The sequence below is a fragment of the Aeromonas sp. R7-5 genome, from assembly GCF_040908015.1.
Classification (GTDB): Bacteria; Pseudomonadota; Gammaproteobacteria; order Enterobacterales; family Aeromonadaceae; genus Aeromonas; species Aeromonas caviae.
In genome coordinates, this window is record NZ_JBFOCZ010000013.1 from 67,066 (window position 1) to 114,820 (window position 47,755).

At 62.4% G+C, this 47,755-nt stretch carries 40 protein-coding genes and 3 tRNA genes; 17 read left to right on the forward strand and 26 right to left on the reverse strand.

The features are described from left to right. Positions 1–511 precede the first annotated feature (511 nt). On the forward strand, positions 512–1,801 hold the full coding sequence (locus AB5Y53_RS05045; RefSeq protein WP_048207956.1) for a methyl-accepting chemotaxis protein: 1,290 nt from the start codon (positions 512–514) through the stop codon (positions 1,799–1,801). A 190-nt stretch (positions 1,802–1,991) separates the two neighbouring features. Here the strand turns inward: AB5Y53_RS05045 and AB5Y53_RS05050 are convergent. The 11 genes from AB5Y53_RS05050 to AB5Y53_RS05100 all read right to left on the reverse strand — a co-directional run bounded on the left by AB5Y53_RS05050 (position 1,992) and on the right by AB5Y53_RS05100 (position 12,175). Then, positions 1,992–2,078 (reverse strand) — tRNA-Leu (locus AB5Y53_RS05050). Positions 2,079–2,119: 41 nt separating this feature from the next. Then, positions 2,120–2,193: transfer RNA gene (locus tag AB5Y53_RS05055), tRNA-Cys, on the reverse strand. A 34-nt stretch (positions 2,194–2,227) separates the two neighbouring features. Beyond that, positions 2,228–2,303: transfer RNA gene (locus tag AB5Y53_RS05060), tRNA-Gly, on the reverse strand. Between the two features lie 179 nt (positions 2,304–2,482). Continuing rightward, complete coding sequence (gene pgsA, locus AB5Y53_RS05065; RefSeq protein WP_010675229.1) at positions 2,483–3,037, reverse strand: CDP-diacylglycerol--glycerol-3-phosphate 3-phosphatidyltransferase; 555 nt, start codon at positions 3,035–3,037, stop codon at positions 2,483–2,485. Between the two features lie 213 nt (positions 3,038–3,250). Next, on the reverse strand, positions 3,251–5,104 hold the full coding sequence (uvrC, locus tag AB5Y53_RS05070) for an excinuclease ABC subunit UvrC (RefSeq protein ID WP_219603774.1): 1,854 nt from the start codon (positions 5,102–5,104) through the stop codon (positions 3,251–3,253). 110 nt (positions 5,105–5,214) lie between these two features. Next, on the reverse strand, positions 5,215–5,859 hold the full coding sequence (gene uvrY / locus AB5Y53_RS05075; protein ID WP_010675231.1) for a UvrY/SirA/GacA family response regulator transcription factor: 645 nt from the start codon (positions 5,857–5,859) through the stop codon (positions 5,215–5,217). A 210-nt stretch (positions 5,860–6,069) separates the two neighbouring features. Continuing rightward, positions 6,070–6,831, reverse strand: a complete 762-nt coding sequence (gene kdsB, locus AB5Y53_RS05080; RefSeq protein ID WP_368181268.1) for a 3-deoxy-manno-octulosonate cytidylyltransferase — start codon at positions 6,829–6,831, stop codon at positions 6,070–6,072. Next, on the reverse strand, positions 6,828–7,025 hold the full coding sequence (locus AB5Y53_RS05085; protein WP_010675233.1) for a Trm112 family protein: 198 nt from the start codon (positions 7,023–7,025) through the stop codon (positions 6,828–6,830). Before AB5Y53_RS05085 ends, kdsB begins: the two co-directional genes overlap by 4 nt. Positions 7,026–7,137: 112 nt before the next feature. Further along, positions 7,138–8,136 (reverse strand): tetraacyldisaccharide 4'-kinase, encoded by a 999-nt coding sequence (gene lpxK / locus AB5Y53_RS05090; RefSeq protein ID WP_368181270.1) that lies wholly within the window; start codon positions 8,134–8,136, stop codon positions 7,138–7,140. Next, the gene (gene msbA, locus AB5Y53_RS05095; protein WP_368181271.1) at positions 8,136–9,905 is read right to left on the reverse strand and encodes a lipid A ABC transporter ATP-binding protein/permease MsbA; all 1,770 of its coding nucleotides are present in this window, start codon (positions 9,903–9,905) and stop codon (positions 8,136–8,138) included. Before msbA ends, lpxK begins: the two co-directional genes overlap by 1 nt. Before the next feature lie 134 nt (positions 9,906–10,039). Next, positions 10,040–12,175, reverse strand: a complete 2,136-nt coding sequence (locus AB5Y53_RS05100) for a DNA internalization-related competence protein ComEC/Rec2 (RefSeq protein WP_368181272.1) — start codon at positions 12,173–12,175, stop codon at positions 10,040–10,042. 115 nt (positions 12,176–12,290) lie between these two features. On the opposite strand from AB5Y53_RS05100, the gene AB5Y53_RS05105 reads away from it, so the two are divergent. The 3 genes from AB5Y53_RS05105 to AB5Y53_RS05115 all read left to right on the forward strand — a co-directional run bounded on the left by AB5Y53_RS05105 (position 12,291) and on the right by AB5Y53_RS05115 (position 14,918). Next, entirely contained in the window at positions 12,291–12,809 is a 519-nt protein-coding gene (locus AB5Y53_RS05105; protein WP_010675237.1) for a DUF2062 domain-containing protein, read from the forward strand. After that, complete coding sequence (locus AB5Y53_RS05110) at positions 12,803–13,297, forward strand: DUF2062 domain-containing protein (protein ID WP_039040273.1); 495 nt, start codon at positions 12,803–12,805, stop codon at positions 13,295–13,297. The genes AB5Y53_RS05105 and AB5Y53_RS05110 overlap by 7 nt, the downstream gene beginning before the upstream one ends. A gap of 115 nt (positions 13,298–13,412) precedes the next feature. Further along, the gene (locus tag AB5Y53_RS05115; protein WP_368181273.1) at positions 13,413–14,918 is read left to right on the forward strand and encodes a helicase HerA-like domain-containing protein; all 1,506 of its coding nucleotides are present in this window, start codon (positions 13,413–13,415) and stop codon (positions 14,916–14,918) included. A gap of 79 nt (positions 14,919–14,997) precedes the next feature. On the opposite strand, the gene AB5Y53_RS05120 is transcribed toward AB5Y53_RS05115, so the two are convergent. The 3 genes from AB5Y53_RS05120 to AB5Y53_RS05130 form a co-directional block, all read right to left on the reverse strand. Next, positions 14,998–16,188 carry an amino acid aminotransferase gene (locus tag AB5Y53_RS05120; protein WP_010675240.1) on the reverse strand — a complete coding sequence of 397 codons (1,191 nt, stop codon included), beginning with the start codon at positions 16,186–16,188 and terminating at the stop codon, positions 14,998–15,000. 135 nt (positions 16,189–16,323) lie between these two features. After that, positions 16,324–17,265: a hypothetical protein gene (locus AB5Y53_RS05125; protein WP_368181274.1), complete on the reverse strand. Its 942-nt coding sequence runs from the start codon at positions 17,263–17,265 to the stop codon at positions 16,324–16,326. 195 nt (positions 17,266–17,460) lie between these two features. Further along, on the reverse strand, positions 17,461–18,498 hold the full coding sequence (locus AB5Y53_RS05130) for a porin (protein WP_301482011.1): 1,038 nt from the start codon (positions 18,496–18,498) through the stop codon (positions 17,461–17,463). A 382-nt stretch (positions 18,499–18,880) separates the two neighbouring features. Between AB5Y53_RS05130 and dinG the strand changes: the two genes are divergently transcribed. The 3 genes from dinG to AB5Y53_RS05145 all read left to right on the forward strand — a co-directional run bounded on the left by dinG (position 18,881) and on the right by AB5Y53_RS05145 (position 22,793). After that, the gene (dinG, locus tag AB5Y53_RS05135) at positions 18,881–20,953 is read left to right on the forward strand and encodes an ATP-dependent DNA helicase DinG (RefSeq protein ID WP_368181275.1); all 2,073 of its coding nucleotides are present in this window, start codon (positions 18,881–18,883) and stop codon (positions 20,951–20,953) included. Between the two features lie 213 nt (positions 20,954–21,166). Continuing rightward, on the forward strand, positions 21,167–21,826 hold the full coding sequence (locus AB5Y53_RS05140; protein WP_039040268.1) for a DUF2057 domain-containing protein: 660 nt from the start codon (positions 21,167–21,169) through the stop codon (positions 21,824–21,826). Positions 21,827–21,896: 70 nt separating this feature from the next. Continuing rightward, a complete protein-coding gene (locus AB5Y53_RS05145; protein ID WP_043153861.1) occupies positions 21,897–22,793 on the forward strand; it encodes a histone deacetylase in 897 nt (298 codons plus the stop codon). An 89-nt stretch (positions 22,794–22,882) separates the two neighbouring features. Here the strand turns inward: AB5Y53_RS05145 and AB5Y53_RS05150 are convergent, their stop codons facing one another. After that, complete coding sequence (locus tag AB5Y53_RS05150; RefSeq protein ID WP_048207961.1) at positions 22,883–24,031, reverse strand: MFS transporter; 1,149 nt, start codon at positions 24,029–24,031, stop codon at positions 22,883–22,885. A gap of 301 nt (positions 24,032–24,332) precedes the next feature. Beyond that, on the reverse strand, positions 24,333–25,283 hold the full coding sequence (gene ylqF, locus AB5Y53_RS05155) for a ribosome biogenesis GTPase YlqF (RefSeq protein WP_041214888.1): 951 nt from the start codon (positions 25,281–25,283) through the stop codon (positions 24,333–24,335). Between the two features lie 341 nt (positions 25,284–25,624). Here ylqF and AB5Y53_RS05160 point away from each other — a divergent pair, with 341 nt between their 5' ends. From AB5Y53_RS05160 to rnk, 5 genes are all read left to right on the forward strand, one after another. Next, the gene (locus tag AB5Y53_RS05160) at positions 25,625–27,016 is read left to right on the forward strand and encodes an alkaline phosphatase (RefSeq protein WP_368181276.1); all 1,392 of its coding nucleotides are present in this window, start codon (positions 25,625–25,627) and stop codon (positions 27,014–27,016) included. 24 nt (positions 27,017–27,040) lie between these two features. Continuing rightward, entirely contained in the window at positions 27,041–28,408 is a 1,368-nt protein-coding gene (locus AB5Y53_RS05165; RefSeq protein ID WP_368181278.1) for an alkaline phosphatase, read from the forward strand. A gap of 50 nt (positions 28,409–28,458) precedes the next feature. After that, a complete protein-coding gene (locus tag AB5Y53_RS05170) occupies positions 28,459–29,142 on the forward strand; it encodes a hypothetical protein (RefSeq protein ID WP_368181279.1) in 684 nt (227 codons plus the stop codon). Positions 29,143–29,222: 80 nt separating this feature from the next. Then, positions 29,223–29,957, forward strand: a complete 735-nt coding sequence (locus tag AB5Y53_RS05175; RefSeq protein WP_010675251.1) for an ABC transporter substrate-binding protein — start codon at positions 29,223–29,225, stop codon at positions 29,955–29,957. A gap of 233 nt (positions 29,958–30,190) precedes the next feature. Next, on the forward strand, positions 30,191–30,586 hold the full coding sequence (rnk, locus tag AB5Y53_RS05180) for a nucleoside diphosphate kinase regulator (protein ID WP_010675253.1): 396 nt from the start codon (positions 30,191–30,193) through the stop codon (positions 30,584–30,586). A gap of 108 nt (positions 30,587–30,694) precedes the next feature. On the opposite strand, the gene AB5Y53_RS05185 is transcribed toward rnk, so the two are convergent. Then, entirely contained in the window at positions 30,695–31,822 is a 1,128-nt protein-coding gene (locus AB5Y53_RS05185; RefSeq protein ID WP_368181280.1) for a GGDEF domain-containing protein, read from the reverse strand. A 461-nt stretch (positions 31,823–32,283) separates the two neighbouring features. On the opposite strand from AB5Y53_RS05185, the gene AB5Y53_RS05190 reads away from it, so the two are divergent. From AB5Y53_RS05190 to AB5Y53_RS05210, 5 genes are all read left to right on the forward strand, one after another. Beyond that, entirely contained in the window at positions 32,284–33,072 is a 789-nt protein-coding gene (locus AB5Y53_RS05190) for a transporter substrate-binding domain-containing protein (RefSeq protein WP_010675255.1), read from the forward strand. 99 nt (positions 33,073–33,171) lie between these two features. Then, positions 33,172–34,116 carry an amino acid ABC transporter permease gene (locus AB5Y53_RS05195; protein ID WP_041201654.1) on the forward strand — a complete coding sequence of 315 codons (945 nt, stop codon included), beginning with the start codon at positions 33,172–33,174 and terminating at the stop codon, positions 34,114–34,116. Further along, on the forward strand, positions 34,100–34,222 hold the full coding sequence (locus AB5Y53_RS05200; RefSeq protein ID WP_257707084.1) for a hypothetical protein: 123 nt from the start codon (positions 34,100–34,102) through the stop codon (positions 34,220–34,222). Before AB5Y53_RS05195 ends, AB5Y53_RS05200 begins: the two co-directional genes overlap by 17 nt. Next, positions 34,206–34,949, forward strand: a complete 744-nt coding sequence (locus tag AB5Y53_RS05205; RefSeq protein WP_010675257.1) for an amino acid ABC transporter ATP-binding protein — start codon at positions 34,206–34,208, stop codon at positions 34,947–34,949. The genes AB5Y53_RS05200 and AB5Y53_RS05205 overlap by 17 nt, the downstream gene beginning before the upstream one ends. A 199-nt stretch (positions 34,950–35,148) precedes the next feature. Further along, positions 35,149–35,988, forward strand: coding sequence for a sterol desaturase family protein (locus tag AB5Y53_RS05210; RefSeq protein WP_039040283.1), 840 nt, complete (start codon positions 35,149–35,151; stop codon positions 35,986–35,988). A 67-nt stretch (positions 35,989–36,055) separates the two neighbouring features. On the opposite strand, the gene AB5Y53_RS05215 is transcribed toward AB5Y53_RS05210, so the two are convergent. From AB5Y53_RS05215 to tadA, 9 genes are all read right to left on the reverse strand, one after another. Next, the gene (locus AB5Y53_RS05215; RefSeq protein ID WP_368181282.1) at positions 36,056–37,465 is read right to left on the reverse strand and encodes a basic amino acid/polyamine antiporter; all 1,410 of its coding nucleotides are present in this window, start codon (positions 37,463–37,465) and stop codon (positions 36,056–36,058) included. Positions 37,466–37,474: 9 nt separating this feature from the next. Further along, positions 37,475–38,377: a homocysteine S-methyltransferase family protein gene (locus AB5Y53_RS05220; protein ID WP_368181284.1), complete on the reverse strand. Its 903-nt coding sequence runs from the start codon at positions 38,375–38,377 to the stop codon at positions 37,475–37,477. A gap of 295 nt (positions 38,378–38,672) precedes the next feature. Beyond that, complete coding sequence (locus AB5Y53_RS05225) at positions 38,673–39,215, reverse strand: hypothetical protein (protein WP_042017561.1); 543 nt, start codon at positions 39,213–39,215, stop codon at positions 38,673–38,675. A gap of 18 nt (positions 39,216–39,233) precedes the next feature. Then, complete coding sequence (locus AB5Y53_RS05230) at positions 39,234–40,553, reverse strand: hemolysin family protein (RefSeq protein WP_368181285.1); 1,320 nt, start codon at positions 40,551–40,553, stop codon at positions 39,234–39,236. 241 nt (positions 40,554–40,794) lie between these two features. After that, a complete protein-coding gene (gene phoU / locus AB5Y53_RS05235) occupies positions 40,795–41,505 on the reverse strand; it encodes a phosphate signaling complex protein PhoU (protein ID WP_029314752.1) in 711 nt (236 codons plus the stop codon). Between the two features lie 259 nt (positions 41,506–41,764). Then, positions 41,765–42,583: a phosphate ABC transporter ATP-binding protein PstB gene (pstB, locus tag AB5Y53_RS05240; protein ID WP_010675264.1), complete on the reverse strand. Its 819-nt coding sequence runs from the start codon at positions 42,581–42,583 to the stop codon at positions 41,765–41,767. Between the two features lie 104 nt (positions 42,584–42,687). Continuing rightward, entirely contained in the window at positions 42,688–44,337 is a 1,650-nt protein-coding gene (pstA, locus tag AB5Y53_RS05245; RefSeq protein WP_368181287.1) for a phosphate ABC transporter permease PstA, read from the reverse strand. 17 nt (positions 44,338–44,354) lie between these two features. After that, on the reverse strand, positions 44,355–46,592 hold the full coding sequence (locus AB5Y53_RS05250; RefSeq protein WP_045524162.1) for an ABC transporter permease subunit: 2,238 nt from the start codon (positions 46,590–46,592) through the stop codon (positions 44,355–44,357). A gap of 168 nt (positions 46,593–46,760) precedes the next feature. Beyond that, entirely contained in the window at positions 46,761–47,309 is a 549-nt protein-coding gene (tadA, locus tag AB5Y53_RS05255) for a tRNA adenosine(34) deaminase TadA (RefSeq protein WP_080768115.1), read from the reverse strand. Positions 47,310–47,755: the final 446 nt, after the last annotated feature.

Consider the following 47,755-nt stretch of genomic DNA (forward strand, 5'->3'; position numbering starts at 1 on the left):
GAGCCTCTCCAGGGCATTTCGCAGCCATACGGAGCGTTCCCCTTCCCATCGTCCATGACAATGGACAACAGATGCGTTCAAACACTCAAGTGCAGGTTTCCCGGACAGAGGGACCGAAACACCTCTATATGCCGCACCTTCCCGCTGCGCGCCCTCCCCCATCGATGCAGACAACCGTCACGCCTCACCGACAAGCGCCCTGGATACCCGTATTCGCCGAAATGAGGCCCTGTTCGCCCACGACTGCGAACCATTGTCTTGCCCACTGACAGACACCCGTTAAACAATCGATGCATCGAACAAATAATTCAGAATAGGAATACGTTTTATTTATCACCGCATATAAAAAGGGCGCATCATCTTGTATTAAACCTGTTTTTTGTATGGAAAAGCCCGAATCAAATGACAGGGGTGCATTACACTCAAAACGACGCTTCATACCCAGAAAGTGTGAAGGGTTCGTCAACGAAGAGATGTCGGATGATTCTATTTTCTTGGCTGGGGTGTACTTATGTTCGACTCGAAACTTAAAAAAGAGCTGGCAGCAGAACGAGAGAGGGCCTTGAAAAGCGAGGCACTGGATCATGCCATGCACGATCATCTTCCCATGATTGAATTCACTACCGATGGTTATATTCTCGATGCCAGCCCGCTTTTTCTTCATTCCGTCGGCTACTCCCTCAATGAGATCGTGCAGCAGCATCACGCCATGTTCTGCATGAAAGAAGATACCGACTCTCCCTCCTATCGGGAATTCTGGCGAGATCTGGCAAATGGGCACAGCCAGCATGGCACCTTCCACCGGGTTGGCAAACAAGGCAAGGAAATATGGCTGGAAGCCACCTATTTCCCCGTCAGCCAGGGCGGAAAAATAATCAAGATCATCAAAATAGCGTCAGATGTGACGGTGCAACATGATCTGCTCATGACTCAAAAAGCAATATTTGAGGCGCTGGATCGCTCCCTTGCCGTCATCGAGTTTGAACCGACTGGTGTTGTTATTTCCGCCAACCGTAATTTCCTGGATACCATGGGCTATCGACTCGATGAAATTAAAGGCCATCAACATCGCATGTTTTGTGATGAGCTGTTTTATCGGGAACATCCCGATTTCTGGCAGGAGCTGGCTCAGGGGACGTTCAAATCGGGGCGCTTTCAGCGATTTGATAAAAAAGGCCATGAAGTCTGGCTGGAGGCAACCTACAACGCTGTGCGGGGCAGCCATGGCAAGGTGATCAAGGTCATCAAGTTTGCCTCCAATATCACCCCGCAGATCAGCAAAGATCAGGCCGTACAACATGTGGCCAAGGTGGCAAATGAAACATCTGTCACAACCAAATCCTCCGCCATCAAAGGAGAGGAGATGTTGACCACCGTCGTCTCCACTTCGGACAATATTGTCAGGCAGATGGAACATGCCAGCACCTTGATGAGCAAGCTTCACGCTCAATCCCAGAATATCACCGCCATCGTATCCACCATCAGCAGCATTGCAGACCAGACCAACCTGCTCGCGCTCAATGCCGCCATCGAAGCGGCGAGAGCCGGCGAACAAGGCAGAGGCTTTGCCGTCGTGGCCGATGAAGTTCGTCAACTGGCGGCAAGAACCTCCCTATCGACCAACGAAATAGCCAATGTCGTCAGCCAGAATCAGCAGCTCACCAGGCAGGTCAGCGAGCAGATCCAGTCCGCGGCAGACGGCGCCATCCACGGGCAAAAGCAGATCGATGACGTTGCAAAAGTGATGGAGGAGATAAGACACGGAGCAGAAGAGGTATCGACCATCATCTCGGAACTCTAGATAAATCTGGGAAGCACTCCGGAGCCTGCCATCGAGCAGGCTCTTTGATGTTCACACCAGGGGTCGTAGCTTGGCACGTGCAGATTCAAGAGATGAACCGGCTCTTCAGGTCGCAGCCATTCTGGCAGTCAATTGACTAGAAACAAAAAGGCCACTATTGCTAGTGGCCTTAGTAAGTCTTTGATTTTAATGGTGCCCGAGGCCGGAATCGAACCGGCACGCCGCGAACGGCGAGGGATTTTAAATCCCTTGTGTCTACCGATTTCACCACTCGGGCACCGCAATCGGTATCAAGCTCGCGTGGCGGGCTTGTCAATATGGAGGCACGTTCCGGAGTCGAACCGGACTAAACGGATTTGCAATCCGCTGCATAACCGCTTTGCTAACGCGCCATGCAAAAGAGAGGAACTCTCTATTGTCTGAATTTGGAGCGGGAAACGAGACTCGAACTCGCGACCCCGACCTTGGCAAGGTCGTGCTCTACCAACTGAGCTATTCCCGCATCGGTCTGGCTGACTGCCTGACTGTGAGAACGCATTCTAGCGATGTTCCCCGCCCAGTCAACCAAAAACATTTAATACGCTGATCGTTCGGGTGTTTTTTACCCTTTTCCCACACTTTTGCAGCTCATGGCCGTTTCTCGGCGCCAGTGGCAGAGAAACGGCCATCTTCCCGTCGGGACTAGAACCGGGAGTGGTAGCTCAGATCGCCCCAGGCAGCCTTCATGTACTGGAACATGGACCAGAAGGTGAGCACGGTGGCCACGTAGAGCAGCACATAGGCGAGCCACACCATCCAGATGTCGTATTGCCAGATGAGGCCGGTGAGCGACACCATCTGGATCATGGTCTTCCATTTGCCAATCCAGCTGACCGCCACCGAGGAGCGCTTGCCAAGCTCGGCCATCCATTCACGCAGGGCGGAGATGATGATCTCCCGGCCAATCATGGTCATGGCGGGGATGGTGACCCAGACGGTGTTGTAGTGCTCGACGATGACCACCAGGGCCGCCGCCACCATGATTTTGTCGGCCACCGGATCGAGGAAGGCGCCAAAGGCGGTGGACTGGTTCAGCTTGCGGGCAAGATAGCCGTCAAACCAGTCGGTTGCGGCCGCCAGGATGAAGACGATGGCCGCCGCCATGTAGGACCACTGATAGGGAAGGTAGAACAGGATGACGAAGACGGGGATGAGCAAAATCCGAAAGAACGTCAGCAGGTTAGGAATATTTGTCATTATTTTCAGCCACTTCTTGTATGCCGCTACATGGTAGCCCCAAGCCGATCGCGGATGCAACCGAACTGGCGCCCGCCTTGGTCCATTAATCCATCAATAACCTCAGGATGCCGGTCATTATGGCATTTGGGAGCCCCCTGCGTCACGGCTCTTGTGCGCAGGCGGCACGCCCTGATGCCCCCTGGCGTGACCTCCTTCACACCAAAGGCAGCGCTAGAGCGAGTGCAATGCGTCGTGAATGGACTGGGCCAGCTCCTGGCTGATGCCGGGCACCTTGGCGAGCTCGTCCACCCCGGCTTTTTTCACCTCCTGCAAGCCACCCAGGTATTTGAGCAGCGCCTGCCGCCGTTTCGGCCCCACCCCGGGAATCTCTTCCAGGGTACTGGTGGTGCGGGCTTTCGCCCGTCTGGCGCGGTGGCCCGTGATGGCAAAACGGTGGGATTCGTCGCGAATGTGCTGGATGAGGTGCAAGGCGGGCATGTCCGTCGGCAAATGCAGCTCTTCGTGGCTGTCCCCCAGGATCAGGGTCTCCAACCCCGCCTTGCGGGTCACCCCCTTGGCGATGCCCACCAGCAGCGGGTATTTGCCGCCGAGAAACTCCAGCTGGCGCGCCAGGATCTCCTCCGCGCGGCGCAACTGGCCGAGACCGCCGTCGATAAACAGCACATCCGGCACCTTGTCCGGCTCCTGCTGCTTGCCAAAGCGACGCTCCAGCGCCTGCTCCATGGCGGCGTAGTCATCCCCGCCGGTGATACCGTCGATGTTGAAGCGGCGGTATTCCGAGGAGAGCGGCCCCTCCCGGTTGAACACCACGCAGGAGGCCACGGTGCGCTCCCCCATGGTGTGGGAGATATCGAAACATTCCATGCGGGCGATGGGGGTCTCGAGCTCCAGTAGCTCCTCCAGCTGATCGTAACGGGCGGTGATGGTGCTCTTGTGGGCGAGGCGCGAGCGCAGCGCGGTCTGGGCGTTGATGGAGGCAAGCTTGATGAAGCGGGCCCGTTCGCTGCGCGTCCGGCTCACCACCCGCACCTTGTAGCCGGCGGTCTGGCTCAGGGTGTCGGCGATGACGCTCTCATCCTCCAGCGCCACGTCCAGCAGCACCTCGCTCGGGATCTGCCGTCCCCCCTGCCCCGACAGATAGAACTGCAGCAGGAAGGATTGCACCACCTCGTCAAGCGGGGTATCGGCCGGCACTTTCGGGAAGTAGCTGCGCGATCCCAGCACCTTGCCCTGGCGGATGAAGAGCACGTGGATGCAGGCGGTCCCCTGCTCGAAGGCCACCCCCACCACGTCGAGCTCGTCCAGCACGTTGCCGCTCACAGACTGCTGTTCGGTGACCCGGCGCAGGGCCTGGATCTGATCCCGGTAGCGGGCCGCCTCCTCGAAGCGCAGATCGCCGCTGGCGGACTCCATCTTGCCCACCAGTTCGCCGATCACCTGCTGGTTCTTGCCCGCGAGGAACAGCTTGGCCAGCGCCACCTGCTGGGCATACTCGGCCTCGCTCACCAGCCCCGCCACGCAGGGGCCGGCGCAGCGCTTGAGCTGGTAGAGCAGGCAGGGGCGGGTACGGTTGGCATAGACGGCATCCTCGCACTGGCGCACCGGGAAGATCTTCTGCATCAGGTGCAGGCTCTCGCGTACCGCGCCGCCGGAGGGGTAAGGGCCGAAATACTCCCCCTTCACCTTGCGGGCGCCGCGATGGACTCCGATGCGCGGGTGCCGATGGTCGGTGATGATGATCCAGGGGTAGGACTTGTCATCCCGCAGCAGCACGTTGTAGCGGGGCTGGTACTGCTTGATGAGGTTGTGCTCGAGGATCAGCGCCTCGGTCTCGGTGTGGGTGACCGTTACCTGCACATCGGCAATCTGGCGCACCAGGGTGCGGGTCTTGATGCTGTCGACGTTGGCCCGAAAGTAGGAGGCGAGCCGTTTCTTGAGATCCTTGGCCTTGCCCACGTAGATGACGGTGCCGCCGCTGTCGTACATGCGGTAGACACCGCTCTGGTGGGTGACGGCGCTCAGAAACGCCTTGCTGTCAAAATGGGGCTCGGGAGAGAGGGTCATCGGCAACTCGACTCAACGGATGAATGCAAAAAGACGGGGAGAGCATACTGCCCACAGCCTGCAAAAAGCAAAAGGCGGCCGGTGCCGCCTTTGGTGTCCACACGCCCCCGTTACAGGGTATCGGCATCCAGCATGCCATAACGAATGGCCAGATGGGTCAGCTCCACGTCGCCGTTGATCCCCAGCTTGCTGAACAGGCGGTAGCGGTAGCTGTTGACCGTCTTCGGGCTCAGGTTGAGCTGCTCGGAGATGTCGGTCACCTTCTGCCCCTTGGTGATCATCATCATGATCTGCAGCTCCCGCTCGGAGAGGGACTTGAAGGGGTTCTCGTCGGCGGAGGCGAACTGGCTCAGGGCCATCTGCTGGGCGATCTCCGGGGAGATGTAGCGCTGACCGGAGTGAACCAGGCGAATGGCGTGGATCATCTCGTCCGGCGCGGCCCCCTTGGTGAGGTACCCGGCGGCGCCCGCCTGCATCACCTTGGTGGGGAACGGATTTTCTGAATGAATGGTCAGCACTATGATGCGTACATCGGGGCGGATCCGCAGGATCTTGCGGGTCGCTTCCAGACCGCCGATGCCCGGCATGTTCATGTCCATCAGGATCACATCGGGGTGATGTTGCCGACAGAAGGCCACCGCGGTTTCCCCGCTCTGCGCCTCGCCCACCACCTTGATCCCGCGGACGTCTTCCAAAATGCGTCTTATCCCTGTACGCACCAACTCATGATCATCGACCAGGAATACATTAATCACCCAAACACCCCGTTTTTTATCTCGTTATATGCCAGTTAGGGTTAACACGGCGTCTTGCATCATAACCAAACTCGATGATTTGGCAAACCATGGGCGGGAAAAGTTTGAAATTGCTCGTAAAATCCGTTTTAAATCAAATTATTATACAAATAATCAATTAAAAAACGGCGCCCTGGGGCGCCGTATTGCATCAAAGCCGTTCCGCCAGCCTCAACCGGCCAGCAGCGCACGTACCTTGTCGAGATCGGCCTGGGTGTCCACCCCCACCGGCGGGGCTTGCAGCGCCTGGGCCACGTGGATCTTCTCCCCGTACCAGAGCACCCGCAGCTGCTCCAGGGCTTCGACCTGCTCGAGCACGCTCGGTGCCCAGTCCACGTAACGCTGGATGAAGCCGGCGCGATAGGCGTAGATGCCGATGTGGCGCTGGTAGTGATCGCCAATCTGCTCGCGGTTCTGGGCAAAGCGGTCCCGATCCCAGGGGATGCTGGCGCGACTGAAATAGAGGGCATACCCCTCCCGATCGGTCACCACCTTGACGGCATTGGGATTGAACGCCTCTTCGGCATCCCTGATCGGCACCGACAGCGTCGCCATGGGCGCGCTGGCCGCGGCCAGGTTGTCCGCCACCTGGCGGATGATGACGGGGGGAATGAGGGGCTCGTCCCCCTGCACGTTGACGATGATGGTGTCGGCGGCAAAGCCGTAGTGACGGCACACCTCGGCCAGACGCTCGGTGCCGGACTGGTGATCCGGTGAGGTCATGCACACCTCGAACCCGGCAGCGGCGGCAAAGGGAGCCAGGGCCTGCTGCACCCGCTCGTCATCGGTGGCGACGATCACCTGATCGGCGCCCGATTGCAGGGCCTTCTCCACCACGTGCTGCACCATGGGCTTGCCGTGAATGTCGGCCAGCGGCTTGCCCGGCAGCCGGGTGGAGGCGTAACGGGCAGGAATGACGACGACGAAACTCATGGCTTCAGCTCTTCCAGCGCCAGGTGACGGGCCCGGTTCTCCAGCAGCACCGGGATCCCCTCCTCCAGGGGATAGGCCAGTCTGTCGAAGCGGCAGATGAGCTCCTGAGGGCCCTCGGCGTGCGCTTGATAGTGCAGTTTCCCCTTGCAGACCGGGCAGGCGATGATGTCGAGCAGTTTAATATCCAGTGCCACAACGAAACTCCTTTAACAATTTCCCACAGGCGATCTTGCCTGGCATGTCAATGTGCAGGGCCAGCCCCCGAGTCCGGGCGCTGGCCATCTGTTCCAATCCGGTGGCACCCCGTCAGGGCGCCTGGTGCCCGTTCCCTCTTCCGGGCTGCGGGCCCAGGGTGCGCAGCAGCGCCTCCCCCAGGGCATCGGGCAGCTCGGCGCTGACCGGCAGATACCACCAGTTGTCCGGGGCGAAGGGGCGGCACTTGACCGCATCCTTCTCGGTCATCAGCAAGGGGCGCTGGCCGAAGCGGGCCAGCAGCTCGGCGGCGTCGAACGCCTGGTGATCCCCGTAGCCGACGCTCTGCACCAGCTCGTAACCCAGGGCGGTCAGGGTGGCGAAGAAACGGGGGGGATGGCCGATGCCTGCCAGGGCATCCACCGGCCCCGAGAGGGGGGCCGTGAGAGGCGCATCGTCGCACACCCGGCGCAGGATATCCGGCACCAGGCGCATGGCGTACTCGCCACGGGCGGGTTCACCGCCGTTGCAGATGATGGCGTCCACCCGCTTGAGGCGGGTCGTGGGCTCGCGCAGCGGCCCCATGGGCAGCAGACAGCCATTGCCAAAGCGGCGCGCCCCGTCCACCACCACCAGTTCGATGTCACGGGCCAGGGCATAGTGCTGCAGGCCGTCGTCGGTCACGATGATGTCCACCTCACCGCTTTGCTCCAGCAACCGCACCGCATCGGCCCGTCTGGGGGCCACCGCCACGGGGCAGCCGCAGCGCCTTGCGATGAGCACGGGCTCATCCCCGGCCTCGGCCGGGGTGCTGCTCTCATCCAGTCGATAGGGGTAATGGGGCGCCTTGCCGCCATAGCCGCGGCTGACCACGCCTGGGCGCCAGCCCCGGGCCTGGAGTTGTTCCACCAGCCAGACCACCACCGGGGTCTTGCCGTTGCCCCCCACCGAGAGATTGCCCACCACCACCACCGGCAGGGTGGCCCGATAGGCGCTGAACCAGCCCCGGCGATACCCCAGACGGCGGACGCCGCTGATCAGGGCAAACAGCAGGGCGAAGGGGGCCAGCCCCCAGCGCCAGAGGCTGTTCCCGTACCAGAGTCTGGCCAGCATCAGCCCTTGCTACCCGTGGCTGTATTACCAAACTGAATGGCCCGCAGCTGGGCATAAGTACCATGCATGTCCATCAGGGTTTGGTGGTTGCCGCGCTCGACGATGTGTCCCTCGTCGATCACCAGGATCTCGTCCGCCTTCTCGATGGTGGAGAGGCGGTGGGCGATCACGAGGGAAGTGCGTGCCTTGCACAGCTCGTCGATGGCCGCCTGGATGTGGCGCTCGGACTCGGTGTCCAGGGCCGAGGTGGCCTCGTCCAGCAGCAGCACCGGGGAGTCCCGCAACAGGGCGCGGGCGATGGCGATGCGCTGGCGCTGGCCGCCGGAGAGGGAGGCGCCGTTCTCGCCGATGACGGTGTCATAGCCTTCCGGCATCTTGCTGACGAAGTCGTCCGCATGGGCGATGCGGGCCGCCTGCTTGATCTCGTCGCGGCTGTACTTCTCTTCCGCCGCGTAGGCGATATTGTTGGCCACCGAGTCGTTGAAGAGGTGCACGTGCTGGGAGACCAGGGCGTACTGCTTGCGCAGCTCGCTCAGGCGGTATTCGCGGATGTTGACGCCATCCAGCAGAATTTCCCCCTCTTCGATGTCATAGAAGCGGGTCAGGAGGCTCGCGATGGTGCTCTTGCCGGAGCCGGAACGACCCACCAGGGCCACCGATTTGCCCGCCTCCACCTTGAAGCTGATGTTGCGCAGCGCCGGTGTTTCCTTGGTCGGGTAGGTGAAGGTGACGTTGCGAAACTCGATTTCACCTCGGGCACGTTCCAGGGTGCGGGTACCGGTGTCCTGCTCCGGGGTGGAGTCCAGCAGACCGAACAGGCTCTGGCAGGCGGTGATGCCGCGCTGGAACTGGTTGTTCACGTCGGTCAGGCTTTTCAGCGGCTTGAGCAGCATCATCATGGAGGTGACCATGACGGTGAAGGTGCCCGCAGTCAGGGTCGCCTTGACGCTGTCGATGGTGGCGACATAGAGGAAGACCGCAAGGGCCACGGAGGCCACCATCTGGACGATGGGGCTGCCGATGGCGTCGGCGGCGACCATCTTCATGGTCTGCTGGCGCATCCGGTTGCTCACCTGGTAGAAGCGCTTGTCCTCCACCTCCTGGCCCCCGAACATCAGCACCTCTTTGTGCCCCTTGAGCATCTGCTCGGTGGAGGTGGTGATGTCACCCACCGCCTGCTGGATGTGGCGGCTTATCTTGCGAAAACGTCGGCTGATGATGCTGATGAGGATCCCGACCAGGGGCCCCACCACCAGGAAGATCACCGACAACTGCCAGGAGTGCCAGAACATCAGGCCCAGCAGGCCGATGACGGTGGCCCCTTCCCGCACCAGAGAGACCAGGGTCGAGCTCGCGGCGGACGACACCTGACCGGCGTCATAGGTCACCTTGGAGAGCAGGTTGCCGGTGTTCTGGCGGTCGAAGAAGCTCATGGGCATGGCCATCAGGTGGCTGAACACCTGCTGCTGCAGGCGCATCACCACGTGGTTGCCGACCCAGGCCATGCAGTAGTTGGAGAGGAAGGCGGCGCAGCCGCGCAGAGCCACGATGCCGAGGACGAAGAAGGGCATCCACTTGAGCACGCTGCTGTCGTTGCCGTTGAGCCCCTGGTCGATGAGCGGTTTGATGGAGTAGACGAAGGTGGTATCCACGGCCGCGTAACCCAGCATGCCAATGATGCCGCCCACCAGACCCAGCTTGCGATCCCGGACATAACCGAGCAGGCGCTTGAAGACGGTCCAGCTCTCTTGTGAGGTTTCTTGTTGCATGAATAGCCGTTAATAAGGGAAATGACGGGCTATTCTAGCCAAACCTTGGAGCTACACCAAGCGCCGCTGGCGCGATGGCTACAACCCGGGTCACAAATGAAGGCCGCCCCTTGCCGGGCAGGCTCACCGGATCCTCACTCCCTTCCCCATACCTGCGGCTGCCACCAGGGGCCGCCACGCCTGTACCAGGGCCCCTGCTCCCGCTCGGCCCGGATCCTGAGCCCCGCGTCCCCCGGCTCGATCAGGATGGCGCCCGCCTCCCCCGTGACCCACTGCCGCGCCCCCTGGTATCGCGCCACCACCTCGGGGCGGGGAAAGCCCCACTGGTTCATGAAGCCTGCGCTGTGCACCACGAAGGCAGGTTTCACCGCCGCCACGAAGGGGGCCGTGGAGGAGGTGCGACTGCCATGATGCGGGCTCACCAGCAGGGTGCTGGCCAGCCCCGCGCCCTCCTCCAGCGCCAGTGCCAGCAGGCGGCGCTCCGCCTGCTGCTCGATGTCGCCGCTCAGCAGCAGCCGATGACGCCCATCGTCCAGCTGCACCACGCAACTGTCGTTGTTGCGCCCCGCCCCGGCTGCCAGGGGCCAGAGCACCCGCACATCCAGCCCCTGCCAGTGCCACTGCTGACCTCGGCGGCAGGCCTGGGTAGCCGGTGCAAAGGGGAAGGAGGAGAGCTCCCGGCGCACCGCCATGCTCTGCATCAGAGCCTGCCGGTTGCCCGCGTGATCCCTGTCTCTGTGGCTGATGATCAGGGTGTCGATCACCCGGATGCCGAGCCGGTTGAGCAGGGGCAGGATGGCCGCATCCGCCATGTTGTAGCCCCCGGGGTAGCGATCCCCGGTATCAAACAGGATGGCCCGATCCCCCCGGGTGACGAGCACCGATAGCCCCTGCCCCACGTCCAGCACCCGCACCTGCCAGGAAGCGGGAGCAGGCCAGAGGGCGAGCAGCAGGGCCGCCGCCACCGGCCCCCCCAGGGCGCGCCCTCCCGGCAGGTGCCATCCCGTCCACAGCAGGATCAGCAGGGCGCTGGCGGGCATCAGCCAGCCGGGCACCGGCCACCAGAGCTGCAGGCGATCCCCCAGCTGCGTGAGCCCCCACAGCACCCACTCCAGGCCGAAGGCGGAGACCCAGAGCAGGCCGTGGGCCAGCAACGTGGAGAGGGGCGCCACCAGCACGCCGATGAGCGCCAGGGGAATGATGACAAGGCAGAACAGCGGCAGTGCCAGCAGATTGAGCAGAAACGCCAGGGGCGCCATCCCCTCGAACAGCAGCAGTTGCAGGGGCAGCAATCCGAGCAGCAGCAGAAGTTGCAGCCGCACCAGGCCGGGGCGATCGTGCAACAGGCTCGCCAGCAACAGCAGGGCCACCGCCAGGAAGGAGAGCCAGAACCCCGCCGAATAGAGGGCGAAAGGGTCCCACAATGTCAGCACCACAAAGGCCCACAGCCAGATCCGGTGGCTCGGCCAGTCCCGCTTTAGCCAGCGCAGCAGGCTCCACACCAGCACCATGATGAGGGCACGCTCGGTGGCCACCGCAAACCCCGCCAGCCAGCTGTAGGTGGCCGCGAACAGGAGTGACACGCAGATAGCCCCCCGCAGCCCGAACAGCCGCCCGAGCCACCAGCCGAGCACCGCCACCAGAGCGATATGCTGGCCCGAGATGGCGATGATGTGGGTCAGGCCGCTGCCGCGAAAGAGTTCCCACTGGGTATCCGTGATCCCCCCCTGCTCCCCGAAGGTGAGGGCTGCCAGCAGGGGGGCCTGCGCCATCCCCTCCCAGGCGCGACTCGCCGCCGCCAGCCAGCGATCGCGCACACCCGGGGGCACGGCATCCAGGGCGATGACCCGGCGCAGGTTGCCGGTGGCGGTGATCCCCTTGCCAAGGAGCAGGCGTCGCCCATCCATCCCCGCTTCGTTGGCCAGGCCATGGGCCGGCTTGAGAGAGGTCACCAGGGTGACGCGGCTGCCGGCAGGCAACGGCGGCAACACTTGATAGGCATTGACCCGCACCAGGGGTGGCACGATGAGGGGGCGATCGTCCAGGGTGTCGAGGCGCAGCAGCAGGCGCGCAAATTTATCCCCCTCTTTCTCTCCCGAAGACTCCGTACTTTGCACGTGTGCGGTTATGATGTGGCTCGTTTTTTTGCCAAGCTGATCCAGCCAGGCAAGCCGGTAGTGCAAATTCACCTGCATCCAGAGGATGCCGAGCAGCAGAAACAGCAGCCGCCAGCAACGACCACCGGCGAGGGGGAGCGCGAGCAGCAGCATCAGGCCACCCCATTCCCATGAAGGCAGCCATGGCCAAAGCAGTGAGGAGCTTGCCCCCAGGGCAAACGACAACAGACGCAGATCCATGGAGCAAGTATTTAGCAAGGTTCAGAACATGCCCAAACGAATCATACAGCGCTGGCTACCCGACCCGGCGACCCTCAAGGAACACAAGCACTTGCGACTCTTTGGCAAGCTGCTGCTGGATGCCAACCTCTGGCATCTCAACCGGCGCTCCGCCGCCGGTGCCTGTGCGGTCGGCCTCTTCATGGCCTGGGTTCCCCTCCCCTGCCAGATGCTGCTGGCCGCTGGCGGCGCCATCGCCTGCCGGGTCAACCTGCCCCTCTCGGTGGCCCTGGTCTGGCTCTCCAACCCCCTGACCATGCCACCGCTGTTTTATGGCGCCTATCTGGTGGGCTGCCAGTTGCTGGGGCAACCCTCCCAGCACATCGAGATCACCTTCACCTGGGCCTGGCTGGTGTCGGTGTTCGAGACGGTGGCCCCGCCGCTCTTGCTGGGCTCCCTGGTGCTTGCCCTGCTGAGCGCCCTCGTCGGCTATGTCCTGGTTCGCGCGGGCTGGCGCCTGAGCACGGTGCGCCAGTGGCAAAAACGCAAGGTGGCGCGCCCATGCTGAATCGCTGGTTGGCCCGCTTCAAGATTGACCCCGATACCCTGCGCCAACAGAAGTGGTTCGCCCTCTTTGGCGAGCGACTGCTGACACCCGCCCTCTGGCAAGGGGGAACGCGGGCCCTCTGTGGCGCCGTGGCGGCCGGGCTGTTCGCCAGCTGGGTCCCCATGCCCATGCACTCCCTGGTGGCCGTCGCCCTGGTGCTGGCGTTCAGCTTCAACCTGCCGCTGGCCCTCTTGGCGGTCTGGTTCAACAACCCGCTGACGCTCCCCTTCATGTACCTCTACGCCTATCGTACTGGTTGCCTGGTGCTGAACGAGACGCCAGCCCCCTTCCATCTCACCTGGTCCCTGCACTGGCTGGAGCAGGAGGCAGCCACCCTGGTGCCCCCCTTCCTGCTCGGCAGCCTGCTGCTGGCGGTGCTGAGCGCTGCCGCCGGCGCCTTGCTCACCCTGCTGCTGTTGCAACTGGGCAAACTGACCCGCCCCCGCTAGGTTGCCAGCACGCCGTCCTTGTCTCGGGCGGCGTGCCTTGCCATCGTCTGTCTCTGCCACCACACTCCTTGTAACCCGTTGTTTTTCGACCCCCATTCGAAACAAGGAGCCCACCATGGCCGAACCGCTCACGCTGGCCCATGCCAATGGCAACCCCCTCTCCCTGCTCCCCGCCATGGCCAATCGCCACGGCCTCATCACCGGGGCCACCGGCACCGGCAAGACAGTCACTCTGCAGGTGCTGGCGGAGGGGTTTTCCCGCCTCGGCGTGCCGGTCTTTCTGGCCGACGTGAAGGGGGATCTGAGCGGCCTGGGCGCCGCCGGCACCCCCTCTGCCAAGCTGGATGCCCGTCTGGCCCAGCTCGGCCTTCAGGCACCCGACTTTGCCGCCAGCCCCACCCTGTTCTGGGATCTCTTCGCCGAAGAGGGCCACCCGGTGCGGGCCACCGTCTCCGACATGGGGCCTCTGTTGCTTGCACGCCTGCTCGGCCTCAACGACACCCAGAGCGGGGTGCTGGAGCTGGTGTTCAAGGTGGCGGACGACGAGGGGTTGCTGTTGCTCGATCTGAAAGACCTGCGGGCCATGGTGCAGTTTGCGGGGGAGCACGCCAAGACCCTCACCACCCGCTACGGCAATGTGTCGACCGCCTCCATCGGCGCCATCCTGCGCAACCTCCTCACCCTGGAGAGCGCGGGCGGCGATCACTTCTTCGGCGAGCCCATGCTGGACATCCAGGATCTGATGCAGACCGACGAGGCGGGCCACGGCCATATCAATGTGCTGGCCGCCGGCAAGCTCACCCAATCCAGCCGCCTCTATGCCTGCTTCCTGCTCTGGCTGCTCTCCGAGCTGTTCGAACAGTTGCCCGAGGTGGGGGATCCGGAAAAGCCCGTGCTGGTGTTCTTCTTCGACGAGGCCCACCTGCTGTTCAAGGATGCCCCCAGGGCACTGCTGGAGAAAATTGAGCTGGTGGTGCGCCTCATCCGCTCCAAGGGGGTGGGCGTCTATTTCGTGACCCAGAGTCCGGCCGACATCCCCGACAGCGTGCTGGGGCAGCTTGGCAACCGGGTGCAGCACGCCCTGCGCGCCTTCACCCCGAGCGATCAGAAGGCGGTGCGCATCGCCGCCAACACCCTGCGGGCCAACCCTGCCTTCGACGCCGCCGGAGCCATCACTGAACTGGGGGTCGGGGAGGCGCTCATCTCCCTGCTCGACGAGAAGGGGCGGCCCAGCGTGGTGGAGCGCGCCTTCATCGCGCCCCCGGCCAGCCGCATCGGCCCCCTGAGCGCGGCCGAGCGCCAGGCGCTTATTCAGGGCTCATTGCTCTACGGCAGATACGACACCCAGGAGGACAGGGAGTCCGCGTTCGAGCGACTTCAAGAGACATCGCCCGCCGCCGGTGACGAGACCGCTTCACCACAGACCGACCAGGGCGGCGGTCTGCTGGATGCCTTGAATGGCATCCTGTTCGGTCGCACCGGCCCCCGTGGTGGCCAGCATGACGGGGTGGTGCAGACCGCCGCCAAGAGCGTGGCCCGCACCCTCGGCAACGAGGTGGGACGCCAGCTGATGCGCGGGGTGCTCGGCTCCCTGCTGGGGAGCAGCAAGCGGCGCCGCTGATGCCGGAAAATGAAAAAGCCCGCCGTGTCGGCGGGCTTTTTATGGCTGAAGCAAGGCGCTTGGCGCAGATGCTTCTCTCTTACAACACCTTGGCGATGGCGTCGCAGAGGGGATCAATGTTGGCGCGGGTGATGCCTGCCACGCTGATCCGGCCGGAGCCGACGATATAGATGGCGAATTCGCTCTTGAGGCGCTCCACCTGATCCTTGGAGAGACCGGAGAAGGAGAACATGCCGTTCTGTTCGCGGATGAAGCTGAAATCCTGGTTCACCCCCCGCTCGGCCAGCTTCTCCACCAGCAGCTCGCGCATCTCGCGAATGCGCACCCGCATGGCGGCCACTTCTTCCACCCACTCCGCATAGAGGGCCGGGTCGCTCACCACGGTGGTGACAACGGCGGCGCCATGTGACGGCGGGTTGGAGTAGTTGGCACGAATGACGGTCTTCACCTGGGTGAAGGCGACGTCGGCCACCGCCTTGGTCGCGCAGACCAGGGTGAAGGCCCCGACCCGCTCGTTGTAGAGGCCGAAGTTCTTGGAGAAGGAGCTCGCCACCAGCAGCTCGTCGTGGCACTCGGCGAAGATGCGAAGGCCTTCGGCATCCTCTTCGATACCCCGGGCAAAGCCCTGATAGGCGAAGTCAAAGAGCGGCAGCCAGCCGGCGGCGGCACTCTGCCTGGCCAGGGCGCGCCACTGCTCGGTGGTGGGGTCGATACCGGTCGGGTTGTGGCAGCAGCCGTGCAGCAGCACCAGATCCCCCGCCTGCGCGTCAGACAGGGAGGCCTGCATGGCGGCGAAGTCGAGTCCCTTGGTGGCGGCGTCGTAGTACTTGTACCACTTGACGGTCAAACCGGCCGCCTGGAACACGCTGACGTGGTTCGCCCAGGTGGGATCGGAGATCCAGATGGTCTTGGCGAGATTGTTGCGTACCACGAACTCGGCGGCGATGCGCAGGGCACCGGTACCGCCCGGCGCCTGCGCCGTCTTGGCGCGGCCGCTGGTCACCAGGGCGGCATCACGGCCGAACAGCAGTTGCTGCACGATGCGGCCGTATTCGATATTGCCTTCGATACCGAGGTAGTTCTTGGTCTTCTCGTCGGTCAAGAGCTTCTGCTCGGCTTGCTTGACGCAGTGAAGGATAGGAGTGGCACCGGTCTCATCCTTGTAAATACCGACCCCCAGATTGATCTTGTGGCTGCGAGTGTCGGCACGGAAGGCTTCGGTCAGGCCCAGGATCGGATCCGCTGGGGCGGCAACAACCTTTTCAAACATGGTATTCCCTGTAGTCCGTTGAGTTCGTTGGCTGGCAAAGTAGGTTGGCAAACAAAAGCGCCCGTCCAGGGAGCGCTTCGTCAGCTCTTTATACCACTGCCTTCCATAGGGGAAAACCGCTTTCTCGGCGCCGCCTCAACCAATCCCGTGCCAATCCGGTGCCAGGGCACACACCTCGACCGACAGACCCCGATTCGACTCCACCAGATCATTGCACTGCGCCAGCAGCGCACGGGGGATACGGCTCGGCTCCCAGGGCCGACCATCCCCCAGGGGAGCCCCGTAGGCCGCCTTGATGGGCACCAGATCCCGGGGCAGCCACCAGCTCGCCGGTCTCCCCAACCGCTGGGCCAATGCCAGTACCCTGTCGACCCCGGCCGGATCCAGGGCAGTGAGGTGGCTCCAGAGGGTCTGGGGCGGCAAGGCGGCGATCAGGGGCTCCAGCGTGCCGGGATCCTCGGCGGGATACCAGACCAGCAGGGCGTCGGCGGGCAGTGGCAACTCGGCGAAGGCGCCGACGGCATCGGTCGTGATCACCCGCTGTATCTCCCCCTCTCCCCAGAGGATCTTGCCAAGCTGCGCCAGGGTGCGGGCTGGCAGCGCCACCTCCCCCAGGGTCTGGAGCCAGGGGGCGGCATCCAGCAGGGTGCCGCCGCTGAGAAACAGGCTGAACGGCCGTGCGGCCCGCAGACGAAGGGGCAGATCACTGCAAAGCCGGATCCCCTTGTCTTCGAAGTCGATCTGCTCGATGGGGCTGAAATGACCCTCCCCCTTGCGATACAGGGCCGCCAGCACCCGCTCGTTGACCCTCTCCCCCAGTTGCCAGCCGTGGGATTGCAGCCACTCCTCGGGTTCCGGCGGGGCACTGGCCATCTTCGCCAGCATCAGCTCCCGGGTCAGATAGCGGTGCCCGGCAGGGGTGAGCTCATAGTGGTGATTGCCAAGGGCCAGCAGCAACTGGTTGTCCCGAAGCATGCCGATGAGCGGCTGCCATTGACGACCGCGAACAGCCTGGGGGCCGCCACTCAGCAACTGCTGTGCCAGCGCGCGCAACTCGGGGTGGGTGAAATCGATCAAAGGCATCCTTCCCTGTCGGCCAATCTGCTTCAACAAATTGAATAATCTAGCGATTTACCAGAGGAGAACCAAGGGGACAAGGAAGACAACGTGATATGGCGCAGGGCCAGAGGACGAAAAGTGGTGAAGGGGCCAAAAAACAGAACGGCCAAGCAAGCTTGGCCGTTCATCAACTAAATCAGCGCAGAGGCTAGATTAGAAGTTGTATTGCAGGGCAACAGTGAACTCGTCGTCCTTGTCGTTGATACCCTGGATTTTGTACTCGGTGTACGCCTTGAACTTGGAAGTGAAGTTGTACTGCACGCCCAGCAGGGTTTCGTCGACGATGTCTTCGTAAGAAGAACCGGCGGAGTTGGACAGTACCTTGCCTTCCTTGAAGTTGTAACCGGCCAGGAAGGTCCAGGCGTCAACGTTGTAGGAAGCAGCCAGCTCGTAGCCACGGCCCTTGTCCTTGTTGCTGCCTTGGGTGGTGTTGTCGTAGCTCAGGTCACCCTGGGTGTACATACCGGCGAAGTAGAAGCCGTTGATGGCGTAGTGTGCGCCCAGGGCCCACTCTTTCTTGTCGCCAGAAGCAGTAGAGGTGGTGCTCTCCAGGTCGGAGTAAGCGTAACCTGCGTTCAGGCCCAGACCGAAATCGAAGTCGTAACCGGCAGCAGCGGCGTAACCGTAGTTACGTTTTACATCCGGACCGTATACTGCAGTTTCTTTGATGCCTTGACCGATGTCGGTAACAGCAACAGCTACGTCATCGTTGGTCTGGTAGGACACTTTGCCCTTGAAGCCACCGAAGGTGTTGGAGTAGATGATCTGACCTTCTTGACGACCGTCGTAGAAGTTACCTACGTCACCCCATTCGTTGAAGATATCGGTCGGCTCCAGCACGTCGTAGAACGCGGTGTCGGTCTGGCCGAAGATGATCTTGCCGTATTGGGTACCGTCCAGGCCGACATAGATGTGACGGGAGTTGAACTTGTTGTCAGAGTTTTCGGCGGATACTTGCCACTCGGTCTTGGCGATACCGGACCAGGTGTTGTTCAGGCCGACTTTGCCGGACCAGCCCAGACGGGAGGAACCAACCAGTTCAGCGTCGGTGTCGTCGTGGTCTGCGTACATGTTGGCTTGTACACGGCCGTAGATGTCAAAGGAGGTGCCGTCTTTGTCGTAAACGACAGCAGCGTTGGCTGCGGATGCGAACAGAGCCGGGATAGCAATAGCCAGAATTGTCTTTTTCATAGTTTCCAATGCCTACTGTAATTAAACACTAAGTCCTTGTTATTCCCTGTGTTAGCGATGTTCTTTGCATCACTATGGCGCCGAGACTATCACCGGGTTTTCGAATCCGCAATGAAAAAACTTGGAACTTTTTATGAAAACCATAGTCACAGGGAAAAATTTGTGAGCTGAATCTCACAATGTTTGCCCCATCAGGGAAAACGTTTACAGCGATACTCTCTGCCTGAATCCCTCTTTTTTGGTGGTTTATTGCAACCCCCTGTTCCCACATAACATATGTGCAAAGCCGGGGCTGACCCGACTGCTTCTCCCCTGCCTCGACCAGGGCCGCCTGTTGCGGGTATCCTGTTGCCATCCACACCGACACGGCCACACCTTCTTTATGCTATCGACTCGCCTCAAAGCCACCATCCGCAATACCTATCGCCAGATTGCCGATGGTTTACCCGGTTTTGTGCCGCGCAAGGAGCAGAATTTCCTGGTTGCCGAAATCGCCAAGACCCTGACGGGAGAATATGACAGGAGTCGCCGCATCCTGGTGGCCGAGGCAGGCACCGGCATCGGCAAGTCCCTCTCCTATGCCCAGGGGGCCATACCAGTGGCACGGCTGACCCAGAAGAAGCTGGTGATCTCCACCGCCACCGTGGCACTGCAGGAACAGCTCATCCACAAGGATCTCCCCTTTTATCACCGTCACAGCGAGCTGCCGTTTCGTTTCATGCTGGTCAAGGGGCGCCAGCGCTACTGCTGCGAGCACCTGCTGGAGCAGGCGGCAAACGGCAGCGAGATGGCCAATTTCGAACTCGACTTCGGCGCATTGAGCAAACACAAGCCATCGGATGCTGACAAAGCGTGCTACCAGGGGCTGTGGCAGGCCTACACCGAAGGCAAGTGGGACGGGGATCGGGACAACTGGCCCAAACCCATTCCAGACCCTTGCTGGGATCGCATCGCCGCCGACCGCCACACCTGCAACAAGGCCCTGAGCCACCATCAGCACTGTCCCTTCCATCGGGCCCGCAACGACATGGACGCGGCAGACGTGCTGGTGGTCAACCACGCCCTGCTGCTCTCCGACCTCACCATGGGTGGCGGCATCATATTGCCGCCACCGGACGAGTGCATCTATGTGCTGGACGAAGCCCATCACCTGCCCACCATCGCCCGGGATCACGGCGCCGCCAGCGCCAGCATCAAGGGATCCCGCCGCTGGCTGGAAAAGCTGGTGCAAAGCGCTGGCAAGCTGGCCAGGACGCTGAACAAGGAGAGCCTCCTCGACCCCCAGCTCAAACTGCAGGATGCCCTGGCCTCTCTCCAGCCGGATCTCAAGGCCCTCGAACAGTGGCTCGCCAGCAATGATCACCTCTTTGGCGGCGAGCCCCACCACAGATTCGCCGATGGGGTGCTGCCGGATCCCCTGCCCATGCTGGCGGAAAACCTCAAGGAGGCGAGCAAGAAGGCGTTGCGGGCGCTGGACAGAATGCAGGGGGCCATCGGCGAGGCGCTCAAGGATGGCGAAATTCGTCGCAAGGAGGCCGAGCCTCTGCTGGCGGAGAGTGGTTTTCACCTGCAGCGGCTCGAGAGCTTCTGCGCCCTCTGGGAGATGCTGAGCCGCCATGTTCCCACCGGCAAGACACCCCTCGCCCGCTGGATGGCCAGAAGCGAGGACGGGGACATCTGGCTGCACGCCTCCCCCATCGAGGTGGGCTATCTGCTGGAAGAGTGGCTCTGGTCCCGCTGTCTCGGGGCCGTGCTGGTGTCGGCGACCCTCACCGCCCTCTCCTCCTTCAGTTATTTTCGCCACCAGGTGGGGCTCAAGGAGCATGACGGCACCCGCTATCTGCGGCTGCGCTCCCCCTTCGACTACCACAAGGCCGAACTCTATCTGCCCAAGATGGCCCATGAGCCCAGTGCCCCCGCCTTCACCCAGGAGTTGATCGATACCCTGCCCCGCCTGCTGGCAGGCAAGGAGGCCAGCCTGGTGCTCTTCTCCTCCTATCGCCAGATGAACGAGGTGGCGGTGGGGCTGCGGGCCAAGGGGATGTCGCTCCTGGTACAGGGGGAAGCGTCCCGCAGCGCCCTGCTCCTCTTGCACAAACAGAAGTGCGACGGCGGCCAGGCCAGCATCCTCTTTGGCACCGGCAGCTTCTCGGAAGGGCTGGATCTGCCCGGCCACTACCTCACCAACCTGGTGATCACCAAGCTCCCCTTCGCGGTGCCCAACTCCCCCGTGGAAGAGGCGACCGCCGAGTGGATAGAGCAGCGCGGCGGCAACCCCTTCCTGCAACTGACGGTGCCGGAGGCGTCGCGCAAGCTCATCCAGGCCTGTGGCCGCCTCATCCGAAAAGAGGCGGATCGGGGGCGGATCACCATCCTGGACCGGCGCCTGCTGACCAAGCGCTACGGCAAGGGGCTGCTGGACGCCCTCCCTCCCTTCACCCGACGCATCGAGTGACACGGCTGACGCCCGCCATGCGCTCCCCTGTCCCTCATGTCAGGATGTGGCAGGAAGAAAGAAGAGCACGCTGCCCGCAGGGCTCGGGGCCGCGGGATCCACACCCCGCACACCGGAAGGCGCCATAAACGGCTATTGCCGCTGTGGGGCAAACCTGTAAAAATGACCCCCTATTTTTCAGTGGGCAATTGCCTGACTGTTCAAGGAGATGAAATGAAACTGACTGTTCTGGTACCGGCCCTGGCTGGTCTGTTGTGGGCAGGTAGCGCCCTGGCCGCTAGCCAACTGGAAATTACGAATCCCTATGTCATCCAGCTGCTCGATGGCGAACCCGTCAACCCCCAGCTGCTCGACAAAGCCACCGTCTTCTCCCTGGAGCCCGGCAGGCACCAGGTCGTGGTCGCCTTCGAGGGCAACTACTCCAGCCGCAGTGAAACCAAGCTGGTCACCGCCGAGCCCCTGGTGATCAACTTCACCGCCGCCGACAACCAGCAACTCTTCCTCGACTTCAAGAAGCCCCGCAAGGAAGAAGAAGCCAAGCGTTTCGTCAAGGAACAGAACGTCGTTCTGAAAGACAAATCCACCGGCCAGGTCCTGAAATCCGAGCAGTTCGTCATGCCGACCGTGGGTGGCTTCCAGCTGACCCGTGACTATCAGCAGGAGCTGCTGAAGATGGGCAAGGCCTTCAACCAGCCCAAGACCGTTTCCGTCTCCACCGCCGCCGTGATGGCTGCCGCCAGCGCACCGGTGGAAGTGGCCCCGAGCAAGGCCATGAGCAACCCGGAAGCCCTGACCCAGCTGCAAAGCTGGTACAACAAGGCCGATGCGGAGACCCGCAAAGCCTTCCAGATCTGGGTGATCCAGCAGCAGTAAGGCGCATCGCACGCCTGCATCGAGGGGAGCCTGGCTCCCCTTTTTCATACCCGTTCATGGCCGATGCTTCATGTCACTGCGCATCTTCTATCACCCCCACTACTCCGCCCTGACGCTGCCCGAGCGTCACCGCTTCCCCCTGGCCAAGTACCAGGCGCTGTTTGAACGCCTCGTCGCCCTCGACTATCCGCTGGCACAGGCCGCCCCTGCCAGCCGTGAGCAGATAGAGAAGGTGCACGATGCGGCCTATGTACAGGCCGCCCTCGCCGGCACCCTCGATGAAGGGGCCATTCGCCGGCTCGGCTTTCCCTGGTCTCCCCTGCTGATAGAACGTACCCTGCACTCGGTCGGCGCCACCCTGGCCGCCAGCCGCCACGCCCTTGCGCAGGGCTGCGGACTGCAGATCTCCGGTGGCTACCACCACGCACACCGGGGGTTTGGCAGCGGCTTCTGCCTCTTCAACGATCTGGTGATCGCGGCGCGAACCTGCCTGGACGAGGGACTCTGCGAGCGAGTATTGATTGTGGATCTCGATGTCCATCAGGGAGATGGCAGCGCCGCCCTGTGCACGGGCAGCCGTGACATCATCACCCTCTCCCTGCACGGGGAACACAACTTCCCCCGCCACAAGCCGGCCTCCCATCTGGACTTTCCCCTGCCAAGCGGCATGGAGGACGACGCCTATCTCGAGACCCTGGACCAGGCCCTCGCCCTGGCTCATCGCCTCTATGCCCCCGACTTCATCCTCTATCAGGCCGGGGTGGATGTGCACCGGGACGACGAGCTAGGCTACCTCTCCCTGAGCGACTCAGGCGTGCGCCAGCGCGATGCCATGGTCTTTGACTCTGCGCTTCGCCACGGGCTGCCCATCACCGCCGTACCGGGAGGGGGTTACCGGCGAGACTGGCAGCAGTTGATCCCGCTGCACCTCTCGCTCTTTGAAGTAGCAAGGCACCGGTTTGGTTGAGCGGCACCACCCGGCCCATGATGAAAAAAGGCGACCCTTGGGTCGCCTCTTCTATATCCAGTGCGCAGGGATGATGACGCCGTCTGCCCTCAGGCATGGGCCATCGGCGTCGGGTGCTCGCCCATCTTGCGCAGCAGCATCAGCAGATAGACCAGGGAGACCCCGGCAATCACCATGAACAGCAGATGATCCGAGTAATGCTGCATCAGGAGCGCCGTCAGGGTCGGCCCGAGCAGGCTGCCGATGGTGTAGCTCAGCAGCAGCGCCTGGTTCATGGCCACCAGTTGATGCTGCTCCACCTTCTCGCAGGCCCAGGCCATGGCCACCGGATAGAGCGTGAAGCCCGCGGCCCCCAGAATGAACAGCGTCGGCCCCATGGCCGCGTTGCCGAGCATCGCCATGGCCCCCAGGATCACCACCAGCACCTGTACCCGCAGCACCGGCAGGCGCCCGAAACGATCCGCCAGACGCCCCACAGGCCATTGCCCCAGGATGCCGGCGCTCACCATCACCGCCATCCAGTAGCCGATGGCCCCGTCGCTCACCCCCTGGTGGTTCAGATAGAGCGGCATCAGACCATAAAGCACCCCCAGCACGATGCCGGAGAGGATGCAGCCGTTCACCCCCAGACGCGCCTGACGCAGGCGCAGCATCGGCCAGACCGGAGTCCTGGCCTGGTGGTTGCCTGACGGACTGGCGATGCGGGTGAACAAGAGCGGCAGCATGGCCGTCAACACCAGGGCAGTCACCCAGGGCAGCACCGCCATCAGCGACGTCGGTACCTTGCTCACCAGCAGTTGCCCAAGCACAGTGCCCACGTAATAGACCATCATGTAGGCGGCCAGCAGACGACCCCGATTGCGGGCGTTGCCGCTGCACATCAGCGCGCTCTCCACCACCACCCAGATCATGGCGCAGCCGACTCCGGCGATGAATCGCCAGGCGAGCCAGCTCCAGAACGCCAGGGTAATGCCGAGCCCGACGCAGCCTGCGGCAAAGAGCGCACTGGCCAGGTAGTAACTGCGATTGAAGCCGCAGCGGGCGATGAGTCTGCCCGCCAGCAGGGTTCCCAGCAGGTTGCCGGTGAAATAGGAGGAGCCGACCATGCCGACCTGCCAGGTGGGCAGATGCTCATGGGCGAGCCAGAGCGGCACCAGGGTATTCAATACCGCGATGGCCAGGGTCAGCAACAGCAGGCCACAGAGCAGGAGCAGCACCGGGCGGGAGTATGTGGTCATGGATAGAACCGTGGGGAGAGGCAAAATGCGAGCGCATCATGCCACCGCCTGTGCCTTTGTCAATCGGCACTGAGGCCGGGTCGCAAGGTTTTTCTGCCCACCGTGATGGCAACGCGGCACGGCCCTCCCCTGACGGGAGCCTCATCCCCTTGATTGGCCGGCACCTTGGTCATGATAAGGGGAACCGGGCGGTTGAATATCGACCCTGTGCCTCCCTCACGCCAGAGCGCCATGACCAGAAGAGGCGACCCAGGGCCACCTCTTCTTTCTATCAAGCACAACCTATCGTGCACAACGTCGGTCAGCGCTGGCGCTTCTTGGCGTACTTGCGACGAGCCCGGGCCTGGCGCTCCTCTTCCCGCTCCGCCTTCTCCCTGGCTTTCTGCTCAGCCTCGGCCTGGGCTTCCACTATCTCGACGCTCACCATCTCTGGCGTCTCCAGGGAGATCCGCCCCAGCATGCCGGACCGGAATTCATTGACCAGGATTTCCGAGGCCTTGTGCAGATCCGCAAGCCCCCCCTTGCGCATGAAGCCGCGCTGACGGGCAATGAGATCCAGCAGCTCGATCTCGGTCTCCGGCAGCTCGCTCAGCTGGTAGCGTGCCTTGATGCGCTCCGGATAGGCCTTGATGAAATAGTCGGCGGCAAACATGGCGATGTCGGCGTAATCGAAGACGGTATCCTTGATGGCCGCCGTGATCGCCAGTCGATAACCGCAGGAGGGCGGGTTGAGCTTGGGCCACAGGAAGCCAGGGGTGTCCGTCAGGATGACGTGGTTGTCGAGCTTGATCCGCTGCTGGGACTTGGTCACCCCCGCCTCGTTGCCGGTCTTGGCGATGATCCGCCCCGCCAGGGTGTTGATCAGGGTGGACTTGCCCACGTTGGGGATGCCCATGATCATGGCGCGCACCCCGCGCAGCTCGAAGTTGCGCTCCGGCAGCATCTCGTGGCACAGGGTCAGCAGTTGCTTGATCATCGTAGGCTCCTGCTGGGTCAGGGGCAGTGCCTTGATCCCCTTTTCCTGCTCCATGTGGGCCACCCACAGCTCGGTGATCTCGGGGTCGGCAAGGTCTGCCTTGTTGAGCACCTTGATCACCGGCGTCTCCCCGCGCAGCTCCGGCACCAGGGGGTTCTCGCTGGAGAAGGGGATGCGGGCGTCGAGCATCTCGATGATGACATCGACCTGGGGCATGACCTCTGCAATCTCTTTGCGGGCCTTGTGCATGTGGCCGGGGAACCAGTTGATGGACATATCCGTTACTCTCTCATTGGCATGCGGTCCCCTCTCGGGGCTGCGGGCGCTCGGGGTTGCGGGTGCGTGGTGATGCGCCAGACCGCTGGCACTCATCGCAAGGGGGCGCATTTTACCTGCTGCGGCCCCGATTTGACAGGCTATTCTGGCCGGGTGTTGTCACCCGGGTGGCCGGATGCCCGCCACGCCACCGGGAGGTGAGAGGCAGAACACAATCAACATAACCCATTGATATAAGATAACATTTGCAAGGCGCTTTCACCGTATTGTCATCTCTCTTCACTAAAAGTGTCATCTGCCCCCTCTAGGCTGCGCTCAGGTTTCACAAGGAGCGAACCCCAATGAGAAAGATGGCAGGACTTGCAGTGATGATAGGCGCCGCCCTGGCCGCCGGCTGCAACTCCAACAACGACAGCAACACCCCGGAACCCAGCGCCAAGAACGTGATCTTCTTCCTCGGCGACGGCATGGGTCTCAACACCCTGACCGCCTCCCGGATCTATGGCGTCGGCGAAGAGGGCAGCCTCACCATCGACACCCTGCCGGAAACGGCCTTCATCAAGACCTTCTCCCACGATGCCCAGGTGACCGACTCGGCCCCCTCCATGGCGGCCTACATGACCGGGGTCAAGAGCAACAACGGCGTCATCAGCATGGACAGCGACGCCACCCAGGAGAGCGATTGCAGCCAGAGCGGCGGCAAAGCGGTGACCACCCTGCTGGAGCTGGCCAAGGCCGATGGCCGTGGCACCGGCGTGGTCACCACCACCCGGGTCACCCACGCTACCCCGGCCGCCACCTATGCCCATATCTGCAACCGGGATCTGGAGGCTGATATCGCCGTCCAGATGGTGCCGGGGGGCAGCGGTTACAACAGCGCCCTGAAGGAGGGGCTGGACGTGGTGCTCGGGGGCGGCAGCGGCTTCTTCCTGCCCAGCGCCGACAAGGGCAAGCGGGAGGACGGTCGCAACCTCATCGACGAGATGAAGGCGAAGGGCTATCAGTTTGCCGCCACCCTGGACGAGCTGAACCAGGCCGATGCGAGCAAGCCGCTGCTGGGCCTGTTCGGTTCAAGCCACATGAAATATGACCTGGACCGGCCCGCCAGCGAGCCATCACTGGCCCAGATGACCCTGGCCGCCATCAAACAGCTCAAGGACAAAGAGAAGGGCTACTTCCTGATGGTGGAAGGGGGGCGCATCGATCACGCCCTGCACGACACCAACGCCAAGCGTGCCCTGCAGGATACCCTCGCCTTCGACAACGCCATCCAGGCCGCCATCAATGAAGTGAAGAAAACCGATCCCGAGCTGAAAAACACCCTGATCGTGGTCACCGCCGACCATGACCACACGCTAGTCCTGAATGGTTATGCCAAGCGCACCGGCAAGACCACGGCAGGCAATGCGGGCGTGCTCGGGCTGGTGAAGAACTACGAGACCGGCGAGCCGAGCAAGGATAGCGATGGCATGCCCTACACCATCATCGGCTTTGGCAACGGCTACAACCGGGTGGACGGCCCGCGCAGCAGCGTGGCGGCCCTCGACGACGCCACCGCCTCCGCCGACGACTATCACCAGGAGGTGGTGGTCAAGGTGGGCGAGATAGGCAACGAAACCCACGGCGGTACCGATGTCTTCCTCGGCGCCATCGGCCAGGGGGCGGAGCGCTTCCACGGCTCTCTCGACAACACCGCCGTGTTCGGCAAGATCAAGGCTGCGGCCAAGCTGTAAGGGATTATCAGGATGAACATCACCATGAAAAAGACGCTGGTCTGCACCGCCCTGCTCGGCACGCTTGGCGGCCTCTCCCAGGCGCACGCCGCCGATGCAAAGAACGTCATCCTCTTTATCGGTGACGGCATGGGTCCCACCGTGCTCACCGCCACCCGCCTGTTCAAGGTGGGGGAAGAGGGGGATCTCGAGATGATGAAGCTGCCCCAGAGCGCGCGCATCAAGACCTTCTCCCACGATGCCCAGACCACGGACTCCGCCCCCTCCATGGCGGCCTACACCACCGGCGTCAAGATGAACAACGAGGTGATCGCCATGAGCAGCGACACCAGGGCCGTGGCACCGTCCAAGGATGCCAACGGCAACAAGGGCATCAACAACTGCACCAGCGACAACGGGAGCCCGGTGCCCACCCTCCTCGAGCTGGCCAAGGCAGCCGGCAAGTCGGTGGGAGCCGTCACGACCACTGAGCTCACCCATGCCACCCCGGCGGCGACCTATTCCCATATCTGTCACCGGGATGCGGCCTACGCCATCGCCGAGCAGGCGGTACCGGGCGGAGCCGGCTTCAACCAGGCGCTGGGGGATGGGGTCGATGTGCTGATGGGGGGCGGCGCCAACCACTGGACGCCCTACAGCGCCAGCAACAAGGGCGGCCGGGCCGACGGCCGGGATCTCACCGCCGAGCTGACCGCCCGGGGCTACCGCTATGTCACCACCAAGGATGAGCTCTCTGCCGTCAACTCGGGCAAGGTGCTGGGGCTGTTCAGCACCAAGTCCCACCTAGACTACGAACTGGACCGCGTCGCCAAGGGGGCGGCCAGTACCCAGCCGTCCCTCTCCGAGATGACCGCCAAGGCGATCGATCTGCTCAGCCAGAACAGCCAGGGCTACTTCCTGATGGTGGAGGGGGGGCGTATCGACCACGCCCTGCATGCCACCAACGCCAAGCGATCCCTGACCGATGCGGTGGCGCTGGACGAGGCGGTCAAGACGGCCCTCGGCAAAGTGGATTTGAGCGATACCCTGATCGTGGTTACCGCCGACCACGACCACACCATGACCATCAACGGCTATTCCGCCAAGGGCAACAAGGTGCTGGATCTGGTCAAGAACGCCGATGGCTCGACCCAGAACGACGCGGACGGCAAGCCGTTCACTACTCTGGTATTCGGCAACGGCCCCAACCGCCAGGACCAGCGCCCCACCCTTACCAGCGATGGGGTGATGGCGGATGACTACCTGCAGGAGACCGGAGTCAAGCTCGGCTCCGAGACTCACGGCGGCGGCGATGTGATGCTGTTCGCGGGCGGCGCAGGCAGCAGCCAGTTCAAGGGCACCCTCGACAACACCCGGGTGTTCGGCAAGCTCAGGGAGGCCCTCGGCCTGTGATAAAGGTGCCCGGCACCGCGCCGGGCACCTTTTCCGTCGAGCGAGAGACGATGATGAAATATCTGCTTTCTTTATGGCTGCTGGGCAGCGCCCTCTCCTTCCCCCTCCTGGCCGACGAGGTGCCCGATCTGGCCGCCCGCATCCGCTACGTGGACAGGGTGACCGGCAGCGACGGCATCACCCGGGAGAGCCAGTGGCAGGAGAAGTGGCTGCGCGTCGGTGACCAGGTGTGGAGCCAGCGGCTCATTCCCGTTCCCCTGGCCCGTGCCTATCACGCCACCCACGATGCCCGCCCCGGCCACAAGCACTTCACTCACCAGATGGCGGCGCGCTGGGTCACCCGCAGCGAGGGAGACGCACTCCAGTTGCGCTACGCCGATGCCTGGCACAACCAGCTGGTGGAGGTGCCGCAGGAGGAGTACGGCCAGGTGGCCTTCAAGCCGGAGTGGGCGCGGATCCGCCACCTCATCAACCCTGCCCTGTTGGAGGGAATGACACCGCTGGATGAGGCTGCCCCCTACCAGGCGAACTGGTATGAGACCCGTGAAGGTCGCCAGCGTACCCGCATCCTCTGGTCGAGCCGCTGGCAGTTGCCCCTGGTGGTGGAGTCGGCAAGCCTCGACGGTTATCGCAGCTACCGGATGGAGGTGACGCTCAAGACGCTGCCAAAGACCCTCCCCTGGCAGCAACTGGCAGGGTACCAGACCCTGGATCTGCGGGATTTCTTCGACTGATCCCCCAGGCGGCAATCACCTGGCTGACATGGCGTAACGGGATGTTACACTCTCTGTACTCATCCCGGACCCGAACATCCATGCGCCTTGTTACTCTGCTTCTGCTGCTCTCCCCTCTGATCGTCTGCGCCTTTTCGGCCCGCGCCGTGGTCGTCGTGGCCGCGGACATTCCCCCCTATGTGATCCGCGCCCAGCAGGGTGCGCCGAGCGGCATGGCCATCGAGGTGCTGGAGGAGGCTGCCCGCCGCCTCGGGGAACCGCTCGAGATCGAGTTGATGCCGCTGGCTCGCGCCCTCAGCCAGGCCAGCCACCGCCCGGATGTCCTGTTGTTGCCCCCGGCCCGAAACCCCCAGCGCGAACCACTGTTTCTCTGGATTGCCCCTCTGCTGGAGGAGGCCTTCGTGCTGGTCAGCCATCGCCGTCACCATCCAGCGCCGCTCTCCATGAAGACGCTGCCTGGCCTCACCGTTGGCGTGATGCGTGGCTCCCATAGCCAGAGCCTGATCCAGCCGCTGACAGGGGTGACCCGGGAGCTGGTCACCGAGGAGGTCAGCAACGCCAGCAAGCTGGCGCGCGGCCGCATCCAGGCCTGGGCGGTGGCCTGGAACACCGCCCGTTACAACCAGCAGCGGGCGGGTCTGCCGCTCCCGGATCTGGTGCGGGGCGAGACCTTGCAGCAGAGCACCCTCTACCTGGCCGCCAGCCCCCGCTTCTCCCGCAGCGAGGCGCTGCGCTGGCGCCGGGTCATTCAGGAAATGAGGGAGGATGGCAGTCTCGCGCGCATCCTGCACCAGTACGATTACCAGGCTCCCTGATGAGACAGTCAGTCCAATTGCCAAACCACCCCAGAATGGTTATGGTATCTCCATGAAAGCAATCATGATTTTTTCCAGTACGCTCACACCCCGCTGAGCCCCCGCCCTCGCCCCGCTGCGCGAGTCGCTCGGGGGCATCGCTTTTGCTGTCTGCTTTTTACCCTTGCACCGTTTTTTGTCGACCAGTCTGCCCGTCATCCTGGTCCCTTCAGTCATTGATAAGGAAATACCCTATGAAACAGCCTCATCTCGTCATCTCCAGCCTGGATCTGGATCGCATCGAACAGCTGCTTGGCAACCACCCCCAGCACCTTGCCCTGCAAGAGGAGCTGGATCGCGCCGAGATCCGCGAACCCGCCGACATGCCGCCGGACGTGGTGACCATGAACAGCACGGTGCGCTTCAAGATGCAAAACAGCGGCAACGACTTCTGCCTGACGCTGGTCTATCCGAAGGATGTACAGGGGGACGAATCGAAGATCTCCGTGCTGGCGCCAGTGGGCAGCGCCCTGCTGGGGCTCAAGGTGGGTGACAGCATCGCCTGGCCGGGGCCGGCCGGTCGCACCATCCAGGTGGAGATCCTGGAAGTGGTCTATCAGCCGGAACGCGCGGGGGAGCTGCACCGCTGACAGGCGTCTAGGCGGCCACTCTGGTCTGATGCGACCAGGTGGCTGACTCGGTATGTCTTTATCCGGTCGGAGCCGACGGCCACCGGCCGGGCATGACCTGACGGGGGATCAGGCCCCCTGACAAATCCGGTTCTTGCCCTCCCGCTTGGCCTGATAGAGAGCGCGATCTGCCTGGCTGAACAGGGTGTCAAAGTGCCATTCACGGGCGCTGGGCGCCCACCCCAGGCTGGCCGTCACCCGGACCCCCTTCAGCTCCAGCGTTTCTATTCCCTGGCGGATCTGCTCGCAGCGCGCCTGCTGGGCCAGGGGGTCCCGTTCGGGCAACAGCAGCACAAACTCTTCCCCGCCGAAGCGGCTGGCCACCAGATCCCGCTGGCCAGCAAGATAGCGACCCACCGCCTCCAGCACCCTGTCCCCGGTCTCGTGACCGTGGCGATCGTTGATCTGCTTGAAGTCGTCGAGATCCAGCACCACCAGCGCCCCCTGCCTTGCCATCGTCACGCAGTGATCCATGAAGCCACGCCGGTTCAGGAGGCCGGTCAGGGGATCCTGGCTGGCCTGTCGACGCAGGGCCAGGGCCCGGTACTGGGTACAGAGCAGCAGCACCCCGAAGGTCGACAGATAGTTGCCCATCAGCATGGAGAGGAAGGGGAGCACATTGACCGCATGCTGATCCATCAGGACCCGCACCTCGCCGCCGAGCAGGGCCCCCATGCGCACCAGATTGAAACCGTAGAGCAGGATGTTGACCACGGTGAACACCAGCACCGCGGGCAGATAGTCAGGGTAGCCATGGCGCCATATGAGCCAGACAATCACCGCCCCCACCATCATGTAGCTCAGGCAGGCCAGCAGCACCCGGGGGGCCATCTTGTCGTTGAAGATGACGCTCCAGCAGAGGATCAGCAGGTAGACCAGCATGAAGAGGGTGAATGCCCGCCAGTTTGGCGGCTCCCCGAAGAAGCGCTGGATGGCGAGTGGCATCAGGGCGAGGCAGAAGGTGATGAGCAGGTTGGCCAGCCAGATCCCCGCGATATGGGGGGAAAATGCCTGCATGAAGAAGAGCGATTGCGCCGCCAGGGCACAGAGGCTGGACCACCACCAGAGCCCGAGACCGGGTATTTCCCTGTGGGTCGACCAGATGATGGAGAGGGTGATGAATCCCAGGCTGTAGCCCCCGAGGGCCATCAACATCAGGGTAAATACGTCCAGATTGAGCAGAATTGAGGCGTCCATTCCCGAACCTTCCAATGGGGATGGCTGAGTATATGGGAAGCCCATGACAAGACACAGAGGGAGCCTATTGGCCGGGCAAAAATATTTGCCCGACTCGCACGCCCCATTCCCCGTGAAGCGTGCCGGACAACGCCCTGTCTGTGCCCGGATTTTCCACCGAGACGGCCGCCGGATATTTTGCACTTGAACCGGCGCCATTAGATAGATATGTTGTTTTCATGTGGTTTTATGAGTCACCACGAGGGATAAAAGTCTCCATAACTTATTGAGTCTTCTGGCACAAACAGGTTTTGGTACATTTTTCATCCAACGAACCATTCATAGAATCTCATATGGGGCTTTTGCCCCGACCAAGACAATAATCCTGTCTTGCCTGCTGCCGGATGCAGCAGTCTCTTGTGCCATGGAGTCGCACGGGAGCAGGTTCAAGGCCGACCACATTTACGACAGAGACGTCATTTATGATCAAAAAACTCATTCTCTCTACCCTGCTGCTGTGCGGGCTGGCCAACGCCGCGCCCACTTCCACCCTGGATGCCGTGCTGGAGCGCGGTGTGCTGCGGGTCGGCTTCGATGCCGGCTATCAACCCTTCGAGATGACCAACAAGCAGGGCCAGTACATCGGCTTTGACGTGGATCTCGCCAAGATGGTCGCCAAGGAGATGGGCGTGAAGGTGGAGTTCGTCAACACCGCCTGGGACGGCATCATCCCCGCGCTCTTGACCGACAAGTTCGACGTCATCATGGGCGGCATGACCGTCACTCCCCAGCGCAACCTGCGCGTGAACTTTGCCGATCCCTACATCGTCGTCGGCCAGACCATCGTGCTTCGCAAGGACAAGGCGGGCGAAATCAAATCCTTCCAGGACCTCAACGATCCCAAATACAAGATCGCGGTCAAACTCGGCACCACCGGTGAGCAAGCGGTCAAGCGCATGATCCCCAAGGCCACCCTGCTGCAGTTTGAAACCCAGGATGACGCCAAGCTGGAAGTGATCAACGGCAAGGTGGATGCCTTCGTCTACGACCTGCCCTACAACGCCATCTTCGCGTCCCAGAACCAGGGCGCCGTGGTACACCTCGACAAGCCGTTCACCTTCGAGCCGCTGGCCTGGGCCATCCGCAAGGGGGATCAGGACACCCTCAACTGGTTCAACAACTACCTGCGCCAGATCAAGGGCGACGGCAGCTACGACCGTCTCTACAAGAAGTGGTTTGAATCCACCGCCTGGCTGAACCAGCTCAAATAACCTCTCAAAGGGGCGGCATGCCGCCCCTTCACGCAGACTCCCCACACGATAACGACAAAAGAGGTTGTGACAGTGATCAACCCCAAACTCACAAGACAGATGGAAAAACAGCCCAATCAGCTGCTCTGGCACGGGATCTTCCTGCTGCTGGTGCTGGCCGCCATTTTCGGCATCTACAAGGCTGTGCAGGCAGTGGATTACACCTGGCGCTGGGAACGCATTCCCCAGTACATCGCCTATCAGGCAGAACAGAAACACTATGCCGAGTTTGACGGCACCGTGGTGGCGGACAAGGGACAGCTCTTCCTGCAAGACGATCTCGACCCCAGCCGCCGTCAGGCCATTGCACCCAAGGGCTCCCAGCTGGCTGAAGGGGATACCGTCTTCCTCGGCGATACCCTGGATGTGCAACTGAGCTGGACCGCCGGCCCCATCGCCTGGGGCGTCTGGGTCACGGTCAAGCTCTCCCTGGTGGCGGGCATCTTCGCCATCCTGCTTGGCACCCTGGCCGGGCTCGCCCGCCTCTCCCCCAATCCGGCCCTGCGCAACCTGGCCGTGACCTATGTGGAGCTCATTCGTGGCACCCCGTTGCTGGTGCAGATCTTCATCGTCTATTTCTTTATCGGCACCGTGCTGAACCTCGACCGATTCACCGCTGGTGTGGCGGCGCTAGCGGTCTTCACCGGCGCCTACGTGGCGGAAATCGTGCGCGCCGGCATCAGCTCCATTCACAAGGGGCAGATGGAAGCGGGCAGAAGCCTTGGCATGACCTCGGCCCAGACCATGCGCTACGTCATCCTGCCCCAGGCCTTCAAACGGGTGCTGCCACCGCTCGCGGGTCAGTTCATCAACCTCATCAAGGACTCCTCTCTGGTCTCCGTCATCTCCATCACGGATCTCACCAAGGCGGGGCGCGAAGTCGTCAGCTCCACCTTCAGCCCGTTCGAGGTGTGGTTCACCGTGGCTCTGCTCTATCTGGTGCTGACCGGCACTCTCTCCTTCCTGGTGCGTCGTCTGGAGGTGAAATATGCGCGCAGCAACTGATCCCGTTATCAAGGCGCCATCGGTGTCGAAACGTTCTGCCATCACCGGCACTCCCTGCCCCTTCCCGGTGCGTCGTCTGGAGGTGAACTATGCGCGCAGCAACTGATCCCATCATCAAGGCGACCGGTGTAGAGAAGTTCTACGGCACCGAGGTGCACGCCCTGAAAAACGTCAGCACCCAGGTGGCCGAAGGGGAAGTGGTGGTGATCGTGGGGCCGAGCGGCTCGGGCAAGTCCACCTTCCTGCGCACCCTCAACCAGCTGGAGACCATCAACGATGGCAATATCGTGGTTGACGGCATCAGCCTCACCGAACCCGGGGATGTCAACAAGCTGCGGGAAGAGGTGGGCATGGTGTTCCAGTCCTTCAACCTCTTCCCTCACCTGACGGTGCTGGACAACATCACCCTGGCCCCCCAGAAGGTGAGAGGGCTCTCTCGCCAGGAGGCTGAGGAGCGGGCCAAGGCCCTGTTGCTCAAGGTCGGTCTCTCCAACAAGGCCCAGAGCTACCCCTCCCAGCTCTCCGGCGGCCAGCAGCAGCGGGTGGCCATCGCCCGGGCGCTCGCCATGCAGCCGCGCATCATGCTGTTTGACGAGCCCACCAGCGCCCTCGACCCCGAAATGGTGGGAGAGGTGCTGGACGTCATGAAGGGGTTGGCCCGCGAAGGGATGACCATGGTGGTGGTGACTCACGAGATGGGCTTTGCCCGGGAAGTGGCGGACAGGGTGCTCTTCATGGAGAGCGGCGAGCTGCTGGTGGACGAGAAACCCGCCGACTTCTTCGACAATCCACCCTCCCCGCGCCTGCGCCAGTTCCTGAGCCAGGTGCTATAACCCGCGATGCACCAACACGAAGAGGGAGCCCATGGCTCCCTCTTCTATGCTTGCCTTCCCCCCAGATCATCTCCCTGGCGCATTGCTTGCCACAGCCTTTTGCCATCGGGTTGTCACCACGCCAACGAGCAAGGATGTTAATGAAATTTTAAATTCATCCGGTATGCTGACATCCAACTGGTCCAACCGGATGGCTCACATGGATGTGCAACTGCTCCTGCTCTACCTCTCGCCTCTCTTTCTGGTCTTCATCGGCTGGGAGATGCTCTACCTGCGAAAACACGGCGCCGCCTATCCCACAGCGGGCTACCAGTGGAAGGATCTCTTCGCCAATGCCACCCTGGCACTGATGCATCAGGGGGGCGATGCCCTGGCTGCCATTGCCATCGCCTATCTCTATGACACCCTCTGGGGCTGGCGACTATTCGATATCGAACTGAACCTGTGGAGCCTCTTGCTGCTCTTTCTGTTGCAGGATCTCTGCTACTGGCTGTTCCACTTCGCGAGCCACCATGTGCGCTGGCTCTGGGCCTCCCACGTGGTGCACCACAGCTCGGAGCGGCTCAACCTCTCCACCGCCTTTCGCCAGAGCCTGATGTATCCGGTCTCCGGCATGTGGCTGTTCTGGATCCCCATGATCCTCATCGGCTTCCCCCCCGAGGCGGTGGTGGCCACCGTACTCTTGAGCCTGGGTTTTCAGTTCTTCGTCCACACCCAGGTGGTGGGCAAGCTGGGCAAACTTGAATGGATCTTCAACACCCCCTCCCACCACAGGGTGCACCACGCCAGCAACGCCAGATACATCGATCGCAACTTCGCCGGCGTGCTCATCATCTGGGACCGGCTGTTTGGCACCTTCGTGGAAGAAGACTTGGGCGAGCCGTGCCGTTTCGGTATCACCAAGCCAATCCACAGCTTCAACCCCCTCACCCTCACCTTCCACGAGTGGCGCGACATGCTGCAAGAGGCCCGGGGCCTCCCCTGGCGGCAAAAGCTCGCCGTGCTGTTTGGCAAACCGGCGGGCCCCACCAGCGGTTGACCCACCGACCAGGATAAAAAAAGAGCGCCCAGGGGCGCTCTTTTTCATGACAGGGACACCCCCCGGGTCAGACGTGAACGAAGGACCAGACGGCGGGGATCAGGCTCAGCAGCGTCACCCCGGCCAGCAGCCGTTCGCGCCCACTGAGCCGCTGTTCGGCGCCGAGCTGGCGACGGCTGTAGAGAAACAGCAGCAGACCCGGCCCGTAGAGCAGAAGCGACAGCAGCAGGTACTCCACCCCGGCGGCGTAGAGCAGCCAGAAACCATAACCGCTCGACACCAGCGCCACCACCCGCATCAGGCCGCGGCCCTGCCCCCCCTTGCCACTGAAGACCAGCTTGAGCAGGAAGAGGCCGATGAGCAGGTAGGGCACCAGGATCATGGAGGTGGAGATGAGCAGCAGGTTGGTGTACCCCTTGCCAAGCAGCCACACCAGCAGCAAGCAGCCCTGCACGGTCAGGCTGGTGAGCCAGAGCGAGGCGATGGGGGTGCCGTTGCGGTTCTCGTGCCGGAAGATGGCCGGGAAGGCCCCGTGACGCGCCGCGCTGAACGGCACCTCGGCCGAGAAGAGGGTCCAGCTCACGTAGGAGGCGAGCACCGACACGATGAGGCCGGCGCTGATGAGCAACTTGCCCCAGGAACCCGTCATCTGGGCCATCAATCCCGCCATGGAGGGGTTGGGCAGGGCCGCAAGCTCCGGGCGGCTCAATATTCCGAGCGCCAGCACCGAGATGAGCACATAGAGCAGCAGCGCCAGCACCACACCGAGCACGGTGGCGGTGCCCACGTCCCGCTTGTTTCTCGCCCGGGCCGAGAGCACCGCTGCCCCTTCGATGCCGGTGAAGACCCAGAGGGTGATGAGCATGGTGTTGCGCACCTGCTCGGAGACCGGTACCGCCAGGGTGCTACCCTCCTGATCCGTCGCAAAGGTGACCGGATCGAACCAGTAGCAGGCGAACAGGATGAACAGCAGCAGCGGCAGGCTCTTGGCCAGGGTCGCCACCAGATTGAACAGGGCCGCCTGCTGTACGCCTCTGGCCACCAGCAGGTGCACCGCCCAGAGGATGCAGGACTCGCCGACAAAAGCTGCCAATGTGTTGCCCTCGCCAAACCAGACCCGCTCCGGCGTATCGACGAAGCTGCCCAGCGCCGCGAAGGCGATCACCAGATACCCCACCACGCCGATGGTGGCACAGAGCCAGTATCCCCAGGCGGAGAAGAACCCCACCAGCTCGCCAAAGCCGGCCCGGGCATAGCTGTAGATGCCGCCGTCGAGCTCGGGTTTGAGCCGCGACAGGTAGAGGAAGCTCATGGCCAGCGCCAGTATGCCGACCCCAGTGACGGCCCAGCCGATCAGCACGGCGCGGGCGCCCGCCACATCGGCCATGTTCTGGGGCAGGCTGAAGATGCCGGCCCCCACCATGGAGCTGAACACCAGCGCAGTGAGGGACCAGAGCCCGATCTTGCTCTCTTTCATGGGCGCTCCTTAACGCAGCCGGCTGGCCAGCGCCTCGATGTGTTCCGGGCCGATGCCGCAGCAGCCGCCGATGAGGTTTGCCCCGGCTCTGCGCCAGCGCTCGGCCCAGCCGAGGTAATCCAGCGGCCCCAGATCGCCGCGGATCTCGTCCAAACCGTCATTGGCAGTCGCCTCCTTGGGCTGGGGCGGGAAGGCGTTGGCATAGGCGCCGAGGCGAACGTCGGTGCGCCCCTGAGCCTGCAACGCGGCGACGGCCACCTTGAGCGCCCCTTCAATCACCTCGGGCTGGCAGCAGTTGAACAGGATGGCATCCACCCCGGCCGACGCCAACGCGGCCACGGCATCCGCCACCCGCTCGCCGGAACGCAGGGTGGGCTCGCTGCCCGGCGCCTCATCTTCCAGAGTAAAGGAGACCCAGAACGGCTTGCCGTCCTGTGGCAACAGGGCCTTGAGGGCCAGGGGTTCGGCGATGAGGCTCATGGTCTCCGCCAGCCAGAGATCCACATGGGGTGACAGGGCACGGATAAGCGGTGTCGCCAGCTCGCTCACCCGCTCGGCCTGATAGAGGTCCGCACGATAGGAGCCAAAGAGCGGCGGCAAGGAACCGGCCACCTTGACGGCTCCCCCCTGTTCGTCGGCCACGTCTCGGGCCAGTTGCCCGGCCAGAGCCGCAAGTGCCTCCCCTTGGGCGGCAAAGCGTGCCTCGCCGATATGGAAGGGCACCAGGGCATAGCTGTTGGTGGTGATCACCCGGGCACCGCTCGTCGCATAGGCCTGGTGTACCTCGCGCACCGTCTCGGGCGCTTCCATCAACGCCAGCGCCGACCACTCCGGTTGACGGAACGGCGCACCACGCCGCGCCAGTTCACGGCCCATACCGCCATCGAGTACCCACAAATCCTGCTTGTCCATCTCTGTCTCTCTGCGTCTCCCCGCCATGACGGGTGTTTATTGTGTGAAACCATATTAAGCCATCAAAACATCTAGACGGCTAGAAATCCCAAATATCATGACCCAAAGTAGAACAAGAGGCAATCGGGGGCTACGAACAAATCCGGGCAAGCTCAGGATGATGGCGGCAAAGGGAAGTCTCCCCGGCACAGGCATCACCTGGCAAGGCACTGAAACGACAAGAGGCCACCCCGGGGGGGTGGCCTCTTGTGAAACAGGGGATCAAGGCGGGCACAGCCGCCGATAACCAGGGGGCTCAGCGCCCGGCCAGCACCCGCTTGGTCTGCTTGACCCAGTCGGAGACCCGGCCCTGCTGGGGATAGCCCTGCCAGATCTGCTCCCACTGGGCGGGGCTGAGCGGGCGGCCCAGCCGACGCTGCACCCCGGCATAGAGGTAGTCGTGGGCCGTGGTGCGTGCCTGCGCGGAGGTGAGGAACTTGGCCACCGGGTCGGTCAGGCGCACATCCCGCATGCCGAGCAGCGGGTAGTCGCTGTGCACCGCCGCCAGCATGGTCTCGCGCATGGCGGATTCGATGTAACCCCGGGCAAACAGGGCGGTGACCGATTCAAGCGACCCTTGATCCGGGCCGTGATACTCCTCGTCGAACACCGGGCTGGGCTCTGCCACGGCGCTTTGCACCACCGCATCGGGATCCTGCTGCGGGACCACCACGGCAGGCTCGGGGGTAACGGGTTTGGCAGGCGTCACCGGCTTGCGCGGTGCGCTCTGGCTGCAGGCACCCAGTGCCAGGGCGAGCGCCACACAGGCCAGCGCACGGGAATGAGTCTTCATCTTCATGATTGCTAACGAACTCCTTTAGGATTCCTGAGCGGGCTTCTCATTGCTCGCAGGTTCTACCCGGGTGACCAGCAACTGGTCAATCTTGTAACTGTCGATGTCCACCACTTCGAACTTGTAACCGGCATATTTGACCGAGTCGGTGCGCTTGGGGATCTTGCGCAGCATGTACATGATGAAACCGGCGATGGTCTCGTAGTTCTGGTTTTCCGGGAACTCCTCGATGTCGAAGGCACGCATCACGTCGGAGATGGGGGTCACCCCGTCCACCAGCCAGGAGTTCTCGTCCCGCTGGACGATCTGCTCTTCCACCACGTGGGTGGCCCACTCCCCCATGACGGTACTCATCAGGTCGTTCATGGTGACGATGCCCACCACCAGGGCGTATTCGTTCATCACCACCGCAAAATCGCCGCGATGGTTCTTGAAGTACTCCATCGCCTCGTAGAGGTTGAGGGTGTCGGGAATGATGATGACGTTCTGCACCAGGGAGCCGCTGTTGAGATCGATGCTCTGGCCGCCGATGACGCGGATCAGCAGCTCCTTGGCATCCACGAACCCCTTGATGCTGTCGAGGTTGTGGTCGCACACCAGGAACTTGTTGTGGGGGTGCTCGGCGATCTTCGCCTTGATGCTCTCCTCCCCCTCTTGCAGGGTGAAGTAGATGAGGCTCTCGCGCGCCGTCATGGCGGAAGTGACACCCAAGGACTGGAGCTCGAACACGTTCTCGATGAGCTGGTGCTCCTCGCGCTGGATGACACCGGCTTCGGCACCTGCATCCATCACCGCATAAATATCGTCGGAGGTGATCTCGTCGTTGCGCACCATGGAGATGCGCATCAGCCGGAACAGGCCATTGGCCATGCCGTTGAACAGCCACACCAGCGGCATCAGCAAGGTGACGCACAGCATCATGGGACGCACCACCACCACGGCGATCCGCTCGGGCATGGTCATGGCAAGGCGCTTGGGCATCAGGTCCGCTATCAGGATGAACATGCCGGTGACGAAGACGAACGAGGCCGCAGAGCTAATCTGGCCGAGCCAGGTCCCCTGGTAGAAGCCGGCTATCAGCTCCCTGATGGCGGGATTGAGGGCGGATTCCCCCAGGATACCGCCGAGGATGGCGACGGTATTGAGGCCTATCTGCACCACGGTAAAGAAGTTGCCCGGCTGGGCCTGCAATGCCAGCACCTTCTCGGCGTGGCGGTTACCCTCGTCGGCCATCACCTGCAACTTGATCTTGCGGGAGGCGGCAAGGGAGATCTCGGAGAGTGAGAAGAACACGCTGCCGGCGACCAGCAACATCAGAAAGAACAAACTATCGGCAAAACTCATGATTAACCTATTGCTACAGCCGCCTTAGCACAAGACGGCAAACTGGGCCCGGGAAACCGGACCGTGACTCCATCCGGGACTCACACAGGGGCCATATTCTAGCAGAAAAGCGCCCGCTGGGTGGCGTTATCTTGAACTGCCGTGCCATGCAATGAAAAAGGCGCTCAAAGCGCCTTTTTATTCAATCAGAGTTGGATTCCCGTCGTGCAGCCGCGACGGGAGCTCCACCCAAGGCGCCCCATCATCCCTTGCCCAGCAGATCGCTCAGGTCATCGGCCTTGGTGTGACGCACATCCTTGCCCTTGACGTAGTAGACGATGTACTCGCAGATGTGCTGGCAGCGATCGCCGACCCGCTCGATGGCCCGTGCCGCCCAGAGCACGTTGAGCACCTGGGGGATGGTGCGGGGATCTTCCATCATGTAGGTCATCAGCTCGCGGATGATGGACTCGTATTCGCGGTCCACCTTGTCATCTTCCTTGTAGACCGCCAGGGCGGCATCCAGATCCATGCGGGCGAAGGCGTCGAGCACGTCGTGGAGCATCTTGATGGTGCGACGCCCCATGTTCTCCAGCGACACCAGCGGTGGCTGGGGCTTGTTGGCGTTGTCGGTCAGCATGCGGGCAATCTTGTCCGCCACGTCGCCAATCCGCTCCAGATCCGTGATGGTCTTGATGATGGCCATCACCAGCCGCAGGTCGGACGCGGTGGGCTGACGCTTGGCGATGATGCGGGTGCACTCCTCGTCGATCGCCACTTCCATGGCGTTGACCTTGTGGTCGTTGGCCACGATCTTGCGCGCCGCATCCAGATCCTGGCCATGGATGGCGGCGATGGCGTCGGTGAGTTGCTTCTCCACCAGCCCCCCCATCACCAGTACCTGATTGCGCACGCTCTCAAGCTCGGCATTGAACTGACCGGAGATGTGTTTGTTGAGGTTCATATTGTCCATACCAGTAATCCTTGTTGCTCCGATTATGCCTTAGCCGTTGAACTGACTGCCAATCTGTTTGTTGATGCCCATCTTGTTCATCTCAATCACCCTTGTTGCACCAACATGCCTTAGCCGTTGAACTGACTGCCAATCTGTTTGTTGATGCCCATCTTGTTCATCTCAATCGCCCTTGTTGCACCAACATGCCTTAGCCGTTGAACTGACTGCCAATCTGCTTGTTGATGCTCAACTTGCTCATCTCAATCACCGACATCCCTTAGCCGTAACGACCGGTAATGTAGTCTTCGGTCTTCTTCTTGGCCGGGGTGGTGAAGATGGTGTTGGTATTCGAGTACTCGATGAGTTCCCCCATGTACATGAACGCGGTCTGATCCGAGACCCGCGCCGCCTGCTGCATGTTGTGGGTCACGATCACCACGGTGAACTGGCTCTTGAGCTCGTTGATGAGCTCTTCGATGGTGAGGGTGGAGATGGGGTCCAGCGCCGAGGTCGGTTCATCGAGCAGCAGCACTTCCGGCTCGATGGCGATGGCACGGGCAATCACCAGACGCTGCTGCTGACCGCCGGAGAGACCAAAGGCGTTGTCATGCAGACGATCCTTCACTTCCTCCCACAGGGCGGCACCGCGCAGGGAACGCTCGGCGGCCTCGTCCAGAGTACGGCGGTCATTGATGCCCTGCAGGCGCAGGCCGTAGACCACGTTCTCGTAGATGGACTTGGGGAAGGGGTTGGGGCGCTGGAACACCATGCCCACCTGACGGCGCAGGGCGGAGACATCCACGCTCTTGTCGTAGATGTTGTGGCCGTGCAGCTGGATCTCCCCCTCGATGCGGCAAATCTCCACCAGATCGTTCATCCGGTTGATGCAGCGCAGCAAAGTGGACTTGCCGCAACCGGACGGGCCGATGAAGGCGGTGACCTGACCCTTGGGGATCTTCATGTTGACGTTGAACAGCGCCTGCTTGTTGCCGTAGTACAGGTTGAGATCCTTCACCTCCAGCGCAGTCTGCTCCGGGGTCAGGTTGAGCAGGTCGGTGGCGGTGTGCGGGGCCGAACTCGGTGTTACATTGATCATCTGTTTACCTCAAATTCTCTTGGTGGCAGCGGGCAAACGTCTTGCCCGCCGCCGGAATATCTGGTTGGCAGGGAAGGTCCCTGCCCGTCTCTGTAATGACTGGATTAATGTTCCAGCGACCGGAATTTCTCGCGCAGGTGGTTACGAATACCGATCGCCGTCAGGTTGAGGCCGACGATCACCGTCACCAGCAGGAAGGAGGTGGCGTAGACCAGAGGACGCGCCGCCTCGACGTTCGGGCTCTGGAAGCCCACGTCATAGATGTGGAAGCCCAGGTGCATGAACTTGCGCTCCACGTGCAGGTACGGGAAGTTGCCGTCCATCGGCAACGTGGGAGCAAGCTTCACCACCCCCACCAGCATCAGCGGCGCCACCTCGCCCGCCGCACGGGCGATGGCCAGGATAAGGCCGGTCATGATGGCCGGGCTTGCCATGGGCAGCACGATGCGCCACAGGGTCTCGGCCTGGGTGGCACCCAGCGCCAGCGAACCCTGGCGAATGGTGCTCGGGATCCGGGCCAGCCCCTCTTCGGTGGAGACGATCACCACCGGCAGGGTCAGGATGGCCAGGGTCAGGGCAGACCAGATGACACCGGGGGAGCCAAAGGTCGGGCTCGGCAGCGCTTCCGGGTAGAAGAGGCGGTCGATGCTGCCCCCCAGGGTGTAGACGAAGAAGCCCAGACCAAACACGCCGTAGACGATGGAGGGCACCCCCGCCAGGTTGATCACCGCGATACGGATGATCTTGGTCAGGCTGTTCTTGCCCGCATACTCGTGCAGGTAGACCGCCGCCACCACCCCGAGCGGGGTCACGATGATGGCCATCAGGATCACCATGAAGACGGTGCCGAAGATGGCCGGGAAGACGCCGCCCTCGGTGTTCGCCTCCCGGGGGTCATCGGAGACGAACTTGCCAATTTGGTGGAACCAGTGACCCACCTTGGCCATCAGGCTCATGTCGTTGGGCCAGACCACATCCAGCACCCGGGACATCGGCATGGTCACCAGCTCGCCGCGCATGTCCATGACAGTGATGCTGTCTCTGTCCGCCTGGGTACGCAGGGAGAAGAGCTCTTTCTCCAGCACCTGGTAACGGTCGTTGAGCGCCTGACGCTCGCTCGCCAGCTCGGCTTTAAGCTGATCGGTCAGCTTGTCATCCAGCTCGGCCTTGCGCTCTTTCAGGCGCAGGCGCTCCAGCTGGTAGTTGATGCTGCCGATGGCCCCTTTTTGCAGGTCGTTGGCTTGGCTTGAGAGGCCGTTGGCACGGGCCAGCACCCGCTGCAAGGCGGGATGCAGATCCGTGGTCAGCTCCTGGCCATCTTCCTTCACCGAGGTGATGTAACCATAGAAGTTGCCGTTGGTGGCGCGTTCCACCATGGCGAGCTCCGCCGGCTGGGTGCGCGATTTGATATCGGTCTCCAGCACCCAGCGAAAATCGAGGTCGACGAACTCCCGGTTGCCGGTCTTGACCAGATAACGGGTAATCTCTTCGCGATCCTCCCCTTCCAGCGCCTGGCCTGCGGCGCGCAGGCGCTCCACCGGCACCAGCTCCCGGTCGTTGATCTCGCCAATCAGGACGCTCTTGTTGCCGCTTGCATCTTCAAGTTGCCACTCATAGATGGGATGGGGCCAGAAATAGACCAGACCACGCCAGCCAATCAGCAACAACAGACCCAGTACGGCCACCAGACTCAGGCTGACGGCGCCCCCCGTCATCCAGATCCAGGGGGCCCCCGATTTAAACCACTTACCCATTGTCGATTCCTTAGTCCTTACAGAGAGCTGTACTTTTCACGCAACCGCTGGCGGACGAATTCAGCCAGGGTATTGAACAAGAAGGTGAACACAAACAGCACGAAGGCGGCGAGGAAGAGCACCCGGTAGTGGGAGCTGCCCACTTCCGATTCCGGCATCTCCACCGCGATGTTCGCCGCCAGGGTCCGCAGCCCCTGGAACATGGAAAAGTCCATGATGGGGGTGTTGCCGGTGGCCATCAGCACGATCATGGTCTCGCCCACGGCGCGGCCAAGGCCCATCATCACCGCCGAGAAGATGCCCGGGCTCGCGGTGAGGATCACCACCCGGCTCAGGGTCTGCCACGGGGTCGCCCCCAGCGCAAGCGAGCCCTGGGTCAGGTGCTTGGGCACCGAGAAGACCGCGTCTTCGGCGATGGAGAAGATGGTGGGGATGACCGCAAAGCCCATGGCGATACCGACCACCAGTGAGTTGCGCTGGTCAAACTTGATGCCCATGTCGTGGGTCAGCCAGATGCGCGAATCACCGTGCATGAAGGCGTTCTCGATGATGGGGCTCAAGGCGAAGGCGCCCCATCCGATGAACAGCAGCACAGGGATAAGCAGGATGGCGTGCCAGCCTTCCGGCAGCCAGGTGCGGCCGCGCTCCGGCAGATAGTTCCACACCAGGGCGGTGAGCAGCATGCCCATGGGCAGCAGGATCAGCAGCAGGATCACCCCGGGCAGGGCCCCTTCGATGATGGGAGCGAGCCACAGACCCGCCAGGAAGCCGAGGATGACGGTCGGCAGCGCCGCCATGATCTCCACCGTCGGCTTGACGTATTTGCGCAGCCCCGCCGACATGAAGTAGGCGGTATAGATGGCGCCGGCGACACCCAGGGGCACCGCGAACACCATGGCATAGAAGGAGGCTTTCAAGGTACCGAACACCAGGGGCACCAGGCTCAGCTTGGCTTCGAAGTCGTTGCTGGCGGAGGTGGACTGCCACACGTACTGGGGCTCGGGATAGCCTTCATACCACACCTGTTGCCAGAGGGCAGACCAGGTTACCTCGGGGTGATCGTTCTCGACGTCAAAGACCTTGAAGTCATCCCCCTGCTGGGTCAACAGCAGGTTGTGGCGAGGAGAGATGGCAACGGCAGCCAGGTTGCCCCCGTCAACCTTCTCGCCAAGCAGCTTGGCTTCGCCGGTGGCATGGAAGAAGTTGATGGTGCCGTCGCTGCCTGCGCTGATGAAGCCCTTGCGAAAGTGCTCGGGGGTCAGCAGGGCGACCGGCGCGTCACTCTTGAAGTCACGGATCTGGGTGAACTGGCGCTTGCCATCTTTTGCCACCTCGAACCACTGGGAGATGACGCCGTTGTCGTTGCCCACCAGCAGGGAGGACGCACCGGAGAGCAGGGCCACCTGGGTCACGCTGGCATTGGGGGCGTTGATCTCCATGACATTGCGCAGGGAAATGTCGCTCAGGTTGTGGATGTCATAGACCGACAGGCGGTTGCCCTCGCGCACGAACAACAGGCGCAGGTTCGGGGTCAGCAGCATCTGGTCAACATGGCGTGGCAGGGACGGAATGGTGTAGGTCTGGTTGCTCCACTCGATTTCGCCGGAGAGGAAGTTCTCCTCGCCGCTCATCACCATCAGCACACCACGACCATCTTCGGTCACGGCCGCGGTCGCCATCTTGTCCTTGGTCGCCTCGAAGACCATGCGCGTCAGCGCCTTGCCCTGGGGATCGATCACCACGGGGGTCTCGCCGAAGGGATATTGCAGGCTGGGCTCAATGACGCGCACGTCATTGGGATAGGAGATCTTGAAATAGGGTTGCACCACCTGAGCCTTGCCGTCGGCAAACCCATAGGCGATGAGTTTCTGGCCCGGCGCAGGCGGCGCGACCGCCGTGATCTCGCCGTTCACCTGCGCCTCGCCAATCACCTGTCCGGTCTTGATCTTGCCATCCGGTTGCACGGCAAAGAATTTGACCTTCCCCAGGTCGCTGAAGCGGTAACCTATCTCGTTTTGCTCCTCGACCCCGAGCCAGGCGGTCTTGCCCTTGATGGGCAGGGTGAAGGAAGCGGTGCTCTCCATGCTGGCGCCATTGAAGATGGGCTTCACCACATAAAGCAGGTAGAAGAAGATAAGCAACAGCGCCACCAGCACCAGGGCTCCCCCTGTGGTGACGCCATATTTGGCCAATTTATCCTTGATCCGGCGTTTTCGACTGCCCGCCATGACCAGATTTAACGATTCCGATGACATGCAAGACCTCAATGTGAGCTAGGCTTGGCGGCATTATATGGCGGATGCATGACAGTTTTGTTACATCAACAGCGGCAAAGAGCACGGGCTTCATCGGGGGTGTGGCAGTTGGTATTCGGGGGGAAGCAGGCAGCCGGTCTGGCAGTGAAATAAAAGCAAACGGGGCCATCAGGCCCCGCTGTCATCTTGAGGAAGCGCCTCTTTCGCGGCGAGTCTGGCCGCCTTCTTCTCGGCGCGGCGCCGTTTGAAGAAATCCGACAGCTGGGCCGAGCAGGCGTCGGCGAGCACCTCCCCCGTCAGTGCCACCTGGTGGTTGTGGCGAGGATCCAGCAGGATGTCGAACACAGACCCTGCCGCCCCCGTCTTCAAATCCCGGGCACCATAGACCACCCGTTTGACCCGGCTGTGGATGAGGGCGCCGGCACACATGCAGCAGGGCTCCAGCGTCACATAGAGTGTTGTGTCGAGCAGGCGATAGTTTTCAAGCTGCTTGCCCGCTTCCCGAAGCGCCATCACCTCGGCATGGGCGCAGGCGTCGTGCTCGCTGATGGAGCGATTCCACCCCTCTGCCACTATCTTGTCCCCCAGCACCAGCACGGCGCCCACCGGGATCTCGCCTATCCCCTCTGCCCTGGCTGCCAGGGCCATGGCATGGCGCATCCAGCGTTCGTCCTCCTCGCGCTGGCTGATCTGTGCTGCAACTTCAGATGGTTTCACGCCCTGATCCTCTCGTCGATATGATGTCGGCTTGCCTGGCCCCTGCACGGCATCGGCCGCGCACTCCCGGATTGCTGCGTCCCGGCCCTGGGCACACCGGGCCCCTTCCCCCTCGCGCTAGCCGGTAGCCCACGGCAGAAGATGCTGTCAATGAAAGAGAGGCCAAAGGCCCCGGCGACATCGGAACGCCCCGAGTTGGGTGTTCGCCACCCTGTGTCCGCCTAAGGGGGCGGCGATTATGCCAAAACTCCGGCCAGGGCCCAAGTTGCATCTTGGCTGAACAATAAAGAAGCAGTCGGCATCTCCCTGATAAAAAAGGAGTTGCGCCCGCCAAATCATCCGATTAGACTTCCTCCCCGTCAGCCGAGCTGACTCCGTCGGTGTGTAGCGCAGCCAGGTAGCGCATCTGCATGGGGTGTAGAGGGTCGGAGGTTCGAATCCTCTCA

What these genes read in the sequence shown, in the direction of transcription:
- AB5Y53_RS05130 (WP_301482011.1), bottom strand. Translation starts at nt 18,498, where the DNA reads ATGAAAAAGACAATTCTGGCTATTGCTATCCCGGCTCTGTTCGCATCC.
- uvrC (WP_219603774.1), bottom strand. Translation starts at nt 5,104, where the DNA reads ATGACCCTCTCTCCCGAGCCCCATTTTGACAGCAAGGCGTTTCTGAGC.
- AB5Y53_RS05175 (WP_010675251.1), top strand. Translation starts at nt 29,223, where the DNA reads ATGCGCCTTGTTACTCTGCTTCTGCTGCTCTCCCCTCTGATCGTCTGC.
- ylqF (WP_041214888.1), bottom strand. Translation starts at nt 25,283, where the DNA reads ATGTCCATCAACTGGTTCCCCGGCCACATGCACAAGGCCCGCAAAGAG.
- AB5Y53_RS05045 (WP_048207956.1), top strand. Translation starts at nt 512, where the DNA reads ATGTTCGACTCGAAACTTAAAAAAGAGCTGGCAGCAGAACGAGAGAGG.
- msbA (WP_368181271.1), bottom strand. Translation starts at nt 9,905, where the DNA reads ATGCAACAAGAAACCTCACAAGAGAGCTGGACCGTCTTCAAGCGCCTG.
- AB5Y53_RS05170 (WP_368181279.1), top strand. Translation starts at nt 28,459, where the DNA reads ATGATGAAATATCTGCTTTCTTTATGGCTGCTGGGCAGCGCCCTCTCC.
- pstB (WP_010675264.1), bottom strand. Translation starts at nt 42,583, where the DNA reads ATGATCAATGTAACACCGAGTTCGGCCCCGCACACCGCCACCGACCTG.
- AB5Y53_RS05220 (WP_368181284.1), bottom strand. Translation starts at nt 38,377, where the DNA reads ATGGACAAGCAGGATTTGTGGGTACTCGATGGCGGTATGGGCCGTGAA.
- AB5Y53_RS05200 (WP_257707084.1), top strand. Translation starts at nt 34,100, where the DNA reads ATGCGCGCAGCAACTGATCCCGTTATCAAGGCGCCATCGGTGTCGAAA.
- dinG (WP_368181275.1), top strand. Translation starts at nt 18,881, where the DNA reads ATGCTATCGACTCGCCTCAAAGCCACCATCCGCAATACCTATCGCCAG.
- AB5Y53_RS05210 (WP_039040283.1), top strand. Translation starts at nt 35,149, where the DNA reads ATGGATGTGCAACTGCTCCTGCTCTACCTCTCGCCTCTCTTTCTGGTC.
- rnk (WP_010675253.1), top strand. Translation starts at nt 30,191, where the DNA reads ATGAAACAGCCTCATCTCGTCATCTCCAGCCTGGATCTGGATCGCATC.
- AB5Y53_RS05230 (WP_368181285.1), bottom strand. Translation starts at nt 40,553, where the DNA reads ATGAGTTTTGCCGATAGTTTGTTCTTTCTGATGTTGCTGGTCGCCGGC.
- AB5Y53_RS05215 (WP_368181282.1), bottom strand. Translation starts at nt 37,465, where the DNA reads ATGAAAGAGAGCAAGATCGGGCTCTGGTCCCTCACTGCGCTGGTGTTC.
- AB5Y53_RS05185 (WP_368181280.1), bottom strand. Translation starts at nt 31,822, where the DNA reads ATGGACGCCTCAATTCTGCTCAATCTGGACGTATTTACCCTGATGTTG.
- AB5Y53_RS05105 (WP_010675237.1), top strand. Translation starts at nt 12,291, where the DNA reads ATGCCCAAACGAATCATACAGCGCTGGCTACCCGACCCGGCGACCCTC.
- kdsB (WP_368181268.1), bottom strand. Translation starts at nt 6,831, where the DNA reads ATGAGTTTCGTCGTCGTCATTCCTGCCCGTTACGCCTCCACCCGGCTG.
- AB5Y53_RS05150 (WP_048207961.1), bottom strand. Translation starts at nt 24,031, where the DNA reads ATGACCACATACTCCCGCCCGGTGCTGCTCCTGCTCTGTGGCCTGCTG.
- AB5Y53_RS05250 (WP_045524162.1), bottom strand. Translation starts at nt 46,592, where the DNA reads ATGTCATCGGAATCGTTAAATCTGGTCATGGCGGGCAGTCGAAAACGC.
- AB5Y53_RS05145 (WP_043153861.1), top strand. Translation starts at nt 21,897, where the DNA reads ATGTCACTGCGCATCTTCTATCACCCCCACTACTCCGCCCTGACGCTG.
- AB5Y53_RS05190 (WP_010675255.1), top strand. Translation starts at nt 32,284, where the DNA reads ATGATCAAAAAACTCATTCTCTCTACCCTGCTGCTGTGCGGGCTGGCC.
- AB5Y53_RS05195 (WP_041201654.1), top strand. Translation starts at nt 33,172, where the DNA reads ATGGAAAAACAGCCCAATCAGCTGCTCTGGCACGGGATCTTCCTGCTG.
- AB5Y53_RS05100 (WP_368181272.1), bottom strand. Translation starts at nt 12,175, where the DNA reads ATGCTGCTGCTCGCGCTCCCCCTCGCCGGTGGTCGTTGCTGGCGGCTG.
- AB5Y53_RS05120 (WP_010675240.1), bottom strand. Translation starts at nt 16,188, where the DNA reads ATGTTTGAAAAGGTTGTTGCCGCCCCAGCGGATCCGATCCTGGGCCTG.
- AB5Y53_RS05115 (WP_368181273.1), top strand. Translation starts at nt 13,413, where the DNA reads ATGGCCGAACCGCTCACGCTGGCCCATGCCAATGGCAACCCCCTCTCC.
- pstA (WP_368181287.1), bottom strand. Translation starts at nt 44,337, where the DNA reads ATGGGTAAGTGGTTTAAATCGGGGGCCCCCTGGATCTGGATGACGGGG.
- AB5Y53_RS05165 (WP_368181278.1), top strand. Translation starts at nt 27,041, where the DNA reads ATGAAAAAGACGCTGGTCTGCACCGCCCTGCTCGGCACGCTTGGCGGC.
- lpxK (WP_368181270.1), bottom strand. Translation starts at nt 8,136, where the DNA reads ATGCTGGCCAGACTCTGGTACGGGAACAGCCTCTGGCGCTGGGGGCTG.
- AB5Y53_RS05110 (WP_039040273.1), top strand. Translation starts at nt 12,803, where the DNA reads ATGCTGAATCGCTGGTTGGCCCGCTTCAAGATTGACCCCGATACCCTG.
- AB5Y53_RS05140 (WP_039040268.1), top strand. Translation starts at nt 21,167, where the DNA reads ATGAAACTGACTGTTCTGGTACCGGCCCTGGCTGGTCTGTTGTGGGCA.
- AB5Y53_RS05225 (WP_042017561.1), bottom strand. Translation starts at nt 39,215, where the DNA reads ATGAAGATGAAGACTCATTCCCGTGCGCTGGCCTGTGTGGCGCTCGCC.
- pgsA (WP_010675229.1), bottom strand. Translation starts at nt 3,037, where the DNA reads ATGACAAATATTCCTAACCTGCTGACGTTCTTTCGGATTTTGCTCATC.
- phoU (WP_029314752.1), bottom strand. Translation starts at nt 41,505, where the DNA reads ATGGACAATATGAACCTCAACAAACACATCTCCGGTCAGTTCAATGCC.
- AB5Y53_RS05160 (WP_368181276.1), top strand. Translation starts at nt 25,625, where the DNA reads ATGAGAAAGATGGCAGGACTTGCAGTGATGATAGGCGCCGCCCTGGCC.
- AB5Y53_RS05205 (WP_010675257.1), top strand. Translation starts at nt 34,206, where the DNA reads ATGCGCGCAGCAACTGATCCCATCATCAAGGCGACCGGTGTAGAGAAG.